Origin of the sequence: Serratia plymuthica NBRC 102599, assembly GCF_001590925.1 — a bacterium.
Classification (GTDB): domain Bacteria; phylum Pseudomonadota; class Gammaproteobacteria; order Enterobacterales; family Enterobacteriaceae; genus Serratia; species Serratia plymuthica.
Genome location: NZ_BCTU01000002.1, coordinates 1 through 57,671, shown reverse-complemented (window position 1 = coordinate 57,671; position 57,671 = coordinate 1). Strand labels below are relative to the sequence as shown.

51 protein-coding genes and 1 pseudogene (1 of these 52 running past the window's edge) are annotated in these 57,671 nt (G+C 56.8%); 24 read left to right on the top strand and 28 right to left on the bottom strand.

All coding sequences use genetic code 11. The features are described from left to right. The 3 genes in view from arsC to SPL01S_RS01950 are tightly spaced (at most 29 nt apart) and all read right to left on the bottom strand, a layout consistent with a single transcriptional unit that may run on beyond the window. On the bottom strand, window positions 1-88 hold the beginning of the coding sequence (arsC, locus tag SPL01S_RS01960; RefSeq protein WP_062868238.1) for an arsenate reductase (glutaredoxin). 266 nt of this gene lie to the left of the window's left edge; 88 of the gene's 354 nt are visible here — the first part of the coding sequence; its start codon is at window positions 86-88; the stop codon falls past the left edge of the window. Window positions 89-108: 20 nt separating this feature from the next. Beyond that, the gene (gene bepA, locus SPL01S_RS01955) at window positions 109-1,578 is read right to left on the bottom strand and encodes a beta-barrel assembly-enhancing protease (RefSeq protein ID WP_062868237.1); all 1,470 of its coding nucleotides are present in this window, start codon (window positions 1,576-1,578) and stop codon (window positions 109-111) included. A gap of 29 nt (window positions 1,579-1,607) precedes the next feature. Beyond that, on the bottom strand, window positions 1,608-1,796 hold the full coding sequence (locus tag SPL01S_RS01950; protein ID WP_063197299.1) for a hypothetical protein: 189 nt from the start codon (window positions 1,794-1,796) through the stop codon (window positions 1,608-1,610). 233 nt (window positions 1,797-2,029) lie between these two features. Between SPL01S_RS01950 and SPL01S_RS25780 the strand changes: the two are divergent. After that, window positions 2,030-2,236 (top strand): annotated as a pseudogene (locus SPL01S_RS25780) (Rrf2 family transcriptional regulator); the annotation flags it as partial. A 22-nt stretch (window positions 2,237-2,258) separates the two neighbouring features. Here the strand turns inward: SPL01S_RS25780 and SPL01S_RS01945 are convergent. Together SPL01S_RS01945 and SPL01S_RS01940 are read right to left on the bottom strand one after the other, a co-directional pair. Continuing rightward, a complete protein-coding gene (locus SPL01S_RS01945; protein ID WP_006316883.1) occupies window positions 2,259-2,465 on the bottom strand; it encodes a DUF2767 family protein in 207 nt (68 codons plus the stop codon). A 30-nt stretch (window positions 2,466-2,495) separates the two neighbouring features. After that, window positions 2,496-2,951: an Lrp/AsnC family transcriptional regulator gene (locus SPL01S_RS01940; protein ID WP_004951866.1), complete on the bottom strand. Its 456-nt coding sequence runs from the start codon at window positions 2,949-2,951 to the stop codon at window positions 2,496-2,498. 208 nt (window positions 2,952-3,159) lie between these two features. Between SPL01S_RS01940 and SPL01S_RS01935 the strand changes: the two genes are divergently transcribed. Further along, window positions 3,160-3,777 carry a LysE family translocator gene (locus tag SPL01S_RS01935; protein WP_063197297.1) on the top strand — a complete coding sequence of 206 codons (618 nt, stop codon included), beginning with the start codon at window positions 3,160-3,162 and terminating at the stop codon, window positions 3,775-3,777. Window positions 3,778-3,841: 64 nt separating this feature from the next. On the opposite strand, the gene SPL01S_RS01930 is transcribed toward SPL01S_RS01935, so the two are convergent. From SPL01S_RS01930 to SPL01S_RS01920, 3 genes are all read right to left on the bottom strand, one after another. Then, on the bottom strand, window positions 3,842-6,130 hold the full coding sequence (locus SPL01S_RS01930) for an FdhF/YdeP family oxidoreductase (protein ID WP_063197295.1): 2,289 nt from the start codon (window positions 6,128-6,130) through the stop codon (window positions 3,842-3,844). Window positions 6,131-6,395: 265 nt separating this feature from the next. Continuing rightward, window positions 6,396-9,170 carry an ATP-dependent Clp protease ATP-binding subunit gene (locus SPL01S_RS01925; RefSeq protein ID WP_063197293.1) on the bottom strand — a complete coding sequence of 925 codons (2,775 nt, stop codon included), beginning with the start codon at window positions 9,168-9,170 and terminating at the stop codon, window positions 6,396-6,398. 275 nt (window positions 9,171-9,445) lie between these two features. Then, window positions 9,446-10,411, bottom strand: a complete 966-nt coding sequence (locus SPL01S_RS01920) for a Dyp-type peroxidase (protein ID WP_063197291.1) — start codon at window positions 10,409-10,411, stop codon at window positions 9,446-9,448. Between the two features lie 614 nt (window positions 10,412-11,025). Here SPL01S_RS01920 and SPL01S_RS01915 point away from each other — a divergent pair. From SPL01S_RS01915 to moaE, 6 genes are all read left to right on the top strand, one after another. Next, entirely contained in the window at window positions 11,026-12,435 is a 1,410-nt protein-coding gene (locus tag SPL01S_RS01915; protein WP_063197289.1) for a cytochrome ubiquinol oxidase subunit I, read from the top strand. Between the two features lies 1 nt (window position 12,436). Continuing rightward, window positions 12,437-13,447, top strand: a complete 1,011-nt coding sequence (gene cydB, locus SPL01S_RS01910; protein ID WP_063197287.1) for a cytochrome d ubiquinol oxidase subunit II — start codon at window positions 12,437-12,439, stop codon at window positions 13,445-13,447. Between the two features lie 28 nt (window positions 13,448-13,475). Beyond that, complete coding sequence (locus SPL01S_RS24290; RefSeq protein ID WP_073972009.1) at window positions 13,476-13,622, top strand: DUF2474 domain-containing protein; 147 nt, start codon at window positions 13,476-13,478, stop codon at window positions 13,620-13,622. A gap of 159 nt (window positions 13,623-13,781) precedes the next feature. Next, window positions 13,782-14,768: a GTP 3',8-cyclase MoaA gene (moaA, locus tag SPL01S_RS01905; protein ID WP_063197285.1), complete on the top strand. Its 987-nt coding sequence runs from the start codon at window positions 13,782-13,784 to the stop codon at window positions 14,766-14,768. Window positions 14,769-14,805: 37 nt separating this feature from the next. Then, complete coding sequence (gene moaD / locus SPL01S_RS01900; protein WP_004951848.1) at window positions 14,806-15,051, top strand: molybdopterin synthase sulfur carrier subunit; 246 nt, start codon at window positions 14,806-14,808, stop codon at window positions 15,049-15,051. Between the two features lies 1 nt (window position 15,052). Then, complete coding sequence (gene moaE / locus SPL01S_RS01895) at window positions 15,053-15,502, top strand: molybdopterin synthase catalytic subunit MoaE (protein WP_063197283.1); 450 nt, start codon at window positions 15,053-15,055, stop codon at window positions 15,500-15,502. Window positions 15,503-15,564: 62 nt separating this feature from the next. Here the strand turns inward: moaE and SPL01S_RS01890 are convergent, their stop codons facing one another. Further along, the gene (locus tag SPL01S_RS01890) at window positions 15,565-16,482 is read right to left on the bottom strand and encodes a bestrophin family protein (protein WP_004951843.1); all 918 of its coding nucleotides are present in this window, start codon (window positions 16,480-16,482) and stop codon (window positions 15,565-15,567) included. A 602-nt stretch (window positions 16,483-17,084) separates the two neighbouring features. Between SPL01S_RS01890 and SPL01S_RS01885 the strand changes: the two genes are divergently transcribed. Further along, complete coding sequence (locus tag SPL01S_RS01885) at window positions 17,085-18,155, top strand: AI-2E family transporter (RefSeq protein WP_063197281.1); 1,071 nt, start codon at window positions 17,085-17,087, stop codon at window positions 18,153-18,155. A gap of 43 nt (window positions 18,156-18,198) precedes the next feature. Here the strand turns inward: SPL01S_RS01885 and bcp are convergent, their stop codons facing one another. Further along, on the bottom strand, window positions 18,199-18,663 hold the full coding sequence (gene bcp / locus SPL01S_RS01880) for a thioredoxin-dependent thiol peroxidase (protein WP_006316879.1): 465 nt from the start codon (window positions 18,661-18,663) through the stop codon (window positions 18,199-18,201). A 2-nt stretch (window positions 18,664-18,665) separates the two neighbouring features. Continuing rightward, window positions 18,666-19,271 carry a glycine cleavage system transcriptional repressor gene (locus SPL01S_RS01875; protein WP_196229885.1) on the bottom strand — a complete coding sequence of 202 codons (606 nt, stop codon included), beginning with the start codon at window positions 19,269-19,271 and terminating at the stop codon, window positions 18,666-18,668. A gap of 110 nt (window positions 19,272-19,381) precedes the next feature. On the opposite strand from SPL01S_RS01875, the gene dapA reads away from it, so the two are divergent. From dapA to ypfH, 6 genes are all read left to right on the top strand, one after another. Beyond that, window positions 19,382-20,263, top strand: coding sequence for a 4-hydroxy-tetrahydrodipicolinate synthase (dapA, locus tag SPL01S_RS01870; RefSeq protein ID WP_004951829.1), 882 nt, complete (start codon window positions 19,382-19,384; stop codon window positions 20,261-20,263). 16 nt (window positions 20,264-20,279) lie between these two features. After that, window positions 20,280-21,332: an outer membrane protein assembly factor BamC gene (bamC, locus tag SPL01S_RS01865; RefSeq protein ID WP_004951828.1), complete on the top strand. Its 1,053-nt coding sequence runs from the start codon at window positions 20,280-20,282 to the stop codon at window positions 21,330-21,332. 251 nt (window positions 21,333-21,583) lie between these two features. Further along, window positions 21,584-22,297, top strand: coding sequence for a phosphoribosylaminoimidazolesuccinocarboxamide synthase (purC, locus tag SPL01S_RS01860; protein ID WP_063197278.1), 714 nt, complete (start codon window positions 21,584-21,586; stop codon window positions 22,295-22,297). A gap of 173 nt (window positions 22,298-22,470) precedes the next feature. Then, window positions 22,471-23,337, top strand: coding sequence for a KPN_02809 family neutral zinc metallopeptidase (gene ypfJ, locus SPL01S_RS01855; protein WP_004951822.1), 867 nt, complete (start codon window positions 22,471-22,473; stop codon window positions 23,335-23,337). Window positions 23,338-23,400: 63 nt separating this feature from the next. Next, window positions 23,401-25,407 (top strand): GNAT family N-acetyltransferase, encoded by a 2,007-nt coding sequence (locus tag SPL01S_RS01850; RefSeq protein WP_232245981.1) that lies wholly within the window; start codon window positions 23,401-23,403, stop codon window positions 25,405-25,407. A 111-nt stretch (window positions 25,408-25,518) separates the two neighbouring features. Next, window positions 25,519-26,208, top strand: a complete 690-nt coding sequence (gene ypfH, locus SPL01S_RS01845; RefSeq protein WP_063197274.1) for an esterase — start codon at window positions 25,519-25,521, stop codon at window positions 26,206-26,208. Between the two features lie 38 nt (window positions 26,209-26,246). On the opposite strand, the gene SPL01S_RS01840 is transcribed toward ypfH, so the two are convergent. The 13 genes from SPL01S_RS01840 to yncE form a co-directional block, all read right to left on the bottom strand. Next, complete coding sequence (locus tag SPL01S_RS01840) at window positions 26,247-27,173, bottom strand: transglutaminase family protein (protein ID WP_063197272.1); 927 nt, start codon at window positions 27,171-27,173, stop codon at window positions 26,247-26,249. Then, the gene (locus tag SPL01S_RS01835) at window positions 27,170-29,662 is read right to left on the bottom strand and encodes a circularly permuted type 2 ATP-grasp protein (protein ID WP_232245982.1); all 2,493 of its coding nucleotides are present in this window, start codon (window positions 29,660-29,662) and stop codon (window positions 27,170-27,172) included. Before SPL01S_RS01835 ends, SPL01S_RS01840 begins: the two co-directional genes overlap by 4 nt. A 105-nt stretch (window positions 29,663-29,767) precedes the next feature. After that, window positions 29,768-33,055 (bottom strand): transglutaminase family protein, encoded by a 3,288-nt coding sequence (locus tag SPL01S_RS01830; protein ID WP_063197270.1) that lies wholly within the window; start codon window positions 33,053-33,055, stop codon window positions 29,768-29,770. Between the two features lie 263 nt (window positions 33,056-33,318). Next, window positions 33,319-33,510 (bottom strand): YpfN family protein, encoded by a 192-nt coding sequence (locus tag SPL01S_RS01825; RefSeq protein WP_004951808.1) that lies wholly within the window; start codon window positions 33,508-33,510, stop codon window positions 33,319-33,321. A gap of 2 nt (window positions 33,511-33,512) precedes the next feature. Continuing rightward, complete coding sequence (locus SPL01S_RS01820; protein WP_063197268.1) at window positions 33,513-34,187, bottom strand: M15 family metallopeptidase; 675 nt, start codon at window positions 34,185-34,187, stop codon at window positions 33,513-33,515. Beyond that, complete coding sequence (dapE, locus tag SPL01S_RS01815) at window positions 34,184-35,311, bottom strand: succinyl-diaminopimelate desuccinylase (RefSeq protein ID WP_062868220.1); 1,128 nt, start codon at window positions 35,309-35,311, stop codon at window positions 34,184-34,186. Before dapE ends, SPL01S_RS01820 begins: the two co-directional genes overlap by 4 nt. Further along, on the bottom strand, window positions 35,308-35,673 hold the full coding sequence (locus SPL01S_RS01810) for an ArsC family reductase (RefSeq protein ID WP_063197266.1): 366 nt from the start codon (window positions 35,671-35,673) through the stop codon (window positions 35,308-35,310). Before SPL01S_RS01810 ends, dapE begins: the two co-directional genes overlap by 4 nt. Window positions 35,674-35,945: 272 nt before the next feature. Next, on the bottom strand, window positions 35,946-36,551 hold the full coding sequence (locus SPL01S_RS01805; RefSeq protein ID WP_063197264.1) for a GNAT family N-acetyltransferase: 606 nt from the start codon (window positions 36,549-36,551) through the stop codon (window positions 35,946-35,948). 22 nt (window positions 36,552-36,573) lie between these two features. Continuing rightward, window positions 36,574-36,894, bottom strand: coding sequence for an isochorismate lyase (locus tag SPL01S_RS01800; RefSeq protein ID WP_063197262.1), 321 nt, complete (start codon window positions 36,892-36,894; stop codon window positions 36,574-36,576). Window positions 36,895-36,911: 17 nt separating this feature from the next. Continuing rightward, complete coding sequence (locus SPL01S_RS01795; protein ID WP_013814044.1) at window positions 36,912-37,343, bottom strand: GNAT family N-acetyltransferase; 432 nt, start codon at window positions 37,341-37,343, stop codon at window positions 36,912-36,914. 9 nt (window positions 37,344-37,352) lie between these two features. Further along, complete coding sequence (locus SPL01S_RS01790; RefSeq protein WP_063197260.1) at window positions 37,353-37,832, bottom strand: tetratricopeptide repeat protein; 480 nt, start codon at window positions 37,830-37,832, stop codon at window positions 37,353-37,355. A 133-nt stretch (window positions 37,833-37,965) separates the two neighbouring features. After that, window positions 37,966-40,137, bottom strand: a complete 2,172-nt coding sequence (locus SPL01S_RS01785; protein ID WP_063197259.1) for a TonB-dependent siderophore receptor — start codon at window positions 40,135-40,137, stop codon at window positions 37,966-37,968. Window positions 40,138-40,146: 9 nt separating this feature from the next. Next, a complete protein-coding gene (gene yncE / locus SPL01S_RS01780) occupies window positions 40,147-41,217 on the bottom strand; it encodes a 7-bladed beta-propeller protein YncE (RefSeq protein ID WP_063197257.1) in 1,071 nt (356 codons plus the stop codon). A 393-nt stretch (window positions 41,218-41,610) separates the two neighbouring features. Here yncE and SPL01S_RS01775 point away from each other — a divergent pair, with 393 nt between their 5' ends. Together SPL01S_RS01775 and ypfM are read left to right on the top strand one after the other, a co-directional pair. Next, window positions 41,611-43,650, top strand: a complete 2,040-nt coding sequence (locus SPL01S_RS01775; RefSeq protein ID WP_063197255.1) for a TonB-dependent receptor domain-containing protein — start codon at window positions 41,611-41,613, stop codon at window positions 43,648-43,650. A gap of 261 nt (window positions 43,651-43,911) precedes the next feature. Beyond that, a complete protein-coding gene (gene ypfM / locus SPL01S_RS25110; protein WP_100396732.1) occupies window positions 43,912-43,971 on the top strand; it encodes a protein YpfM in 60 nt (19 codons plus the stop codon). Window positions 43,972-44,091: 120 nt separating this feature from the next. Here the strand turns inward: ypfM and acrD are convergent, their stop codons facing one another. Further along, window positions 44,092-47,226 carry a multidrug efflux RND transporter permease AcrD gene (gene acrD / locus SPL01S_RS01770; protein WP_063197253.1) on the bottom strand — a complete coding sequence of 1,045 codons (3,135 nt, stop codon included), beginning with the start codon at window positions 47,224-47,226 and terminating at the stop codon, window positions 44,092-44,094. 281 nt (window positions 47,227-47,507) lie between these two features. On the opposite strand from acrD, the gene SPL01S_RS01765 reads away from it, so the two are divergent. After that, the gene (locus SPL01S_RS01765) at window positions 47,508-47,786 is read left to right on the top strand and encodes a winged helix-turn-helix domain-containing protein (RefSeq protein WP_063197251.1); all 279 of its coding nucleotides are present in this window, start codon (window positions 47,508-47,510) and stop codon (window positions 47,784-47,786) included. Window positions 47,787-47,813: 27 nt separating this feature from the next. Here the strand turns inward: SPL01S_RS01765 and narL are convergent, their stop codons facing one another. Together narL and narQ are read right to left on the bottom strand one after the other, a co-directional pair. Further along, entirely contained in the window at window positions 47,814-48,446 is a 633-nt protein-coding gene (gene narL / locus SPL01S_RS01760) for a two-component system response regulator NarL (protein WP_062868211.1), read from the bottom strand. Window positions 48,447-48,596: 150 nt separating this feature from the next. After that, window positions 48,597-50,279 carry a nitrate/nitrite two-component system sensor histidine kinase NarQ gene (gene narQ, locus SPL01S_RS01755; RefSeq protein ID WP_063197249.1) on the bottom strand — a complete coding sequence of 561 codons (1,683 nt, stop codon included), beginning with the start codon at window positions 50,277-50,279 and terminating at the stop codon, window positions 48,597-48,599. 360 nt (window positions 50,280-50,639) lie between these two features. On the opposite strand from narQ, the gene napF reads away from it, so the two are divergent. The 6 genes from napF (at window position 50,640) to nudK (ending at window position 55,710) form a co-directional block, all read left to right on the top strand. Further along, entirely contained in the window at window positions 50,640-51,134 is a 495-nt protein-coding gene (gene napF, locus SPL01S_RS01750; RefSeq protein ID WP_063197247.1) for a ferredoxin-type protein NapF, read from the top strand. After that, window positions 51,127-51,390, top strand: a complete 264-nt coding sequence (napD, locus tag SPL01S_RS01745) for a chaperone NapD (RefSeq protein ID WP_020453913.1) — start codon at window positions 51,127-51,129, stop codon at window positions 51,388-51,390. The genes napF and napD overlap by 8 nt, the downstream gene beginning before the upstream one ends. Next, window positions 51,387-53,873, top strand: a complete 2,487-nt coding sequence (gene napA / locus SPL01S_RS01740) for a nitrate reductase catalytic subunit NapA (protein ID WP_062868208.1) — start codon at window positions 51,387-51,389, stop codon at window positions 53,871-53,873. The genes napD and napA overlap by 4 nt, the downstream gene beginning before the upstream one ends. Window positions 53,874-53,925: 52 nt before the next feature. After that, window positions 53,926-54,375: a nitrate reductase cytochrome c-type subunit gene (gene napB, locus SPL01S_RS01735; RefSeq protein WP_063197245.1), complete on the top strand. Its 450-nt coding sequence runs from the start codon at window positions 53,926-53,928 to the stop codon at window positions 54,373-54,375. 11 nt (window positions 54,376-54,386) lie between these two features. Next, window positions 54,387-55,004 (top strand): cytochrome c-type protein NapC, encoded by a 618-nt coding sequence (gene napC / locus SPL01S_RS01730; RefSeq protein ID WP_063197243.1) that lies wholly within the window; start codon window positions 54,387-54,389, stop codon window positions 55,002-55,004. Window positions 55,005-55,134: 130 nt separating this feature from the next. Continuing rightward, window positions 55,135-55,710, top strand: coding sequence for a GDP-mannose pyrophosphatase NudK (gene nudK, locus SPL01S_RS01725; protein ID WP_062789588.1), 576 nt, complete (start codon window positions 55,135-55,137; stop codon window positions 55,708-55,710). A gap of 134 nt (window positions 55,711-55,844) precedes the next feature. On the opposite strand, the gene SPL01S_RS01720 is transcribed toward nudK, so the two are convergent. After that, a complete protein-coding gene (locus SPL01S_RS01720) occupies window positions 55,845-57,497 on the bottom strand; it encodes a M60 family metallopeptidase (RefSeq protein WP_081113135.1) in 1,653 nt (550 codons plus the stop codon). Window positions 57,498-57,671 lie beyond the last annotated feature (174 nt).

Here is a 57,671-nt window from a genome sequence, read left to right as displayed (position 1 = left end):
CAGGCGTTACGCCATGCTGTTCCAGCAGCGCCAGGGTCTCGCGGCTCTTGGAACAGCGCGGGTTGTGGTAAATAGTGACGTTTTTCATTTAATTCATCCTTATGAAAATCAGCCGCGCTGGTACTGGCGGAAACGCTCTTGCAACTGGCGCAGCTGGTCGATGCGCGCATCATAACGCGCCTGTTTCAGGCTGCCGAGTTTTTGCAGCGAACTGGCGTTGCTGAGCAGGCCGATCGCCTGATCGAGGCGGCCGGTTAGCGCCAGGCTTTCGGCGCGGGCGGACAGCTCTTCATCGCGCAGCCCCTGTGCGGCGCTGGCCTGGGCCAGCAGATCCCAGGCGTTGGGATCGTCCGGGTGGGCGAAGGTGTAGCGGTTAAGTATTTTTGACGCCTGCGCCGGCTGGTTGCCTTCCACGTAGGCGTTGGCCAGATTGAGCTGCAGCACCGGATTGTTGCTCTGCGCGGCGTTGGCGGCCTGTAGCCGCGCAATGGCCTGCGGCGCGCGTTTCTGACCGAGATCGATGTCGGTCATCAGATCGAGCAGCCAGACGTTTTTCGGATCTTGCGTCAGCAGCGGCAGCAGGATGTTACGGGCGTCGTCGTATTTTTTCGCTTCATAGAACAGAATGGCGCGGCCGTATTTGGCGGCCATCTGCTCGCGTACGTTGCCTTTGCTGTAGGCGTCGAGCAGTTCTTCATTCAGGCTGTAGCCTTCCGTGCTGTACATGCCCAGCGAACGTACCTTGGCCATCAGGTAATCCTGCGTGGACTGCACCAGGTGCTTGGGCATTTGGTTGGCGCGGTTGCGCGCATCGGACAGGCGGCTGTCGGGCAAGGGGTGTGTCAGCAGCATTTCCGGCGGCTTGGAGGCATAGCGCGATTGGTCGGACAGTTTCTGCAAGAAGTTGGGCATCGCTTCCGGATCGAACCCGGCGCGTTGCAGCACCTGAATGCCGATACGGTCGGCTTCCTGCTCATTCGATTGGGTAAAGCTGATCATGCCCTGCTGGGTGCCGGCCAGCGTGCCGCTCAGCGCCGCCATGCCCATGGTCGGGTTGGCCATCGCCAGCAGGATCGAACCGAGAGCGCCTACCCAGGTCAGCGGGGCATTGCGCTGCTGGTCTTCCATCGCCCGCGCCAGATGGCGCTGGGTAACGTGCGAGATTTCATGCGCCAGCACCGAGGCCAGTTGGCTTTCGTTGTCGGTTTCACGGAACAGGGCGGAGTGCAGCACCACGTTGCCGCCAAAAAAGGCGAAGGCGTTGATTTCGTCGTTGCGCACCAGATAGAAATGGAACGGCGTACGCACCGAATAGGCGCTCGCCACCAGCCGGTTGCCCAACTGGTTGATGTATTGAGTTAGCAGCGGATCGTTGATCAGGGGCGCGCTGGCGCGTAACTGGCGCACATAGAAATCCCCCATCGCCAGCTCCTGGCCGATGCTCAGGGTGCCGCCCGCAGAGGTGCCCATGTCCGGCAGTTGATCCTGGGTTTCCGCCTTGGCCGGCACCATCGCCGTGGCGTTGATCGCGCCGAGCAACAGTACTGCAATCGCTGTTTTGGTCAACCGGGTGGTCATAGTCAGGCCTTTCCCTTAAATAGTCATCTCTAAGACGTCAGCATCACATAAGAGTTCTTCTTCCGTGCCGGGCTCGCCAAAACAATCAGCGCGAAAGTGCGGTGGCTCACAAAACGGCGCATTGCGGCGCCATTTAAACAGATCACATCATAGTCAGCCGCTGGCGACAATGAAACTTCCGTCAGGGAATAACCGGGCAAAAAAGTTTTATTTTTCATTTCTGAACCCCCGCTTTTATCTCGTTCTGCCCGCCGTTCCCTTTTCGATTGATTCAGGGTGTACGATAAAACAAGGATCAGGTTTGTCCGCGTTTTATTGGCAAGATAAACGGAGACTCATAGAGTCTGTGTTATTGAAGGCCACATCATACTGAAGACTCAAAAATGGCGTACATCACAGCCAGCGTTGAATAGGGTATCCACGGTTTGCTCTGTCTGTTCGGCGATAACCAGCGCGTCCGGCGGATGAAATCAGTTTCCTGGAAATCATCGACGCCATTGAAGTGCACAAATCGTTGTTCGACTGCCAGGAAGTACGTGGCCGTTGCGCGGTATTCGACAATTCGCCACCCGACTGGGCGGTTGCCGGTAAATGTGCGATCCATACGGTGATGCTGCAGGCGGAAAAAACCATGCGCGACGCTCTGGCGGAGCAAACGCCGGTTTTTATCCTCGGCACCGTTATCGCTCCAGCCACTCGATCGCCAATTCGCGCGCTTCATCCAGGCCGACATCCCGGCCTTCACGGGTAATCGCCGTTTTGAGCTCATTAATCACGTCCGCTTTTTGCGTTTCACGCTCTTCATTGGCCAATGCCAGGAACGCATCGCCTACCACCGTGCAGATGCCGATGTATAAGGCTTTTGAATCCTCGAAACCACTGCTCATCACTGTTTCCTCTTGGGGGTTGGTTTGAATCTACAACGGCAGAAAAGGCCGGTCTTGCACCACGCTTTTCATGACCAGTGTGGAGGTAAGGCGCTGTACGCCGGGCAGGGCAGAAAGCCGTTCGTCGTAAAGCCGCTGAAAAGCCGGTAGATCGCGGGCGATGACGTGCAGCAGATAGTCGGGGTCGCCGAACAACCGCTGCGCCTGGATAACCTGGGGAATGTCCAGCATGGCATTCTCGAAGGCTTCAACGGCCTGGCGATCCCCTTCCCGCATAGTGACAAACACCAACGCAGAAAAGTTAAAGCCAAGGCAGCCGGGATCGAGGTGCGCGCGGTAGCCCCTGATCACCCCGGATTGCTCCAGGGCGCGTACCCGGCGATGGCAGGGGGAAACGCTGAGCCCGATCCGGTCAGCCAATTCGGTAACGGAAAGACGCCCATCGAACTGGAGTTCAGCAAGGATTTTGCGGTCGATCTTATCCATTTGGAATAATTTCCCTCAATCTGCAATTTATACGCAAATAATTGAAACCACATTCTAACAACTTGGGGATATTCTTTTCAATAATTGAACAATTTTAGACATTCCTGGCTTTTGGAGCCGGAAAGCCGTGTCCTGCGGAGGAAAGTGAAATGATAAAACGGATAAGCCAACGCACCGCGCTTCGGTGGCCGCAAAAGGCGTCGCGCATATGACGCCGGCTATTTTCGCCGCCTTCTGGGCGGTATCCATGCTGTTTGTCATTACGCCGGGGCTGGACTGGGCGTACATCATATCGGCAGGCATACGCGGACGGGTGGTGGTGCCTGCGGTGGCGGGCTTGCTGTTGGGGCATCTGATGGCGATAGCGATCGTGGCGGCCGGCGTGGGTGCGCTGGTGGCGGGCAATCCGCTGGCCCTCACGGCGTTGACCCTGATTGGCGCGGCTTATCTGTTGTGGATCGGTTTTAACATGCTGCTTCATCCCTCCGCGCCCAACGCGGGTGATGGGCAACCGTCCGGCTCCTGGCTGCGTTGGGCCGGTAAAGGGATTTGCATCAGTGGCCTGAACCCCAAGGTTTTTCTGTTGTTTTTGGCGCTGTTGCCGCAGTTCACCGATGCCAATGCTGCCTGGTCGATTCCGATGCAGATCCTTGCGTTGGGTCTGTTGCATCTGGTGAGTTGCGGGCTGGTTTATCTGCTGGTGGGATGGGGGTCGCAGTCCCTGTTGCAGACGCGTCCGCAAGCCGCCCGTATCGTCAGCCGCATTTCCGGCGTTGCCATGCTGTTGATTGCCATAGGTTTGCTCGCCGGGCAGGCGTTCAAATAAAAAGGGGGGAATGCGACTTCCCCCCCTTCAATGCAGACTCGTTAACGACGGGTCTATTACGCCGTTAGCTGGCCGTGGCGTGAGTTACGCGAACCGGCACCGATTTATAAGACGGGGTGCCGCTTTCCTTGTCGATATAATCCAGCGGAACCAGAACGTTCGCCTCAGGGTAATAGGCCCCGACGGAACCTGGAGCGATGTTGTAGGAGATCACCGTGATATTTTCCAGCCGCAGTTTGCGCCCGGCCACCACGGTTTCGATATCCACCAGATCACCATGTTCCAGACCCCGCTTCTCAAGATCGATATCGTGCATGAACAGAACATCGCGACGGCCAAATACGCCTCTATAACGGTCATCCATTGCGTAAATAGTGGTGTTGTACTGGTCATGGCTGCGCAGGGTGATTAGCCGCAGCACGTCGTCGCCCTGAACCTCGGCGTCTTCTTCTACGCCGCTGAACACCGAGAACATGGCTTTGCCGGTTGGCGTCGGCCATATGCGCTCGGTTGGCGGCAGCGGCATGCGGAACCCGCCGGGTTGTGCGATACGCTCATTGTATTTATCGAAACCGGGAATGGTTTTTTCAATCAGATCGCGAATGATGCTGTAATCGGCCACCAGTTCCATCCAGGGGACCTTACTGTCTTGCAAGGTTGCCTTAGCCATACCGGCGACGATCGCCGGTTCTGAAAGCAGGAACGGGGATGCCGGTTTCAGTTTGCCGGAAGAGGCGTGCACCATCGACATGGAATCCTCCACCGTGATCGACTGGCGGCCGCTGTCTTGCATATCCAGTTCGGTACGCCCCAGGCAAGGCAGGATGTAGGTTTCCTTGGCGACCAGCAGGTGTGAGCGGTTCAGCTTGGTGCCGAGATGGACGCTTAAATCCAGCGATTTCATCGCCGGGAAGCACAGATCCGGGTCCGGCAAGGCCACGGCGAAGTTACCGCCAAGGCAGATCAGCGCCCTGGAAGTGCCTTCCACCATGGATTGCATGCTTTTTACCGCATCATGCCCGTGCTCTTTTGGGGCGACAAAGCCGAACACGTTTTCCAGATTGGCCAGGAACTCTGGCGAAGGCTTTTCAGTGATACCGACGGTGCGGTTGCCCTGAACGTTGGAGTGGCCGCGCAGCGGGCAGATCCCGGCACCGGGCTTGCCGATATTGCCGCGCATTAGCAGCAGATCGGCAATCAAACGTACGTTTGCCGTTCCTTTGTTGTGCTGGGTAATGCCCATGCCGTAAGTAATGATCGTGGCTTTGGATTTCGCATAGGCCAGCGCAACCTGCTCCAGATCTTCCTGAGTCAGGCCGCTCTCCGCTTCAATGTCTTTCCACGGGGTGGCGGCCAAATCCGTGGCGAATTGCTCGAAACCCTGGGTGTGGTCGGCAATGAAATCACGATCGATAACGTTGCTGCCCGCGCCCTGCGCGGCGTCATATTCCAACAGCGCCTTGGCGATCCCTTTCAATGCGGCGGCGTCGCCGCCGGCTTTAACCTGATAGTAGGTTGAAGCGATATTGGTGGAGCTGTAGGTCGCCATCTCGATAACGTTTTGCGGATCGGCAAAGCGCTCGAGCGCGCGTTCACGCAGCGGGTTGAAGACGATAATCGGTATCTGACGCCGCGCCAGTTCGTGCAGGGTTCCCATCATGCGCGGGTGGTTGGTGCCCGGGTTGTGGCCAATGGAAATCACCAGTTCGGTATTGTCGAAGTCATCCAATGATACCGTGCCCTTACCGATACCAATGGATTGCGGCAGGCCAACGCTGGTCGGTTCGTGACACATGTTGGAGCAATCCGGGAAGTTGTTGGTTCCGAATTCACGGGCAAACAGTTGGAACAGGTAGGCGGCTTCATTGGAAGCGCGGCCAGAGGTGTAGAACTCAACCTGATCCGGCGACTGCATGCCGCGCAAGACTTCGCCGATGCGCTTGAAGGCATCCTCCCATTCGACCGGGCGCAGCGTATCGCTGGCGCTGTCGTAAACCAGCGGGTGCGTCAGACGACCGTAGCCTTCCAGCTCAAAATCCGTTTTCTCCAGCAGGGAAGTCACGGTGTTGGCCGCCAGAAACTCCGGCGTTACCCGTTTGCTGGTGGCTTCCCAGGTGACCGCCTTGGCGCCGTTTTCGCAGAACTGGAAGGTTGAGTGGTGCTCTTTGTCAGGCCAGGCACATCCGGGGCAGTCGAAGCCGTCCGGTTGGTTGGTGCGCATCAGCGTGACCGGCGCTTCGAAGGTTTCCATTTGTGTTTTCACGGCGATAGCCGTCGCTTTTAAGGCGCCCCAGCCACCTGCCGGCCCATCATAGGGCCGAATTCCGGGAACGGCGCGTTTCTTCTTCATCATATGAACTCCTACCGCCCCTGAGTGGGCGATATCTTATTGAGACAGGTCTATTCGGCGTTCCCCTCGGGAGGCGGGATAACCGACAACTATTATTGCCGCCTGATAATGGCTGCGTGCGCTTTGCCATTTCTCTGTCTGCACCGGCGGCCAGACAGAGCGGGTGCTCAGGCGGCAATAAATCTTTTACGGGTGACTCACTGGGCGTGAAAAAGACGACTGGCAACTTCACGCCTGATGTTCCGCCGCCGCAGGACGGCTTTTTAGCTTATGCCTGCGGCTCCGCGGGCGTTTGCGGCCCAGTCTGAGCAACAGGCGTTTCTGGCGTTGTCAGCGGGGCTGGATTCTCCTTGCTTATGGGGGGCAGTTTGTTAAACACGACCTTGTCAGTGGTTTGATCATAGCCAATCTCGACGCTGTCGCCCGACTTCAGGTTGTCGCCAAGAATTTCCTTCGCCAATCGGGTTTCCACTTCCTGGCGGATCCTGCGTTTCAGTTCACGGGCGCCAAAGTCAGGCTGATAGCCCACGTCCACCAGGTGTTCCACCAGAGAATCTGCAATATTGAGAGTGATATTCTGAGCTGCCGCCGTACGCGTTAAATGCTCAAGTTGGATATTCACGATTAAACGAATGTTTTCCTGAGACAGAGAGTTGAACACGATGACTTCATCGATGCGGTTCAGGAACTCAGGACGGAAGTGGCCCTTGAGCACTTGCATCAATTCGTCGTGAATCGTCTTGTCTGACTTGCGTTCCGCCTCCGGTAGCGAGGCGTTATTCATGATCACCGCAGAACCGAGGTTGCTGGTAGCAATGATGGTGGTGTTGCTGAAATCGACCACGCGCCCTTTACCGTCCGTCAGGCGGCCATCATCGAATACCTGCAGCAGCACGTTGTAGACGTCCGGGTGCGCTTTCTCGATCTCGTCGAGCAAAATTACGCTGTAAGGGCGGCGTCTTACACGCTCGGTTAACTGGCCGCCTTCGTCATAACCCACATACCCTGGAGGGGCACCGATCAGACGGGCAACGGCATGGCGCTCCATGTATTCCGACATGTCGATACGGATAATGGCCTGTTCGTCACCGAACACCGTTTCGGCGATGGCCTTGGCCAGCTCGGTTTTGCCGACGCCGGTAGGGCCGAGGAACAAGAAGGTGGCGATAGGGCGGTGTGCCTGGCTCAGCCCGGCGCGCGACAGGCGTACGGCGTCGCTGACGGCTTCGACCGCATCATCTTGCCCGACCACGCGTTCACGCAGTTTGTCTTCCATATTGAGCAGTTTTTTCCGCTCTTCCTGGGTTAACTCGGTCACCGGGATGCCGGTCAGGCGCGACACCACTTCAGCGACGGAAGACAGGGTGACTTCCAGCGTCTCCGAACCCGTTTTGCGCTGCCAGGCTTCCGTTAACTCTTCAAGGCGCGCCCGTTTGTCACTAATTTGCGCTTCGAAGCTTTTAACGTCGTCAAATTTTTTACGCGAAGACGCCGAGTCTTGCTCGCGTTTCAGGTGGGCGATTTCCGCTTCCAGTTCCTGAATATCAGCCGGCCGGGAGGTGGCGGAAATGCGAACGCGGGCCGCCGCCTGGTCAATCAGATCGATGGCCTTGTCCGGCAAGAAGCGTGACGTGATATAGCGATCGGACAGTTCGGCCGCCGCGACGAACGCTTCATCAACAAAGGTCACCTGATGGTGCGCTTCCAGTTTGTCGCGCAGACCACGCAAAATGACGATGGTCTGGTCGACGGTCGGTTCCGGTACCAAAACTGGCTGGAATCGACGTTCAAGCGCAGCATCTTTCTCGATATGTTTTTGGTATTCGTTGAGGGTTGTGGCGCCAATCAGGCTCAGTTCACCGCGCGCCAGCGCCGGTTTCAGTACGTTGGCAATGTCCAGGCCGCCTTCGCCGCCGCCCTGACCGGCACCGACAATGGTATGGAGTTCGTCGATAAACAAAATCAGTTCGGCATTTTTCTCGCTGACCTCATCAATCAACTGTTTGGCGCGTTCTTCGAATTCGCCGCGGTATTTTGTGCCCGCCACCATTGAGTTGATATTTACTTCGACCAGGCGCTTGCCCCGCAGCACTTCGGGCACGTCACCTTTGACAATGCGCTGCGCCAGCCCTTCCACTATGGCGGTTTTGCCCACGCCAGGCTCGCCGATCAGCACCGGGTTGTTTTTCTTGCGGCGGGCAAGCACTTCAATGGTACTTTCAATCTCCTGCGCGCGGCCGAGCACCGGATCCAGCTTGCCCTGGCGCGCCATTTCAGTCAGATCGCGGCCAAACTTATCCAGCGTTGGCGTGCCCGTCGGGGTATCGATACGGCCGTCTTCCGCACCTTTACCCACAAGCTTCACCACTTTCTGTCGCAGAGCGGCTGGGGTAACGCCGTATTTTTTCAACAGGGCGCCGGCAATGCTGTCCGGCACTTCACTGAGCCCGATCAGCAAATGCTCCGGGCCAACATAGGAATGGCCCAAATCGCGGGAGGCCTGGAAAGCGTACATAAAGGCCTTTTTCAGACGTGGGGAAACCGTCATGTCTTCCAGAGTAGCGCCGGTTTCGGCGGCCCCCTTGTAAGCATGCTGGTCAATGTAGGCCTTGATGTCCTGCGGCGACAACTTGAGTTCTGTCAGCAGGGCGGAGCAGACATCGGTATCCGCCAACACATACAGCAGGTGCTCGGTATCAAGTTCACTGCGGTGCAGTTCATGCGCTTTTTCTGCCGCGCGTTGCAGCAGCTCAAGCGTTTGTTTGCTGAAGGCATCGGTGGCATCGATGGATTCGCGCGGGACTTCCGCAGAGAACCCGGACGTTTCTTCCGCCGCTTCGTCTTCGGTTAACTCATTAAAGAAACGCGATAAGGCGCCGCCGCCACCCAACAGTGAGTCGAATGGATTGAGAATATTTTGATGGCGCGTTAATTGCCGGTAATCGTAATCACAGATGGCAATGGATTTCCTTTGACCATTTTGCATCACTGTCACACGGCCCGATGCCGGGCGAGCATGACAAATATCACATAAAATAGGCATGGTGAATTAACTCCTATCAAGTTAAAGCGATTTAACTTCAATAAAACAGGCGTTTTAGGTATGTCTGTTATTTATTTAATCTTGTCGGGTTAAATAATGGTGTTAGCGAATTTAATGCTGGCTCCTTATTGGTGGTGGTGAGTTAAGGCATCGTTATCACAATGCCGTTTGCGAAATGAAGTGCATCCGGCATTTTTCAGTAAAATGCTGGATGCGTTACTCTTTAATTGTCTTTTAATAATTGTCTTTTAATGATTTTTTCGCCAGCCGTGACGTCAATGACTATTGGGCGGCACACTGCGCGTCGACAAGGCTTCTAATAACGTCAGCGATGGAATAAAGAATAAACCGCCGGTGACGGCATGGCTGAAGTCGAGCAAACGGTCATAATTACCCGGTGGAAGGCCAATAATCATATTTTCAAGCATTTGTTCTATCGGCGCTGGGGAGCGGGCATAGCCGATAAAATAGGTGCCGAACTCGCCCATGCCGGGTCTGCCAAACGGCATGTTATCGCGCAGGATCTTTACTTCGTTGCCATTCTCGTCTTCCAGCGTGGTGAGTGAGCTGTGGGATGAGGAAGGTTTTACGTCGGCATCCAGCTCAATATTGGATTGTTTATGGCGCCCGATAATGCCCTCTTGCTGTTCAACGGTCAGCGCATTCCAGCCTTTCATATCATGCAGATATTTCTGCACCAAGGCGTAGCTGCCGCCGGCAAAGGCGCGGTCTTCCTCACCCACCACGGTGAAGTCGATGGCTCCGCGGCCTTCAGGGTTTTCGGTACCGTCGACAAAGCCGATCATGGCGCGTTGATCGAAATAACGGAAACCCTGAACTTCATCCACGACGGTGACGGCATCGCCGAGTTTATTCAGCAACTGGGTCGCCAGCTCAAAGCACAGATCCATTTCTTCGGCACGAATATGTAAGAGAATGTCACCGGGCGTAGCGACGGCGACACGGCCGCCGGATCCTATTTCACGAAAAGGATGCAATTGCGCCGGGCGCGGAATGCCGAAAAGCGTATTCCAGGCGGTGGAACCGAATCCGCAGACGCATGACAGCCGTCCATCCGGCGCTCTTTTCGCTACCGAGCGCACTACCGCCGCCACGTCGGCACACCAGTTGCGTACGGTGGCGTGGTGTTCCGGCGTATTTGTTATTGTCGCGACAATGAAGATGGCACTGCGCGTAACAGGGCTAAAAACTGCCTGTGAATCATCATAATACGTGCTCATAAGTCGTCTACCATCCAGTAAAGGTTAAATATGATATTTAAAAAGCAACAATAACTGATGTAAAACGCATTAAATATAGAGCTACCTTTTTTACTTTGCATTGTCAATGTTGAAACAACCTCTCCAAATAGCATATCAAAACTTAACAAGGTGCGTGATAGATTGTATCTATTGCGCAATAAAATTAACCAATTTGACGAAATGTTATTGGCAGGTAAAATTAATTCACAAGGCGAGGGAAACTGAGAAAAACCAAGAGAGCATTAGCTGGAAAAAAATGCGGTAAGTTCGGAAGACATGCCGTTAAAATTTAAAATAAAATCATCTGCGTTGCTGAGGCGCATCGAGGCTAATTAATTAGCCTGATTCTAGCCATGTTCGTGCCCATAAACCCACCCTTGGGGCACTCGTAGGCCTATTTGGCTAAAAAGTACGGACAGGAAGTTAAATAATTACCGGGATTAAAAAAGGACGGCATGGGGTTTTCCTTCTGTTTTGCGTGGCTCATTTAAATAATGTGGCCCGCTTTTTAATGGATGGCGGGCTGTGACCCGGAATAGCAATATAACTTTGGTTTATAAACTTATCAGAATGGTGATACACAGGGGTGAACAATGTTGGGATTAGATGCCTTCCATTTAGCGAGGATACAGTTTGCCTTTACTGTCTCCTTCCATATTATTTTTCCGGCTATTACCATCGGGCTCGCGAGTTTTCTGGCGGTGCTGGAAGGTTTGTGGCTGAAAACGCGTAATGACACCTACCGTGAGCTTTATCATTTTTGGTCGAAGATATTTGCGGTCAATTTTGGTATGGGGGTGGTGTCAGGTCTGGTAATGGCTTACCAGTTTGGCACTAACTGGAGCGGTTTTTCGCAGTTCGCCGGCAGCATTACCGGGCCGTTATTGACCTATGAAGTGCTTACCGCTTTCTTCCTGGAAGCCGGTTTCCTCGGGGTTATGCTGTTTGGCTGGAACCGGGTAGGGCGCGGGTTGCATTTCTTTGCGACCTGCATGGTCGCGCTGGGGACGCTCATCTCGACCTTTTGGATCCTGGCTTCGAACAGCTGGATGCACACGCCGCAAGGCTATGCGATCGAAAACGGTATTGTGGTGCCGGTCGACTGGCTGAAAATTATCTTTAACCCGTCATTCCCTTACCGTTTATTGCACATGTCTACCGCCGCTTTCCTGGCCAGCGCCTTCTTCGTCGGGGCATCGGCTGCGTGGCACCTGCTGCGGGGCAATGATTCGCCGGCGGTGCGCAAAATGTTCTCCATGGCGCTCTGGATGGCGCTGTTTGTCGCCCCGATTCAAGCGGTAATCGGCGATGCTCACGGCTTGAATACCCTGGAGTACCAACCGGCGAAAATTGCCGCCATTGAAGGCCATTGGGAGAACCGACCGGGTGAAGCCACGCCGCTGGTGCTGTTCGGCGTGCCGGATATGGACCAGGAAAAAACCCGTTATAAGCTGGAAATTCCCTATCTGGGCAGTTTGATCCTGACGCACAGTCTCGACAAGCAAGTACCGGCGTTGAAAAGCTTCCCTAAGGAAGATCGCCCGAATTCCACCATCATCTTTTGGTCGTTCCGCGTGATGGCCGGTCTGGGCATGCTGATGATTCTGCTTGGTGTCGTCAGCGCATGGCTGCGTTGGAGAGGCCGTCTGTATCAGTCGCGTCCTTTTTTGTGGTTCGCGTTGTTAATGGGACCTTCAGGCCTGATTGCATTGTTGGCCGGGTGGTTCACCACTGAAATCGGTCGTCAGCCCTGGGTGGTGTATGGGGTGCAACGGACCCGCGACGCCGTTTCCGCGCACGGCGATATGCATATGAGCTTCAGCCTGCTGGCTTTTATCGCGGTGTATTGCTCGGTGTTCGGCGTCGGCTATATGTACCTGATGCGTCTGATCAAGAAAGGCCCGGGGAGCGACGATACGCATGGCGCCGTTGCCGACGGCACGCCGGCGCGTCCGCTGTCTGCGGTTCAGGATCCTTTGAACAAGCCGGAAGGGAGAAACTAACATGGGCATCGATCTTTCAATTATTTGGTTCACCATCATCGTATTTGCCACCTTGATGTATATCGTGATGGATGGTTTCGATCTCGGGATTGGTATCCTGTTTCCGTTCAATAAGGATGCCACCGAGCGCGACATGATGGTCAACACCGTGGCGCCGGTCTGGGACGGCAACGAAACCTGGCTGGTGTTGGGCGGTGCGGCTCTGTATGGCGCTTTCCCGCTGGCCTATGCCGTTATCACCGATGCGTTGTCCATTCCGCTGACCGCGATGCTGATTGGCCTGATCTTTCGTGGCGTGGCGTTTGAATTCCGCTTCAAGGCCACGCCGGAGCATCGTCCGTTTTGGGACAAGGCGTTTATTGTCGGCTCGATCCTGGCGACTTTCAGCCAGGGGGTTGCCGTCGGGGCAATATTGAATGGCTTCGAGGTCACCGGCCGCGTCTACAGCGGTTCGGCGCTGAGCTGGCTGGCGCCGTTCCCGCTGTTCTGCGGCCTCGGCCTGGTGGTCGCCTATGCGTTATTGGGCTGTGCCTGGCTGATTATGAAAACGGAAGGGGCCTTGCACCGCAAGATGTCCGAGTTGGCAATCCCCCTGACGCTGGTGCTGCTGGCCGCCATTGCCATCATCAGCATCTGGACGCCGTTAGCGCACCCAGATATTGCCGCGCGCTGGTTCACCGCGCCGAATATCTTCTTGTTCCTGCCGGTGCCGCTGTTGGTTCTGGCCTTTGCCTGGGGCATCGTGCGGGCGGCGTATAACCGCCGGGCCAGCTATGGTCCGTTCCTGATGACCCTGGGCTTGATGTTCCTGGGTTTCAGCGGCCTGGGGATCAGCATTTGGCCGAATATCATCCCGCCGTCGATCTCCATCTGGCAGGCGGCGTCACCGCCTCAAAGCCAGGGCTTTATGCTGGTCGGCGGGTTACTGATTATCCCGGTCATCCTGGCTTACACCTGCTGGAGCTATTACGTGTTCCGCGGAAAAATCAAACCGGACGAAGGTTACCATTGATCGATAACCTTGCCAGGAGATGAATATCATGAAACCTCTGACAGACAGCCATCCGGCCCTTTGGCGGCGCTTGATGTGGATGATGGCCATTTGGGCCGCCAGCGTGCTGGCCCTCGGCGTAGTGGCATCGGTATTTAAACTGCTGATGGTCGCAGCCGGCATGAAGTCTCACTGAAAAAGTAAGCAGCCAGGCTATGGGCTTAACAGATAGCCTGGCTTTGCTTCTCGGTCAGCCTCGGGGCAATCAACAGCAACGCCATTATTTTCCGCTCTGACACTTAAGTCATAAGTGCCTGATGATTTCTTGTTACTGCTCATTTGGGAGGTATTGCAGATGTCGACATTTACCGATCCCTGGGAACGTAAGTTCTATTATTTGCGGCTCTCCATTACGGATGTGTGTAACTTCCGTTGCAGCTACTGTTTGCCTGACGGGTATCGTCCCACCGGGGGCAACAACAAAAGCTTTCTGACGTTGGATGAAATTCGGCGGGTTACGCGGGCTTTTGCCGCCTGCGGCACGGAAAAGGTCCGTCTGACCGGCGGTGAACCCTCACTGCGCAGAGATTTTGTCGAGATTATTGAAACCGTCAGACAAAATCCGGAAATCAGCAATATTGCCATGACCACCAATGGTTACCGCATGGCGCGTGATGTGGCACGTTGGCGGGCCGCTGGGCTGACGTCCATTAACGTCAGCGTGGATAGCCTGGACGCCAACCAGTTTCACGCCATAACCGGCCAGGACAAGTTCAGGCAGGTCATGGACGGCATTGACGCCGCCTTTACGGCGGGGTTTGACAAGGTCAAGGTCAATGCCGTTTTGATGCGCGGGATCAATCATCATAGCCTGCAGACGTTCCTTGACTGGATTAAGCACCGCCCGATTCAGCTGCGTTTTATCGAACTGATGGAAACCGGGGAAGGACGAGACCTGTTTCGCCAACATCATATTTCGGGAGAGGTGATCCGTGAGCGCCTGGTCGTCATGGGGTGGCAGCGCCGGGAACGAGAGCGCAGCGCAGGCCCGGCTCAGGTGTTTTTCCACCCGGATTACCAGGGGGAAATCGGCCTGATAATGCCGTACGAAAAAAATTTCTGCGCCAGCTGTAACCGGCTGCGGGTCTCCGCAACGGGGAAGTTGCACCTTTGCCTGTTTGGTGATGGCGGCATTGGCTTGCGTGACCTGTTGCAGGCCGACAGCAGCCAACAAGAGTTGCAAGAGCGTATTGCGCACAGTTTATTGCAGAAAAAACAAACGCATTTCTTGCATCAGGGGAATACCGGCATCACGCAAAACCTGTCGTTTATCGGGGGGTAATTTTACTGGAGAAAGACCATGACCACACGGGGGGATCATGATTGACGTTTTATTCTTTGCTCAGGTACGTGAGCTGATCGGTTGCAACCATCTGCAACTCCCTGCCGACTACGCCACGGTGGCGACGTTACGCCAGGCGCTGTCGCTAAAAGGCGACCGTTGGGCACTGGCGCTGGAGGGCGATAAACTTTTGGCTGCGGTAAACCAAACGCTGGTGCCTTTCGATCACCCCTTGAATGCCGGTGATGAAGTGGCCTTTTATCCGCCGGTAACCGGGGGTTGAGATGCAAAATAAAATCATCGTCGATACCGAGAGTTTTGATATCGCGCGGGAACATCAATGGCTATCGGCCTCAGAGACCGAGGGCGCCGTGGTCACTTTCGTCGGCAAAGTACGAAACAATAATCTGGGCTGTGATGTCAATGCCCTGACGTTGGAACATTATCCCGGCATGACCGAAAAGTTGTTGGCGCAGATTGTTGATGAAGCCCGCCTCCGTTGGCCACTGGGGCGGGTGGTCGTGTTTCATCGCATTGGCGAGATGCGGGCAGGCGATGGCATCGTTTTGGTCGGCGTCAGTAGCGCTCATAGAGCCGACGCCTTTCTTGCCGCAGAATTTATTATGGATTATTTGAAAACCAAAGCGCCATTCTGGAAAAGAGAATCAACGCCGCAGGGCGAACTATGGGTTGCCGCAAGGGATAAAGATTGCGCGGCAGCTGAACGCTGGTAGTTATTTGAACATGTTATTCCCATCAGGCTTCGGCACGGTGTATACCGTGCCGAAGAGTGGCGTCAGATCAGATTGAAATAACGGTCGGGTTTGAGCAGGGCAGGCAGAGGTTTTTGATTGTTCATTTCCATCAGATTACGTTCGATGGTATTGCAGATGGCATTCAATGGCAGATCATTGGCGCTGGTACCAAAGGGGTCTTCCAGCTCTTCGGCCAGTGAGTCCCAGGATAAAAAGGTATAGGAAATAAAGACGGAAACGAACGGCGTCATGTAATGCAAATCTGAAACCAGCGCAAACGGCAGCAAGGAACAGAATAAATATACGGTGCGTTGCAGGATCAGCGTGTAGGCGAAAGGCACCGGCGTGTTGGCTATTCTTTCGCAACCACCGAGAACATGTGCGAGTTCATCCAGTTTATTATCGAGCATTTTATAGGTGACATCGCTTAATTTACCCGCCAGACGCAATTTGCCAATCTCGTCGCCCAATAATAACAAGACTCTGTTAGTGGGCATTGGGCTGGCGATGATCTCCGAGAAAGCCTCTCTCGGTAAAATGCGATATAAGTCAGCCGTGGGATCGGTGTTTCTTAATTGGTGCTTCAAACTCCAGCTAAACGCAATAAGATATTTTGCAATTTCCTCATGATTTTTTTTATCTTCCGGAAGCAGGTTTTTTAATTGTCTCAATAATGTGCGCTCCGCTATCAGCAGGGTTCCCCATAACATTCGCGCTTCAACAAAGCGGCTGTAGCTGGCGCTGTTGCGAAAACCCAGAAAAATAGCGATGGCGATCCCCAACAGGCTAAAGGGGGCAATGGTGAGATGTATGCCAAGTTGTTCATACCATTGATAAATGATGATGGCGACAATAGACATGAGGATATTTAAAAACAGGCGGAAGGTGATTTTTGACAACACCGAGCCGTGCCAGTCAAACAGGCGGAGAAACCAGTGTTGGTTTGGGCGAATAATCATGGGTTTACTACTCCCTGGTAGCTTACTTTTGGCTGTGATTGTTTTAGTGATGAATAATTATCATGGCCGATAATATGTAACAATGTATGAGATTTCTCATTGGCAAGTGAATGTTTACTGTATGACATAGGGCGATGATGATCAGACTCTCTGAGTCGGTGTTTAAATTATCTGATTTATTTATTCAATAATCAATACATCCAAAAAATAATTAAGATTGTGCTGCTAAGATAAATAAGAGTTATTGAGTGACCCGCCGTTTTTACGCCCCGTTTTCGTTTAATGGCCGAGACGCGGAAGCCAAATGAGAATAAAGAGTATTTTCTGCCGACGGAATGCCCTGCGCGTTGCCGGGATGTACGGATTGCGATTCGTCTCGGTTTAAGGATACGCTTGCACTGGGCTCTGGTATTCTTATGGAGCGTGTTGTGAGTTGGATGTTCTCCGGAGCGGCAAATCCAATCCGTTTGGTGTTGAAGCACAGCGAGATCGTCAGGTACTTTGCGTGTTGGCGTGCCCAACCGGTACCTCATTCATTTCATGAAAAGACCAACCCCAGGAACCGCAATGCCTGCCAGTCAAACCTCTAGGAGCACTCTCTGATGCTGGAGATGTTATTACAGTGGTACCGTCGTCGCTTCACCGATCCGCAGGCTATCGCCCTGCTGGTGATTCTGGTCGCCGGGTTCCTCATTCTCTATTTTCTGCACGGTATTTTGACGCCGCTGCTGGTGGCCATCGTGCTGGCGTATCTGCTGGAGTGGCCGACCGCGCGGCTGCAGCGTATCGGCTGTTCGCGCAACTGGGCGGCGAGCCTGGTGATGATCATGTTCGCCGGCATCGCGATGCTGCTGGTGTTTGTGGTGGCGCCGACCGCCTGGCAGCAGGGCATCAACCTGATGACCGATCTGCCGGGGATGCTCAATCAGTTCTATAACTTTGCGGCGACGCTGCCGAAGCGTTATCCGGCGCTGGTCGATGCCGGCATCATCGATATGATGGCGGAGAACTTGCGCGGGCGGCTGTCGGGCATGGGGGAGTCGGTGGTGAAATTCTCGCTGGCTTCACTGGTCGGGCTGCTGACGCTGGCGATTTACCTGATTCTGGTGCCGATGATGATGTTCTTCCTGCTGAAGGACAAAGAGCAAATGCTCAACGCGGTGCGCCGCGTACTGCCGCGCAATCGCGGGTTGGCGGGGCAGGTGTGGATCGAGATGAACCAGCAGATCACCAACTATATCCGCGGCAAGGTGCTGGAGATGGTGATCGTCGGCGTGGCGACCTATCTGGTGTTCGTTATTTTGGATATGCGCTATTCGCTGCTGCTGGCGGTGCTGGTCGGTTTCTCGGTGCTGATCCCTTATATCGGCGCGGTGTTGGTGACCATTCCTGTGGTGGTGGTGGCGATGTTCCAATGGGGCGTCGGCGCCGATTTCTGGACGCTGATCGTCGCCTATCTGGTGGTGCAGGCGCTGGACGGCAACCTGTTGGTGCCCATTTTGTTCTCCGAAGCGGTCAATCTGCATCCGCTGGTGATTATTCTGTCGGTGATCATCTTTGGCGGGCTGTGGGGCTTTTGGGGCGTGTTCTTTGCTATCCCGCTGGCCACGCTGGTGAAGGCGGTGATACATGCCTGGCCGGACGAACTGCGGGTGGACACGGAACGGGAATAAGCGGAAATGACGAAGCGCAGCAGGCCGCTGCGCTTCGTGAGAATTATTGCTGCAGGTAACTCAGAACGATGTCGTGATGATTGGTGGTTTTGAAATCATCAAACACTTTCTCGACTTTACCCTTGGTATCAATCAGGAAACTGATACGGTGAATGCCGTCATAGGTTTTCCCCATAAAGGTTTTTTCACCCCAAACGCCGAACTGCTGCGCCACCTGATGATCCTCATCAGATAACAGCGTGAAATTTAACAACTCTTTCTCGGCAAAACGCGACAGCTTCTCTGGTTTATCCGTGCTGATGCCCAGCACTTCGACACCCGCTTTTTTCAAGTCATCCATGTTATCCCGCAGACCGCAGGCCTGAACGGTGCAACCCGGCGTCATCGCCTTCGGATAAAAATAAACAAGCACTCGCTGTCCCTGGAAGTCGGCCAAATTAATTTCCTCACCGTCCTGGTCAGGCAAACTAAATTTCGGCGCTGTGTCACCGGCTTTCAATGGGCTCATCACTACTCTCCATCTTTCTCATCATGCTGTGGATAGTTAACAACGCTAATACTGCCTTGTGCGTTCAATTCTGTACATAGGTGATGGAAGGCTTGCTCAATATTTGATGCATCCGCGTTGCCGGGGCTGTGCGCGGTGATCTGAATGTAAAGCTGCGGCGGCAGGTGACCTTCCGCCGGTTGGGTTCTGGACACCAGCTCGGCAATGTTCATCTGGCTGGAGTCGAACAGATCGGTGAAGCGTTCAATGATGTGCGGCGAGTCTTTCACCTCAACCTGCACCCACACCGTGGCCGGCATCGGCGGCCTTTCATGCGAATTGGTGCGTTTCATCACAATCAGCAGCTCCATCTCCGCGCCTTTTTGCGGCAGAGTGGATTCAATCAGGGTAATCGCGTTCCAACTGCCGGAAAGCAGCATGATGAAAGTGAACTCCTCACCCAGCATGGCCAGACGGCTATCTTCGATATTGCACCCGCAGCTGCTGACGTGGCGGGTGATGGCATTGACGATTCCGGGGCGGTCGGCGCCGAGCGCGGTAATCACGAGATAGTGTTCATCTGGCTTAGGCAAAATGGATCTTCCTGTCGTGCTCAATGGGGTTACCATGGTAAACATAAAAAAAACCGCCTGCCAAGCGCTTACAACGCTGTTGTTTGCTTGCTTTTGGATAGGTAGCAAAAGTACCATGAGTGACTTGTTTGTGGAGGGGACGGCCAATGTTTACGGGAAGTATTGTTGCACTGGTTACGCCGATGGACGACAAAGGTGCTGTCGATCGTGCGAGCCTAAAAAAACTGATTGATTATCATGTAGCCAGTGGGACCTCGGCCATTGTTTCCGTAGGGACGACCGGCGAGTCCGCAACGCTTGCCCATGACGAGCACGTTGAGGTGGTATTGCAGACGCTGGAACTGGCCGCGGGCCGCATTCCGGTGATCGCCGGTACGGGCTCCAACGCCACCGCCGAAGCCATTTCGCTGACCAAAAGCTTCGAAAATACCGGCGTAGTAGGGTGCCTGACGGTAACGCCTTACTACAATAAGCCGACCCAGGAAGGGCTGTACCAGCACTTCAAGGCGATTGCCGAAAGCACCGAGCTGCCGCAGATCCTCTATAACGTGCCTTCACGCACCGGTTGTGACATGCTGCCGCCGGTGATTGCGCGTTTAGCAAAAATTAAGAATATTGTTGCCGTTAAAGAGGCAACAGGGAACTTAAGTCGTGTAAGTCAGATCCAAGTGCTGGTTGATGATGAAGATTTCATTTTGCTGAGCGGCGATGACGCCAGCGGTCTGGATTTCATGCAACTGGGCGGCAAAGGGGTGATTTCCGTGACGGCCAACGTGGCGGCGCGTGAAATGGCGCAGCTTTGCACGCTGGCAGCACAGGGCAACTTTGCTGAAGCACGCCGCCTAAATCAGCGCTTGATGCCGTTGCATCAGGATTTGTTTGTAGAAGCAAACCCAATTCCGGTGAAATGGGCCTGTAAGGCATTGGGATTGATGGCAACCGATACGATGCGTCTGCCTATGACGCCGTTGACCGACGCTGCTCGTCCGATCGTTGAGCGCGCGTTAAAAAGCGCCGGTTTGCTGTAACTCTAAGGGAAATTTGATGGTTTATTCATTGCAAAAGTCGACGGTAGCAAAAGTCGTGGGTATTTCGCTGGTTATGATGCTGGCCGCCTGTACCACCGATCAGCGTTACAAACGCCAGGTCAGCGGCGATGAGTCTTATCTCAACGCGTCGGAGCTCAAACCGTTGAACGCGCCGGCCGGTATGATCCTGCCGGTGCAGAGCGGGAATTATGATGTTCCGGCAACCACGCAGAAAGGCGGCGTTGGCAAGCAACTGGATATTCGCCCACCTGTGCAGCCGTTGGCGTTGCTGAGCGGTTCACGCGCGCAGTATGCCGGCGACAGCGGTACGCTGCTGCTGGAAAACAGCCCGCAGAACCAGAACCTGTGGTCACGCGTCGTCAGCATGTTGCAGACGAAAAATATCGCGATTGCCTCGCGTCAGGACGCCGGTCAGACACTGACTACCGACTGGGTGAAATGGAACCGTCTGGATGAAGACAACCAGTACGAAGGCCGCTACCAGATCAGCGTGCAGCAGCAGGGTTACCAGCAGGCGCTGGTGGTGAAAACCGTCGGTTTGCAGCAGCAGGGCAAAACCGAGCAGATTACCGATCCTTCCGAAGTGCAGCGCTACAACGGCATGATGATGAACACCATCGTTGAAGGCCTGGACAAGCAGGACAACCTGGTGAGCAGCCAAACCGCTAACCGCTTCGGCGCGCTGGACGTGCAGAGCGGCGCGGATGACACCGGCTTGCCGATGTTGGTTGTGCGCGGTCCTTATACCGTAGTGTGGGATCGCCTGCCTGCGGCGTTGGAAAAACTGGGGATGAAAGTGGGTGACCGCAGCCGTCCGCAGGGCACCGTCGCTGTGACCTACAAATCCCTGAGCGGTAGCGACTGGGATGCGTTGGGCGCCAAGGATCCTGAACTGACCGAAGGCGATTACAAACTGCAGGTCGGTGATTTGAACAACCGTACCAGCCTGCAATTTATCGATCCGAAAGGGAAGCCGTTGACCCAGTCGCAAAACGACGGGTTGGTTGCGGCATTCCAGGCTGCGTTCAGTAAAACCAGCGTTAAATAACTAAAAAAGGGGCTGCGGCCCCTTTTTGTTTTGTCGGCACGGTATCGTTTGCGTTCCAGGTTTGGCACAATATACCCATCATTCTTGAAGCTACAGCTGTGTTGGCTGCGTGCACTCACCCCAGTCACTTACTTGAGTAAGCTCCCGGGGATTCCTGCCCTTGCCGCCTTGCTGTAACTCCAATTATTTTGGGTATATCACACCTGTGTGTTGAAGCGTTTTTAAAACAATTCTTTATTGGAGTATGTAAGATGCAAAAGCTAGCTGAGTTGTATCGCGGAAAGGCAAAAACCGTCTACACCACCGAAAACCCCGATCTGCTGGTGTTAGAGTTCCGCAACGATACGTCAGCACTGGATGGTCAGCGCATTGAGCAGTTTGATCGCAAGGGCATGGTAAACAACAAGTTCAACCATTTCATCATGAGCAAACTGGAAGAAGCCGGCATTCCGACGCAAATGGAACGCCTGCTGTCCGACAACGAAGTGCTGGTGAAGAAGCTCGACATGGTGCCGGTCGAATGCGTGATCCGCAACCGCGCCGCCGGTTCGCTGGTGAAGCGTTTGGGCATTGAAGAAGGCCTGGTGCTGAACCCGCCGCTGTTCGACCTGTTCCTGAAAAACGATGCGATGCACGATCCGATGGTCAACGAATCCTACTGCGAAACTTTCGGCTGGGTGAACAAAGAGCATCTGGCGCGCATGCGTGAGCTGAGCTACAAAGCGAACGACGTGCTGAGCAAGCTGTTTGACGACGCGGGCCTGATCCTGGTCGACTTCAAGCTGGAGTTCGGTCTGTTCAACGGCGAAGTGGTGCTGGGCGATGAGTTCTCGCCGGACGGCAGCCGCCTGTGGGACAAAAACACCCTGGACAAGATGGACAAAGACCGTTTCCGTCAGAACCTGGGTGGCCTGATTGAAGCCTACGAAGAAGTTGCGCGCCGCATTGGCGTGAAACTGGACTAAGCGTCCTCCCGCAATACGGGGCTATCCTGCCGGAGCGCCCCGTCATTTATCCATTTTCCCTTCCGTCTGCATTTCCAGAAAAATTCTACATTTCCCGCCTCGTTAACCATTTATAATGGCAATCAGTGGGCTAGTTTCCTACGATTATTAAAAACCTAATCTGGAGTTTACTTATGCGTTGGCAAGGGCGTCGGGAAAGTGACAATGTTGAGGATCGTCGCGGGGAGTCTTCAGGTCTGGGCGGCGGCGGGGGCTTTCGCGCGCCAATCGGCGGCAAAGGCGGTATCGTCATTCTGGTGGTGGTGCTGGTGGCCGGCTATTACGGCATCGATCTCTCACCGCTGTTGAACGGCGGTGACGTTAGCCCGCAAACTCAGCAACAGAGCGCCAGCATCAGTCCAAAAGACGATGAGTTGGCCAAGTTTACCTCGGTAGTGCTGGCTTCTACCGAAGATAACTGGAAAGAAGTTTTCCAGCGTATGGGCAAAACCTATCAACCGCCCAAACTGGTGATGTATCGCGGCGTGACGCGCACCAACTGCGGCACCGGCCAGTCTGCGATGGGGCCATTCTATTGCCCGGGCGATAAAACGGTGTATATCGATCTGTCGTTCTACCAGGATATGAAAACCAAGCTGGGCGCCGGCGGTGACTTTGCGCAGGCCTATGTGGTGGCGCACGAAGTCGGCCACCACGTGCAGAACCTGCTGGGCATTGAGCCTAAAGTGCGTCAGATGCAACAGGGCGCCAGCCAGGTTGAAGTGAACCGCCTGTCGGTAAAAATGGAACTGCAAGCAGACTGCTTTGCCGGCGTTTGGGGCAAATATGCCGAGAAGCAGCAGATGCTGGAAGAGGGTGACTTGCAGGCGGCATTGAACGCCGCACAGGCGATCGGTGACGACCGTTTGCAGCAGCAGGGCCAGGGGCGCGTAGTACCGGACAGCTTCACCCACGGCACCTCGCAACAGCGTTACACCTGGTTTAAACAGGGCTTCGACAGCGGCGATCCGAACACCTGCAACACCTTCGCATCCCGTTGATATACCCTGCCGGAGCCTGACTCCGGCATTTTTTTAGGTGGGAACATAGCCTTGCTACAGGCAATGCAACAACTCATGCGGCAGCAGGGCATCAGACGCCTGCTGGTGCTCAGCGGTGAGCCGCAATGGTGCCGCCAACAGGCGCAACAGCTGGCTGCAAGCCTGCCGGGCGACTGGCCGTGGGTGGGAGAAAACCCGCCAACCGGCTTGCAACCTCTGGCGAGCGGTGCGGTGCGAGCCCTGTTGGGCCAAGAGCGGCTGCATGCGGTGTTTGACGCGACAATGGGCCTGGATGTTGAAGCCTTGGCGGCGCTGGCGGGCACGCTGCGCGCCGGCAGTTGGCTGTTGTTGCTGACGCCGCCCTGGCGTGAATGGCATCAGCAACCGGACGCCGACAGCCTGCGTTGGAGCGATTGTCCGCAGCCTATCACCACCCCGTATTTTATCCGTCATCTGCAACACCATCTTGCGGCGGACAGCGAAGTCACGTTCTGGCGACAGGGTGAGGCGCTGGCGTTGGCGGCATTGCCGGAGCGCCCGCCCTGGCAGGCACCCGATGGTCACCCCACTGCAGAACAGCAAAGGCTACTGGAGCAACTGCTGAATGCCTCGGCGGGCGTTTGGGTGCTGACCGCGGCACGTGGGCGCGGCAAGTCGACGCTGGCGGGCATGTTGGTGGCGAATACGCCGCTCACCTGCTGGATGACCGGGCCGAGCCGTGCCGCCACCGACGTCGCCGGCGAATGGGCTCAGGGGCGCGCGCAGTTCTGGGCGCCGGACGCGCTGCTGGCGCATTGCCGCGAGCATGACGTCAGCAACGTGGGTTGGTTGCTGGTGGATGAAGCGGCGGCTATTCCCGGCCCGCTGTTGCAACAGTTGGTCAGTTATTTCCCTCGTGTATTGCTGACTACCACGGTACAGGGCTATGAAGGCACCGGCCGGGGGTTTTTGCTGAAGTTCTGCGCCGGGTTGCCTTCGTTCCGGCCATTAGCTTTACAGCACCCCATGCGTTGGGCTGAAGGCGATGCGTTGGAACGGGTGATAGATAATGCTCTGTTGTTCAATGAACAACCGGAATGGCGGGCGACCGCGCAGGCCGCCAGTTTCAGCCTGGTCGAACAGAGCGCGCTGTGCGCCGATCCCCAACGGTTGGCGCGCTTTTACGCTCTGCTGAGCAGCGCCCATTACCGCACCACGCCGCTCGATCTACGGCGGCTGATGGATGCACCCGGCATGCACTTTGGCGTGGCGCAGGTGGAAGAAGAAGTGGTTGGCGCGTTGTGGTTGGTGGATGAAGGGGGGCTGAGTGCCGAACTGGCGCATGAGGTTTGGGCTGGCCGACGGCGGCCGCGCGGTAACCTGGTGGCTCAGTCGCTGGCGGCGCATGGCGGCCAGTGGTGGGCGCCGACGTTGCGTTCGCGCCGCATTACCCGCATTGCGGTGCTGCCTGCCTTGCGCCAACAGGGCATTGCCCGCAGCCTGATCGAGCAGCAGCGCCAACGGGCGCAGGGGCTGGATTTCCTTTCGGTCAGTTTTGGCTACACCGAACCGCTGTGGCGCTTTTGGCAATCCTGCGGTTTTGAACTGGTGCGTATCGGCAGCAAGACGGAGGCCAGCAGCGGCTGCTATACCGCCATGGCCATCCTGGCGTTGAGCGAGCAGGGGGAAGCGCTGCGGCATGCGGCGCATAAGCACCTGGCGCGCGATTGGCGCTGGTTGCAGCAACGGGTTGATCTGCAACTGGAGATCACCGGCGATGACGGCGATACGCAGTTGAGTGAGGATGACTGGCGTGAACTGGCCGGATTTTCCTTCGCCCATCGGCCGCTGGAGGCCAGCCTGGGCGCGCTGCAACGCTTGCTGCTGGCGAGCGGCCTGCCGCTGCCCGCGCTGCGCGGGCATCTGCAACAGCAAAGGACGACGGCAGACTGCGTGACGCAGTTTGGTCTCAGCGGCCAAAAAGCCTTGCTGCGGCACTGGCGGCTGGAGGCAGCGCAGGCGCTCGAACAACTGGATGAGCAACACTGTCTGCGCTGGCGCAACTGGGCGCAGTCGCGGTCATTGCAATAAATCGACAATGTTGTTCAATAAAACCCGATTTTCCTGATTTCTCAGCGGCGTATAGTAGACGCCAACGGCCCGGCACCTCCGGGCGACATCTGATGAAGACGAGGAGTCACCATGAAACATGAGCATTTCGTTGTCCAAAGCCCGGCAACACCGGCGGTACAGCTGATCTTGCTGTTTCACGGTGTCGGCGATAACCCGGTGGCAATGGGCGAAATCGGCAGCTACTTCGCCAAAGATTTCCCGCAGGCGCAGGTCGTCAGTATCGGCGGCCCGGCGGCTTTCGATAACGGCAACGGTCGTCAATGGTTCTCGGTGCAGGGCGTGACCGAAGAGAACCGCGCCGAGCGCATTGCACAGGTAATGCCGCAGTTCGTCGAAACCGTGCGTTACTGGCAACAGCAGAGCGGTGTCGGTTACGCCGGGACCGCGTTGGTCGGTTTTTCTCAGGGATCGATCATGGCGCTGGAAGCCTTGAAAGCGGAAGCTAAACTGGCCGGCCGCGTGGTGGCCTTCAGCGGGCGCTTTGCCAGCTTGCCGGAGCAAGCTTTCGGCGAAAGCGTCGTGCATTTGATCCACGGCGAAGAGGATGCGGTGATCGCCGTGCAGCACGCCAAAGCGGCGGCGGAACGGTTGCAGGCCATCGGCGTGGATTTCACGCTGGACGTGGAGCAGGGCGTCGGGCATGGCATCAATCAGGGCATGATGAATAATGCCCTCGAGCGATTGCACTACTACGTACCTCAGCGCTACTGGGATGAAGCGCTGTTTGGCAAACGTGGCGATTTGATCGCCTTTCGATAATATTCTCCCTGACGGGCGCGGCTATGCTGCGCCCGCTGTCATTGCGGCATCACCGTAACCTGAACGTCCAACTGGTGAGCGCCCCCGCCAAAAATAATGCCGTGCATCGGGCTGACATCGCCGAAATCGCGGCCCCAGGCCACGGTAATGTGCTGGGTATCGGCCAACACATTGTTGGTCGGATCGATATCTACCCAGCCATAGGGCGGACAATACACCGACACCCAGGCGTGAGAAGCATCGGCGCCAATCATTCGCTCCTCCCCCGGCGGCGGCTGCGTGAGGATATAGCCGCTGACATAGCGTGCCGCCAACCCCAGCGAACGCAGGCAGGCAATTTGCAGGTGAGCAAAGTCCTGACAAACCCCTTTCTTCTCCTGCAACAGGGTTTCTACCGGCGTGGCGATGGTGGTGGCCGTCGGATCAAAGGTAAAGTCGTTGAAAATGCGCCCGGTAAAATCCAGCAACGCCGACAGCAGAGGCCGTTCCGGGGTAAAGCTCGGCAGGGCGTAGTGGCTCAGTGCGTTATCGATGGGAATAAAAGTGGAAGGAAACAGGTATTGAATGGGATCCAGCACTTCGGTTCCCCCGTTGGCCAACTGTTGGCGTACCCGCTCCCAGGACAGGCTGTTTTCCGCCACCCACTGTTCGGCGTGCGGCAGGACCAGCACCTGCGAATCTACCCGGACGGTCAGTTGGGTATGCGGGGTTCGCAGAGCGAATTGCACCAGGTGGTTGCCATAAAAATCGTCCAGTTCAAACCATTCATCGGGCTGCGGATCGACCTGGATCCGCGAAGCGTGGCACTGTTGCCAGGCCAGATTGCGCGGCGACAGCCGCAGCAACTGGCGCGAATGCGGCACCGGCAGGCTGTATTGGTATTCGGTCACGTGACTGACGCTATAGCGGCTTCCGTCGGCGGGCGTGAGAGATTGGCCGGCAGTTTGAGTTTGGCTCTGGCTCATTCGTCGTTTCCCGTGCTGTAGTGGGGGCCATGGTTGAAGAAGCGCAGGCCAATCTGATCGGACAGCCGGTCCAGCGCCAGTTGCAACTGCGACACCGATTCTGACAAGGGTTGCAGGCCGCCGGCAAACCCGGCGTTACCCAGGCCGGCAATTTTCTCCGGCAGATCGAAAATGGTCTGATCGGTAAAAGGCCCGAACTGATCGGTCAGTTTTTTCAAGTACTCCACCAGCCCCTTCAGCAGGAACATCACCGAGCGCGGATTCTCCTGACTGGTCAACAACAGCGGCAGGGCGGTGACCAGCTCCGGCCGTTGCGGATAACTGGAGCGGTAGGTGATGGTGCTGTCGCACAACTCCAGCCACCATTCCAGCCCGGCGTTGCGCACTTCGTCATCGTCCAGCACCAGCGTCAGCATATGCGTCACCTGCTGCAGGCGTTCCAGCCGACGGCCAATACTGAGGAAGCGCCAGCCCACGTCACGCGTCATGCCGTCCAGCGCAAAACCGGAGAGCGCCATCATATGTCCGATCGCCTGATCGAGAAACGCCAGCGCCTCCGCCAGGTTCCAGCGCTGGGCCTGATGGCGCTGTTCCAGATCCTTGGCCAGCCGGTTGAGGATATGCCAGTTGTCCAGCGAAAGCCGCTCACGCAACTGAAAACCGATACGCAGCAGTTGCTGCAAGGTGCCGGCAAACCCCTGCGGAATTTCCGGGTTGAACAGCGCTTCCAGCAGCAGGGTGTTCAACTGTTGCGGCGCCAGTTCTTCAAGCGGAGAGGCTTCGTCGTTCGGCAACAGACCGTAGTGCAGGCAAAGCTGCATCACGGCTTTATGTTGCTGTTCGCTGCCTTCGTCTTCGTCGAGCCGCAGGGTGAGGGTGGTACGCAGCAGGCGAGCGATGTTGTCGCAGCGTTCGGTATAGCGGCCCAGCCAGAACAAGTTTTCAATCACCCGCGTCGACAGCCTGTGGCCGGTCGGCGGCAACTCTTGCCTCAGCACGCCGGGCCGTGGCGGTGGCGCGGAAGGCGGTGCCAGCACCCAGGTATCCTTGCTGCCGCCGCCCTGCTGCATGGTCACGATCTGGCGGCTGTTGGGGCCGGAGATGCGGGTCAGGCCGCCGGGCATCACCCGGTAGCCGTCCGGGGTGGCGACGGCGAATACCCGCAAGCAGGTGGCATGGTTTTGCAACTGGTAGGGCGGGCGCGGGGACAGACCCGGCGCCTGCGACAGGCCGATCAACTCTTGGGCGACATAGTTGTAAGGGCGCGCGCGGATGCGTTCCTTTAGCTGAGCCAGCTCGGTGGCGCTTAGATCGCCGGCGATGCAGGTCCTGATGCGCAACTGCGGGAAGGCGCCTTTGACAATCAGGTTAGGCAGGTTTTCCAGCACCGTTTCCCGTGCGGTGCTTTCCCCACACCACCAGGAAGCGACCGAAGGCAACAGCAGCGGTTGCCCGAGGGTCTGTTGGCTGAGGTTTGGCAGAAAGCCGTACAGCGCGCCGGTTTCAATCAGGCTGGAACCGAGCGCATTGGCGATCAGCACCTGGCCCTCTCGCGCCGCCTGGATCAGCCCCGGAATGCCCAGCGAAGAGTCGGGGCGCGCCTCCAGCGGATCGCAGAAGTCATCATCCTGCCGCCGTAAAATCACATGCACGCGCTGCAGGCCGTCCAGGGTTTTCAGCCAGACGCGCCCCTGGGACACCATCAGATCCTGGCCTTCCACCAGCGGGAATCCCAGATGCCGCGCCAGATAGGCATGCTCGAAATAGGTTTCATTGTAAGGGCCAGGGGTCAACACCACGATGTGCGGGGCTTCGCCATCACCGGCGGCGAACGGTGCCCAGTGGCGCAGGCTCTGTTGCAGCGTGCGGAAAAAGGTATTCAGCCGCTGTACTTTCAGGTCCCGGAACTGTTCCGGGAAGGCGCGGGAAATCACCGTGCGGTTTTCCAGCGCGTAGCCGGCGCCGGACGGGGCCTGGGCGCGATCGGCCAGCGCCCACCAGCGGCCATCGGCGGAACGGGCCAAATCGACGGCGTACAGATGCAGATAAACGTTGCCCGGGCAGCGAATGCCGTGCGCCGGGCGCAGAAAACCGGCATGCCCGTGCACCAGCGCAGGCGGCAGCAGGCCGTCGCGCAGCAGGGTCTGCTCGCCGTACACGTCGGCCAGAATACGGTTCATCAGTTCTGCACGCTGGGCAATGCCGGATTCTATCTGCTGCCATTCGTCGTGGGGGATAATTTGTGGCAGCAGGTCCAGTTCCCAGGGGCGTTTAACCCCTTGCGGATCGGCGTAGACGTTATAGGTGACGCCGTTTTCGAAAATCTGGCGCGCCACGTGGTTGAGGCGGCTTTGCAGCTGTTCGTCCGGATAGGCGGCCAGCTCGGCGGCAAAACGCTGCCAGTGCGGGCGAAGGGTTGCCTCGCCGGCAAACAGCTCGTCATAGTGCGCTTGCGAGTGGCGATAGCGGGTAAATAGTGATTGCGGCATAGGCATTGCGTTCCCGTTTTCCATGAGGCCTTGCGACGGCAGCTCCCTTGCGGCGCAGGCCGGCACCTTCCTGGTACCGACTTGCGCCCTTCCTGTATCGAACGTTTATTTCCAGCGCAAATCGAGCGTGAACGGGAAGTTCGGATTGCGCGTCTGGGGTTCGATGGTTAACTTTCCTGGCGTATGACCCATCTGCAAGAAACGCGCCAGCCTGCGGCCCTCCGCCTCATAGGCATTGATCGGGTGGGTATCGTGGCTGCGTCCGCCCGGATGGGCGACGTGGTATTGGCAGCCGCCCAGCGAACGTTGCATCCAGGTATCCACCAGTTCCACGGTTAGCGGCGCGTGTACGCCAATGGTGGGATGCAGGCTGGCTGCGGGTTGCCATGCCCGGTAGCGAACGGCGCCGACCGCCTCGCCGACGTTGCCGGTGGGTTGCAGCGGCACCGGGCGGCCGTTGACGGTCACCTGGTGGCGATCGTCATTAAACCCGGTGACTCTGATCTGCAGACGCTCGACGGATGAGTCAACATAGCGCACGGTTCCGCCGCTTGCACCTTCTTCGCCCATCACATGCCAGGGTTCCAGTGCATGATCGATTTGCACCTGGACGCCGTCGGCGGAGAATTCGCCATGCTGCGGGAAGCGGAAGGCGAAGTGTGCGTCGAACCAGGTGGCTTCAAACGGGTAGCCAAATTCACGCAGTTCGGCGAGCACGTCGTTAAAGTCCTGGCGCACAAAGTGCGGCAGCATGAAGCGATCGTGCAGTTCGGTGCCCCAACGGCGCAACCGCTCCGGTTGATAAGGTTGCTGCCAGAAACGGGCCAGCAACGCCCGCAGCAGTAGCTGTTGGGTGAGCGACATTCGGGCATGCGGCGGCATTTCAAAAGCGCGCAGTTCCAGCAGCCCAAGGCGGCCGCTGGGGCCATCCGGCGAATAGAGTTTGTCGATGCAGAACTCCGCCCGGTGGGTATTGCCGCTGGAGTCAATCAACAGGTTGCGCAGCAGGCGGTCGATAAGCCAGGGTTGCGCTTCCTCACCCGCCTCCGGGAAGCGGCTAAAGGCAATTTCCATTTCATAGACCGAGTCGTTACGCGCCTCGTCAATGCGCGGTGCCTGGCTGGTCGGGCCGATAAACAGGCCGGAGAACAGATAGGACAGCGACGGGTGGTTATGCCAATAGCCGATCAGGCTGCGCAGCACGTCCGGGCGGCGCAGGAACGGGCTTTCCGCCGGGGTGGCGCCACCCATCACCATATGGTTGCCGCCACCGGTGCCGGTATGGCGGCCATCGATCATGAACTTTTCGGTGGTCAGGCGCGACTGGCGCGCGGCGTCGTACAGGAAGGTGGTCTGCTCCACCAGTTCGCCCCAGCTGGCCGCCGGCTGAATGTTGACTTCGATGACGCCGGGATCGGGGGTGATGCGAAAACAGGTAAGACGCGGGTCCGAAGGCGGTTCGTAACCTTCCAGCACCACCGGAATGCCCAACGAGAGCGAGGTAGCCTCAATGGCCTCCACCACCTGCAGGTAATCTTCCAGCGTGCGCGTCGGCGGCATGAACAGATAAAGAATGCCGTTGCGCGGCTCGGCACACAGCGCGGTGCGGGCAATCCAGTCCGCTGACTGTTTTTGCTCCGGGCGCTGGGTTACCGGCTGAGGCGGGGCATGATCGGCTGCAGATGAATGCGGTTGCAGCAGTTGGCGGTAGGCCGGCAGCGTCGGGAAAGACTGATGCGGATCGGCGCTGTGAATGTAGGGATAGTCGCTTTTATGCACCCAGGGTTGGGAATCCAGCGGCAGGCGGTAACCCAGCGGTGAATCGCCCGGCAGCAGGTAGCAGTGCTCGCTGCGCAGGAACCAGGAGCCGCTTTGCCACGGCTGGTTCTCTTCTCTGGCCAGCGGCAGAACGTGGCCGATGATAGCCCCCAGACCTTGTTCAAACACCTTGTGCAACCGCGCTCGCTCCAGCGGATCTTCCAACCGGGAATCCGACGGATCGACGTTGTCCGGCAGGCGTCGTTCGCGCCACAGGTAGTAGAGCGGGTCTTCATAAGCCGGGAAGATATGCTGACCGGAAACCTCCAGATACTGCGCGACGCGTTGCAGGAAATCCGCCGCCTGCCCGGCGGTGACCGCAGAAGGCTCGCGTTCATCGGCAAACATGGCCGGATCGGCCAGCGGCTCGCCGTCCCGGCGCCAGAAGCAGTTGAGCGACCAGCGCGGCAGTTGCTCGCCGGGGTACCATTTGCCCTGACCAAAATGCACCAGCCCGGCGGGGGCGTAGCGCTCACGCATACGCTGGAACAGCTCGGCGGCACGCAGGCGCTTGGTTGGCCCCAAAGCGTCGGTATTCCATTCATCGCCGTCAGGATCGTCGACGGCGACGAACGTCGGCTCGCCGCCCATCGTCAGATGAACGCCGTTGGCCTGCAAATCGCTGTCAATCCGATAGCCGAGCGCGTCGATGGCCTGCCATTGTTCCTCGCTGTAGGGTTTGGTCACACGCGGCACTTCGTCCACGCGGGCAACGGCCATCAGGTGCTCAAATTCGCATTCGCACTCATCAATCGCACCGCTGATCGGGGCGGCACTGGAAGGTTCCGGCGTGCAGGCCAGCGGAATGTGACCTTCACCGGCAAACAACCCGGAGGTGGGATCCAGGCCAATCCAACCGGCACCGGGCAGGTAAACCTCAGTCCAGGCGTGCAGATCGGTGAAGTCTTCCTCCGGCCCCGACGGGCCATCCAGCGATTTGACGTCCGGCGTCAGTTGAATCAGATAACCGGACACGAAGCGAGCGGCCAGCCCGAGGTTGCGCAGGATCTGTACCAACAGCCAGGCGGAATCGCGACACGAACCGCTGCGCAGCGTCAGCGTCTCTTCCGGCGTCTGCACGCCCGGCTCCATGCGGATGGTGTAACCGATGTGTTGCTGCAACTGCTGGTTGATCGCCACCAGGAATTCCGCGCTGCGTTGGGCTTCATCGGGGATGCTGCTCAGGTAGCTTTCCAGCTCGGGGGTCATCGGCTGGCAGTGCAGATAGGGCGCCAGTTCGATTTTCTGCTCTTCCGAATAGCAAAACGGAATATGTTCCGCCTGCGGCTCCAGGAAGAAATCGAAGGGGTTAATCACCGACATTTCAACCCGCATATCCACTTCCACGCGGAAGTGGTCGGTTTTTTCCGGGAACACCAGCCTGGCCAGGTAGTTGCCGTTAGGATCCTGCTGCCAGTTGATAAAGTGATTTTCCGGGGTCACTTTCAGTGAATAAGCCAGAATGGAGGTGCGGCTGTGTGCGGCAGGGCGCAGGCGTATGACTTGGGGACCCAGGTTGATGCGTCGGTCGTAGCGGTATTCGGTAACGTGGTTTAGCGCAATATTAATAGCCATAAGCTCGAGCCTCAGAATAGGGGAATCTGAAATCGGGTCACATCAGTCTGCTGATGCCATGCTGTAGCCGTTACCGTGGAGGGTGGTGCTGTGGTTAACCCCCGTCTGTATCCAGACCGTTTTAACTGCTGGGAGTGTGATGACCATCACGTTAACCAATTAGGGTTAAATCTAGAGGCAATTTTTTGAGAAGTCGATTCTTTTTTCTGCGGGAAAGAGGAGAAAATGAAGCGCCGCCCTCGGGGGACGGCGCACACAGGCGGTTAAGGTTTTTTCTTCGGCCAGTTGTCGTCTTCGTCGTCCCACTGGGCGTTATTATCGCGGTGTGGCGGCAATTCCGGCTTATCGGCGAGGTAACGTTTTACGTCGACGCGACGCAGCTCTTTGATCCCGCTGATGATCATCCCGGCCAAAATCAGCAGGATAATCCACCAGTAGTCAGCTAACCATTGCATGTTTACTCCTTTCCTTCACTGCGTATGAAACGTGAAAATATCGCGGGCAGATGGCGTTCAAGCCATTCGGCGCCGGCAACGTCCTTATTTTGCCAGGCGGCCAGCAGCAGCGCAGGCGTCAGCAGGTGCTCGGCTTCCTGCGCCAGCGGCCGATAGCTCAAATGCCAGGGTTCTACCGCCACGCCGTTGCCGTCTTCGGTGAACGGGCGGTAAAAACCAAATTCGGCCATATGTTCCGTCATCCACTGATTGAGCGGATAAAAGTAACCGCCTTCCTCATATTCCCACGGCTCCAGCAGCAGCTTTTGCCCTTCCGGCAACAACGAAGGGTCGTACACGTCCAGATCGCTGCCCCAGTGATGGCGGCTGGCACCCGGCAGGGCGGACCAGCGCAGGATCGCTTCGCAGCGTTCGGCGGCGGACAGCGTCTCGATGTCGATCGGTCGACTGTCTTTATCTAATACTGGGCGCTCGCCGCAGAATTTGCCATTCCAGATCGCCAGTTGCCGATCGAAATCACGAAATGTGCTGGCGGGCTGCAGATCGAACCCGGCCGCCAACGCCGCCTGCTGCATGGCGCGGAACGCGGTCACCGCTGCGGGCTGCAGGCGATGGTTACCGCTCAGCGGCGCCAGGTGTTCGGTCGAGAGCCCGGTCAGCATGGTGGGCGTGATCATGCGACCAACTGCTCCATAATGCGCTGATACATGCGGCTCAGCAGTTGCAAATCGGCTGCGTGCACGCATTCATTGACCTTGTGGATGGTCGCGTTGACCGGCCCCAGCTCAACTACCTGCGCACCCATTTGGGCGATAAAGCGGCCGTCCGAGGTGCCGCCAGTGGTCAGCAACTGCGGCGTCAATTCAGAATAGTGTTCGACGGCGTTAACCACCGCATCCACCAGCGCACCGCGCGCGGTCAGGAACGGCTGGCCGGACAAACGCCATTCGATGCTGTAGTTCAGCTGGTGCCGCTCCAACAGCTCTTCCACGCGCTGTTTTATCGTCGCGTCGGTTGACTCGGTGCTGAAACGGAAGTTGAACTGGACGAACAGGTCGCCCGGGATCACGTTGTTGCTGCCGGTACCGGCCTGCACGTTGGCGATCTGCATGCTGGTCGGCGGGAAGAACTCGTTGCCGCGATCCCACTCGGTCGCCACCAGCTCATTGAGCGCAGGCATGGCGCGATGCACCGGGTTATCCGCCAGGTGCGGATAGGCGACGTGGCCCTGAATGCCGTGAATGTGCAGGTTGGCGGTGATCGAACCGCGGCGGCCGTTTTTCACCACGTCGCCGACGCGTTCGGTGCTGGACGGCTCGCCGACCAGGCAATAATCCAGGCGCTCGTTGCGCGCCATCAGCGCTTCCACCACTTTCACCGTGCCGTGAGTGGCGCTGGCCTCTTCGTCGGAGGTGATCAAGAACGCCAGGCGGCCCCCATGATGCGGGTTGGTCGCCACAAAGCGCTCCGCCGCCACCACCATCGCCGCCAGCGAACCTTTCATGTCCGCCGCGCCGCGGCCATACAGCATGCCGTCGCGAATGGTGGGTTCAAACGGCGGGTTGTCCCAGCGTTTTTCATCACCGGTGGGCACCACGTCGGTGTGACCGGCAAACGCCAGCGTTTGCCCTTCACCGCGCCAGGCCCAGAAATTCAGGGTGTCGCCGAAGGGCATCGGCTCAACGGTAAAACCAATCGCTTCCAGACGTTCAATCATCAGCGCCTGGCAGCCTTCATCGTGCGGGCTGAGGGACGGGCGTTTGATGAGCTGTTGAGCCAGTTCGATAACCGGGCAAATCATGCTGTAACCTCAGAAATAAATTGCTGGTAGCCTTCGGCGCTGAAGCCGAGCAGGGCATGCCCCTTGCCGTCGTCCAGCAGCGGGCGTTTGATGATTGCCGGCTGCGCCAGCATCAGCGCGATGGCCGCATCGGCGTTGTCGCAGGCGTTGCGCTGCGCTTCATCCAGCTTGCGCCAGGTGGTGCCGCGGGTGTTCAGCAGCGGTTCCCAGCCCAGACGGTCGACAAAACCGCGCAACTGCTGTTCATCCAGCCCGTCGGCGCGGTAGTCATGAAATTGATAAGCCACGCCTTGCTCTTCCAGCCAGCGGCGCGCTTTTTTGATGGTGTCACAATTTTTGATGCCGTACATGGTCAACGTCATGGAATAAGAACCTTCTCTGCAACCCAACACCGGCATGGCGCCAGTGGTAAACCGCCGTGGCGGTAAAATGAAAACCAGCGCCCAGCATGCCGAAAAATGGCGGGGAGTTCCACCGTACAATGGTCCGAAAGCCAGGGAAAGGGTGAAAAAATTCTAGCCGCATTCAGTGCGGCGATCTGATTGCGGCCACCTGGGATCCGGCCTGGGGGGCCGCGTGGGGAAATACAGCGGCATCTTGATGACGAACACCTTATAACTTTGACCCGCGGCAATCACTCCCTGGTCTGGCGTAATTTATACTCCAGGCTTTTTTTAACCATTGGCCATTCATGGTCGATGATCGAGAAAACCACCGTATCGCGATAGCTGCCATCCGCATTTTTCTGGTGGTTTCTCAGCACGCCGTCTTGCTTGGCGCCCAAACGCGCGATAGCCGTTCTCGATGCGTGATTGTGCCAGTGGGTGCGAAATTCAACGGCAATCACCGCCAGCGTTTCGAATGCATAGCCGAGCAGCAGGCGTTTGCACTCGGTGTTGACGGCGGTTCTCTGATGGCTTTTGGCGTACCAGGTATAGCCAATTTCAACGCGGCGGTTGTGCCCATCGGCATTGCAAATGCGGGTGGTGCCGACAATCTTTTGCGTGTCGTTATGCACCACGACAAACGGCAACGCCCGCCCGGCGGCCTGTTCGCTCAGGGCGAAACCGACATAATCATCGACGGTGTTTTCGTTGGGTGCCGAAGTAAACCAAAGTTCCCAGAGGCGCCCATCAGCGGCCGCCTCCACCAGCGCCGCCGCATGTTCTTTACGCAGCGGGATCAGGCTGACGGTTTTGCTTTTCAGCTCGGTTTCGATAAGCCAGGATGAGTCGGACATTTGCCGCTATTTCCCCTTGTGTTCACTTTTTGCCGTTTTCACGCGACCAGTGTTTCATCTCTTCGCCAATAAAATAATTCACCAGGTCGCGATACATTTTTTCTATCACTTCCGGGCTTAAGCCCTGCTCATCGGCCCAGGCTCTTCGTTGTTGCAGCATGGCTTCGAAGCGCTCTTTGGCCCGTACCGCATCGGGGCTGGTTTTGAATTTTGCGGCGGCCTTCACGTAGGCAAAGCGCTGGGCGATCAATTTAATGATGTGTTCGTCCAGCATGTCGATTTCCGCGCGGATATCGCCCATGCCCGCACAATCTTGCGGAGAAAGTTTGTTCTCAATAATCACTCTGGGTTTCCCTTGTTTTAGCGCACATAGCCATTTTGTTGCAGGCGATCCAACGCCGGGCCATCGGCATAGACCATGCCGGTAGTCAGCTCGCGGAAGTGGTACTTTTTATAGAATTCCAGTTTGTCGGGCACCGAATAGATAAACACTTTACCGAGCGGCGCCAAATCCTGCATGACCCGATCCATCAGCAGCCTGCCCAGACCGCGGCCCTGATAGTGAGGGTGGATAGCCACGTCGGCGAGGTAAGCCACCGAGGTCATGTCACTGATGGCGTGGGCGGTGGCCACCAGTTCGCCGTCGAGGTAACCCCAATAGCAAAACTGGCTGTGCTGATAAACGCGCTGTAATTGATGCGGATCGCGCTGGCCCAGCCCGGCGGCGGCCAACAACGCGGCCAATTGCGACCAGTCGATGCGGTAGCGGTTTGGGTCGGTCACCATCTCCATGCTTCTCTCCTAGCCGATGCGATCCAGATCGGCGGCGTATTGACGGATAGCGCGCTGATAGCTGCTGATGTCGCGATACGAGGAGGTTTCCGCCAACAGCAGCAACAGATCGGCCACCGCCTGTTTGGTTTCCCCCAGGTTGTACAGCGTCATGGCGCGAAACAGGGTGAGCTCCTTGGCCTGCGGGAATTCGGCCAGCCCATCGTCGAAGGCGGCCAGCGATTGCTGATACAGCCCGAGTGCGCGGTAGGTGCTGCCCAGACCAAGCCAGACCTCCTGCCGCTGCGCCGCCGGCAGAGTGCGAGCCAGCGCGGAGAGGTAGCAGGGGATCGCCTGCTGCTCAAATCCCTGCACGTCATACAGGCAGGCCAATTGGTAGTGCAGCGCGGCCTCTTCCGGTTTTTGCAGCAACTGTTGCTGTGCCAGTTCGGTCGCTTCCTGATAGCGGCCCAGCTGTTTCAATTGTTCGATAGTCAGCGTAGGGGACATGTTATGGCCTCAGAAAAGTGGAGGGTTTTCTCCCCTTGGCACGCTACTACGGAAGAATTCATCCTACAAGAAATATAGGCGTTAGAACGTGGTCGGCCCCGTTATCCGGGGCCGGTTTTTTATTGCGAGACGGTCAGAACTCGTGCTTCAGCGTCAGCATCAGATTACGCGGTTCGCCGTAGTTGCGGGTGCTGTAGAAATTCACCTGCGAGTAGTATTTCTCGTCAAAGACGTTGTTCAGGTTAAGCTGCACCGAGGTCTGCGGGGTGAGTTTGTAACGCGCCATCGCATCGAACAGGACATAAGATCCTTGCTCGGCCTTGCGGTCCACAAACTCGCCGTTGTTGGCCCCGGTGACGTTGGCGTAAATGCCGCTCTGCCAGCGTGCGCCGCCGCCCAGAGTCAGGTCACGCAGAGCGCCCGTCAGCTGATAGGTGGTGAACAGGTTGATGCGGGTGCGCGGCTGCTCGGTGTTGAGATTAACCTTGTCCTTGTCTTTCAGTGAGAAATGGGTGATGCCGAGCTGGGCGTTCCAGCCCTGCGCCAGCTCACCGCTCAGTTCGAACTCGACCCCTTTGCTGGTCGCGCCCTGGCTCTCATGATAGGTCTGCTGCAACCAGTTCAGTTCGCGGGTGTTCTCATCCAGCACCCCAAGGTTGTCCTGCGTGATGCGGAACGCCGACAGCGAAACGTTGAGCCGGTCATCCAGCAGCGCGGCCTTGATACCCACCTCTTTATTCACCCCTTCAATCGGCGCCAGGTAGTGGCCGCTGCTGTCGAGCAGGTTTTGATCCTTGAATATGTCGGTGTAGCTGGCATAGGCGGAGACCTGTTCGGTCAGCTTATAGACGGTTCCCACGAACGGAGTGACCTTGTTGGCGGTGGTGGTCGTGGTGTTTTTAAAGCTGTTGAAACGGGCGCCGAGCACCAGATCCAACCGGTCCGTCAGCGAGAAGTCGGCGCTGCCGTAAATGCCGATTTGCCGCGTGCGATAATCCATTTGCGGCATTTTATCCGACCACTCAGGCTCGCCCTGGCCGCCGTTCCAATCCCGCAGGCTACCGCTGAACTGCTGCGAGTAGGTGGCGCTGCGATAGGTGCTGTAGCTGTGCTGCCAGGCAGAGGAGTTACCCACCACAAATTTGTGGCTGCGGCCCAGCAGGGTGAAGTCACCGTTCAACTTCATGTCTATCGCATGTTGATCACGGTAGCCTTCATAGCGACCGGCATAAGGGTTTGAAGGTTGCACCGCCCAGGTTGCCGGATCGATCAGCCCGCCGAGGCTCATCGCCATTTTGGCATCGAAAGCCTGGCGGCTGTGGGTATAGTTGACCACGCCTTTCCAGTCGTTATCGAACTCATGCTCCAGCGTGGCAAACTGAGTGCTCAGGGTGGTATCCCAACTCGACCAGTCAGAGGCGCCGTTATAGTGCCGATCCCAATTAATTTCACTGCCGTCGCTGAACCAGCCGGTCGGCAACGCGCCGCCCCAGGTGGAGGCTTTCGGCCTGTTTTGCTGATAATCAGCCCCCAGGCGCAGCAGGGTATTGCTGCTCAGATCGGCCTCCAGCGTGCCATAGACGGTGCCTTTGCGCTCCTGATGCCGTTCCATAAAGGAGCGGCCGCGTTCGCCGGCCGCGGCGATACGTACTCTGACAGTGCCTTCGTCATTGAGCGGCGTCCCGACATCAACCGTGGTCCGGTAGCGGTCCCAGGAACCGGCGGAAAGTTCGGCTCGGGCAAAAGGTGAAAGGCTGGAGGCTTTCTTTCTGACCAGGTTGATGGCGGCACCCGGATTACCGACGCCGTTCAGCAAACCCGCAGCGCCCCTGACAATCTCCACGTGATCCAGCGTGATTGCGTCAATCTCCGATTCCCCGCCGGAATAGCCGGAGTCAAAGAAGGTGGGGACGCCATCGTATTGGTAGTTATCAACGCTGAAACCACGGTAGTTGAACGAGGAGCGTTCGCTATCGTAATTGCTTTCGCTGACCCCGGTGGACCAGCGCAGGATTTCCTTCAGCGACGTCGCGTTGAGATCGTCCATTTGCTGGCGAGTTATCACCGAGACCGACTGCGGCGTATCCTTGATGCTCAGCGGCAACCCGGTCGCCGTGGTCATCTGTTTGGTGGTATAGGAGCCGGTGTTCTCGGTGCTGCCGTCATCGCTAAAGGGCGAGGCGACCACCTCAAGGGTATCTTCTTTCTGAGTGCGGGCGGTCTGCTCGGTACCCGCCGCTTGTGCAACCATGACCGGGAGGCACAGCAGCGCTCCCCCGGAAAGGCGAATCATAAAACTGGCCATGGATAGGTCTCACAGTCCGCCAAGGTTGATCTTAATCAGATAGTCCTGCTTCTTCTCCATCTCTTCCTTGGACTGCTTGATGCTGGCGAAGAGCGTATTGCCGTCTGCGGACAGCGCGAGGCTATTGGGCAAGGCGGTGGTAGTGATGCTGTTTTTCACCTGGTAGCTGTTGCTGTCAACGATGCTGATGCGCTTGGCTTCACGGTGGCTGATGTAGATCTCATTGCGGGCAGGGTTGAACAACACCGCCAGGGAATTGATCACGTCAATCTGGTGCAGGATTTTCCCGCTATTCACATCAACAACCAGCACCTTCGGCAGATCGGGATCGGTGATGAAAGCGCGGCCGGTTTTGCTGTCCAGACTGATGTTGAGGAAGAAGTGTTTCTTGGCGGGTTCAACTACCACGCGTTTCAGGATTTTGTGGCTGGCGGTGTCCAGGGTGATCAGTTCGCCACCGCCGTTAACGCAGTAGAGATGGCCACGTTCGCTGTCCAGCGCAATGCCGGTCGGGTATTCGCCCATGTTGCTCAGGGTGGCGATTTTCTTCCGATTGGCGGTATCGATAACCCACAACACGCCTTTTTTCGCGGTGCCGGAGACATACAAACGCTGGTTTTTCTTGTCGAGCACCATCTCGCGCGTTGGCGTGAACTGGTCTTCTTTCACGCTTTCATCGAGCTGAATGGTGGCGAGTTCTTTGCCTGCCTGGGTGTCGATCACCGTCACCGAACCGTCCACGGTATTGCCGATATACAGCAGATGCCGCTGTTCATCCAACGCGGTGGCGAAGGCGCGGCGCTGGGTCTGAATATTGGCGTCGGTGGCCAGTGTGGCCGGGTTGACCCGATAGACGATACCGGTGTTTTTCCCTTTGGCGAATGAAGGCGTAGAGGCGGCAAACAGGGTGTTGTTTTCGCCGTCAAAAGCCAGTTCGTACAGGCCATATCCTACCGGTTTGGTCTGAAAATGGCTTTCGGGCAGTTCGGCAGCCAGCGTTGAGCAAGACAACAGCAGCAGGGCAGACGTCAGGGCGCTGAGAGAGAAACCTTTGGTGGGGGCGACCAGGTGCATGGACATAGACATTCCTTTACATCAATTTACGATTTGTCGATGCTAATGATATTGATAATTAATATCAATATCATTTAATTAATCATTGATCTGATTTTTCTTTAATTATTGAAATAAAACATATTTATTTAAATGATCGAATTTTTCGTTCTGTTTGTTACGTCTTTTTTCTGCTTGTTTATTCATTGTAATGATTTTCATTTCGTTTTTATTGTTGACGGATATCCGCTATATTCGCCCGGCTTTTGTTAAGAACTGTAAATAAAAATACAGCATTCAGAAGTGGGTACAGCGCCGTGCGCAGTGGCTACCAAGGCCGTGCCCGCGCTCTACGTTTGCCGCATTGGGCGCTCTGTGAGCTACAACACCAACCGGAAACAGGCTCGATTAGGAACAGTGATGATTTATCAACAATCCATGGGAAAACGCTCCAGCATCGCGACGGTCATTGCTTTGGCATTGATGGGCGCGCCTCAGGTTTACGCGCAGGAAGAGGGGGCCGAGAAGGAAAACAGCGCTTCGCAGGAAGACCAACTGGTGGTTACGGCCTCCGGGTTCAAACAGAACAAGAAATATGCGCCCGCCAGTATCTCGGTTATCGATAAAAAATCCTTTGAAAAGCAAAACAGCCGCGATGTCGCCGAAGCGGTGCAGGATGTCTCCGGGGTGTTCGTCAGCAGCGGTGCCGGCAGCGAGGTGTCAGGGGATATCATGATCCGCGGCATGGACTCGAGTTACACCTCGTTCATGGTGAACAGCATCAAGCAAAATACCGGCGAGTCGCGCCCGTATGGCCAGAATATCGGTACCGAAGCCGGCTTTTTGCCGCCCTTGGCCGCCATTGAACGCATTGAGGTGATCCGCGGCCCGATGTCCTCGTTGTATGGCTCCGACTCCATTGGCGGCGTGGTCAACGTGATCACCAAAAAGCCGTTTGGCGTGCGGGAATGGATAGGATCCATTGCCGGTAACAGTTTCCTGCAGCAACATCAGGATTTCGGCAATACCCAGCAGGCCAACCTGTTCCTGATGGGGCCGCTGGTGCCTGACGTGCTGGGACTCAACCTTTCGGCGGATTACCTCGATCGCCGCGAAGATGAAAAACCCAACGCTTTCAGCAAGAACAACAAAAAGTCCCTCGACATGACGCTGGGCTTTGCCGCCAACGAAACCAACCTGTTCGACCTGAACCTCGCCAAAGGGGAGAAAAAGCGCAGTCGCTCGGCCAAAGGCGGCGGCACGCCGTGGGGATGGGACTTCGATCGCGACGCACTCAGCCTGACCCACTCGGGCTGGTATGCGGAAGATACCGTCGCCACCACCAGCTATTTCCAGTATGAGAAAGGCGAATCCACCTACCACAGCGCCCAACTGGCGCCGCAGCATATTCAGACCGAGAATTACGTTCTGAACAGCCAGGCCAAGCTGAGCCTCGGCGAGCACAACCTGACTCTCGGCGGCAACTACAGCCGCGAAACGCTCAATGACGACTTCTACGCCGACAACAAACGGGCGCCGGGGATCGACCCAGTGACGAAAATTTCGCGTGACAGTTGGGCGTTGTTCGCCGAAGGGCAATGGAACATCGATGACTTCTCGCTGACCACCTCGGCGCGCATGGACCGAGATAACTATTTCGGCACTCACATCAGCCCGAAACTTTACGGCAACTGGATGCTGGACGAAGCCTGGGCGCTGAAGGGCGGGGTCTCTTCCGGCTATAAAAAACCGTCGCTGCGGGAAAATTCGGATCAATTCATCACCCCGCGCGGCAGCAACCCGCCTTATCCTTACCTGTCGGTAGGCAACAGCGAACTGAAGCCAGAAACCAGCCTGAATACCGAACTGGGGTTGTACTGGAATAACAACCGCGATCTGTCTTTGGACGGCACGGTATTTTATACCGACTTCAAGGACAAGATTGCTGAAGTCAATATCTGCGAGGCGAGCGAGAATGCCCCTTGCGTGGTTAACGGTTACAGCGCTGAATCCATTGATAAATATTTCAATATCGGCAAGGCCAATGTCTACGGCGTGGAGCTCAATGCGGATTGGCAGGCCACGGATCGGCTGAACTTCAACGCCAACTACACCTTCAACAAAAGCGAGCAGAAAAACGGCGTCAATAAGGGTTATGCGCTGAACGACTTCCCGAAACACATGGCCAACTTATCCGTTAAGTGGGCGGCGGCTTCGGCGCTGGACCTGTGGTCCAAAGTCAATTATCGCAGCCGCAACGAGGATACCGGCGACCATACCCGTTATGGCGCTTATGCTCTGTTGGACGCCGGGGTCATTTACCGCCTGGACAAGCACACTCAGGTGATGGCCGGCGTGTATAACATTTTCGATACCGCACCTAAGCGCACCACCAGTTGGGGCGAATATCCGCAGCTTGAAGGACGCCGCTACAACTTTGGCTTGCGCGTGGATTTCTAAACGTTTTTGAGCGATTTACCCGGCCGCTTGCCGGCAGCGGCCGGTATTTTGCGGCGCAGCACCGGCTTTTATGCTTTCTGCACGTGGTAGCGATGACGCTTATCGCAACGGGGAATATGCCGAAATGCCCTTGGGTAGGATTAATACGAAAATGTGCGCCAACCCCGGTTTCCGTGGCCGGCATCGTTCCCGAAAGGCTTCACTTGCTCAAAAAACAGGCGTAGAATTCGCTTCGTCTAATAATTGAGGTTGTAAAGTATTATGGTTGATCGTGAGTTAGGAAACTGGAAAGACTTCATCGATGAGATGTTGGGTAACTGACACTGCGTTGAAGCTGAGAACAAGGTTGGTTTATTTGTCGGTATTTGAAACACCTTGGGAGCGACATTCTCGTTCAAGATAAAGCAGCATCGGTTTGCCGATGCTGCTTTTTTATGCCTGCTATTCCGCGTTTGCCGTGTTTGACGCCGGCAAGGGTTTACCCGGGAAGCGGCGCCGCACCAGCACAAAGAACAGCGGCACGAAGAAGATCGCCAGCAGGGTGGCGGATATCATGCCGCCCATGACCCCGGTGCCGACCGCATGCTGGCTGCCGGAGCCGGCACCGCTGCTGATGGTCATCGGCAATACGCCGAAGATAAAGGCCAGCGAGGTCATCAAAATCGGCCGCAGGCGCATGCGTGAGGCTTCCAGCGTGGCGGACATCAAATCCTGCCCTTTGTGATTCAGCTCGTTGGCGAATTCGACGATCAGAATGGCGTTCTTCGCCGACAACCCGATGATGGTCAGCAACCCAACCTGGAAGTAAACGTCATTCTCCAGCCCGCGCAGCCAGGTCGCGGCGACGGCGCCAATCACCCCGAGCGGCACCACCAGCATCACCGAGAACGGAATCGACCAACTCTCGTACAGCGCAGCCAGACACAGGAACACAATCAGCAACGAGAGAGCGTACAGCGCAGGCGCCTGTGAGCCGGAGAGCCGTTCCTGATAGGACATGGCGGTCCATTCCAGGCCGAAGCCGGTCGGCAGTTGGCTGACGATTTTCTCCATTTCGGCCATGGCGGTGCCGGTGCTGACGCCTTCCGCCGCCTCGCCGACGATCTCCACCGCCGAGCTGCCGTTGTAACGCTCCAGGCGCGGGGAGCCATATTCCCAATGTGAGGTCGAGAAGGCCGAGAACGGCACCATGCCGCCTGCGCTGTTGCGCACATACCATTTGTCGATATCGCCAGGCAGCATGCGGAACGGCGCGGCGGCTTGCACGTACACCTTTTTCACCCGGCCGCGATCGACAAAGTCGTTGACATAGGTCGAGCCCCAGGCGGTGGACAGCGTGTTGTTGATGTCATCGACAGCCACGCCGAGCGCTTGCGCCTTGCGTTGATCAATATTGATTTGCAACTGCGGGCTGTCGTCCAGGCCGTTATGGCGAACGCGAGCCAGCAGTGGGTTGTCCCCCGCCAGTTGCAGCAGTTGGTCGCGCGCCGCCATCAGCTTGGCGTGGCCCAGCCCGGCGTGGTCTTCCAACTCCATATCGAAGCCGGCGGAGTTGCCCAGGCCGGTAATCGCCGGTGGGCTGCTGGCAATCACCCGCGCCTCGTTAATCTTGCTGAACGCATGGGTGGCGCGTTCGATGATATCGAAAGAGGTATTGGCGCCGGAAGTGCGCAGATCCCAGTCTTTCAAACGGATAAACATGCGCGCCACGTTCTGCCCGTTGCCGCCCGGCCCGGCACCGATGGTGGAGAATACCGACAGCACATCCTGCTTTTCTTTGGTCAGGAAGTAGTGCTCGACTTTTTCCACCACTTTGGCGGTCTGTTGCAGGGTAGAACCCGGCGGCAATTGCACCTGTACGGTGAATACCCCGCGGTCTTCCTGCGGCAGAAACGAGCTCGGTAGCTTGATGAACAGCAGCGCCATGCCGGCGAGCAGCAGCAGATAAATCGCCATATAGCGCAAGCTGAAATGCAGCACGCGCGCCACGCCGCGCTCGTAGCGATCGGCATTGCGATTGAACATGCGGTTGAACCAGCCGAAGAAGCCGCGCTTGCCGTGGTGATGGCCCTTGGCGAGCGGCTTGAGCAGCGTGGCGCACAGGGCAGGGGTCAGGATCATCGCCACCAATACTGACAGCACCATGGAGGACACGATGGTGATCGAGAACTGGCGATAAATCGCGCCGGTGGTGCCGCCGAAGAACGCCATCGGGATAAACACCGCCGACAGCACCATGGCGATCCCGACCAGCGCGCCCTGGATCTGCCCCATGGATTTACGCGTGGCCTCGCGCGGCGGCAGGCCCTCTTCGCTCATCACACGCTCGACGTTCTCCACCACCACGATGGCGTCATCTACCAGCAGGCCGATCGCCAGCACCATGGCGAACATGGTCAGGGTGTTGATGCTGAATCCGAAGGCGGAAAGAATGGCGAAGGTGCCCAGCAATACGACCGGCACGGCGATAGTGGGGATCAGCGTAGCGCGGAAGTTCTGCAAGAACAGGTACATCACCAGGAACACCAGCACAATGGCTTCCAGCAGGGTTTTCACCACGTCTTTGATGGAGGCCTTAACGAACGGGGTGGTTTCATAGGCGACCTTCGCCTCCAGCCCGTGCGGGAAATACTGCGACAGCTCGGCGATTTTGTCCTTTACCAACTGGTCGGTCTGCAGCTCGTTGGCGCCGGAAGCCAGCTTGATGTTCATGCCGGCGGCCTGCATGCCGTTATAACGGCTGAGGAAGTCATAGTTTTCGCCGCCCAGCTCGATGGTTGAGACGTCGCCCAGCGTCACCAGCGAACCGTCCTGATTGACCCGCAGGGTGATTTGCTTGAACTGCTCCGGCGTTTGCAGTTGCGACTGGGCGTTAATGGTGGCGTTAAGCGCCTGCTTGTCGACGGACGGCGTGCCGCCGAGCTGGCCGACCGCCACTTGGGCATTCTGGGACTTGATGGCAGCTACCACGTCCTCAGTAGTGAGCTGGTAACTGGTCAGCTTGTTGGGATCGAGCCAGATGCGCATGGCGTACTGCGAACCGTAAACGTCCATGCTGCCCACGCCGTTGATGCGGCTGAGCGGATCTTGCAGATTGGACACCAGATAATCGGCAATATCCTGTTTGTCCATGCTGCCGTCGGTCGAGACGAACGCCACCATCATCAGCGTGGTATCACCGGATTTTGATACCGTCACGCCCTGAGTTTGCACCGCCTGCGGCAGCCGTTTAATCGCCGCCTGCAGTTGGTTTTGCACCTGCTGCATCGCCTCGTTGGGATCGGTGCCGGCCTCAAAGGTCAGCGTCACCGTGGCTCGCCCGGTGTTGGTGCTCTGCGACGACATGTACATCATGTTGTCCAGGCCGGTCATGTTCTGTTCGATAATCTGGGTAACGGTATTTTCCAGCGTTTGCGCTGAGGCGCCAGGGTAAGTGGCGCTAATGCGAACGTTCGGCGGCGCGAGGTCCGGATACTGTTCAACGGGTAGGGAAAAGATCGCCAAAGCGCCGGTCAGGCAAAGAATAATTGCCAAAACCCAGGCGAAAATCGGGCGATCAATAAAAAAATTGGCCATGCAGCGCGAACCTCGTTATGACTTGTTCTATCTTTAAGACGCATCTGGATTGCGTTTACCAGCGGCTGGGAAGGATTCCGGCGTTACTGCACTTTACTCGCGAAGGGGGAGTAAAGCGTGGAGAAAAAAAGGAGATAATGTAAATAACGGTAGTAGAAACCGGCAATGATGTCCCGACGACAGTGAAAAACATCATTAAGACAATTTTATGACTATCAAGGGCCTGGCCGATCAAGGTTCCCGGAAAATAATCAGGACTCACCGCAAAGCAGGAGCTTGGCATGGAAATTAACCCGGTATTTGCCCGTCGCCTTTATCTGTGTTGGCTGATCAGCCACAGTGAGCGGCCAAACGTCCCGCGTCTGATGGAATTGACCGGCTGGCCGCGCCGTACGCTGCAAGACGTGCTGAAAGCCTTGCCTGGTCTGGGGGTGGAGTTGCAGTTCGTGCAGCAGGGCGTGCGCAATAACGACGGTTTTTACCAGTTGGAAAACTGGGGGCCACTCAACAAGAGCTGGATCCATCAGCATCATCAGACGCTGCTGGCCGCCATCGAGTAAACTTTCCCCGGCATGCCGGGGGAAGCATCATTGACTTTTGTGTTCCAGATACATCACCGTCGCCGCCACGCGTGAACGGACGTCCAGTTTGCGCAGCATGTTGCGGATATGCACTTTCACCGTTTCTTCGGAAATGTGCAGCTGTGCCGCCACCTGTTTGTTTGACATGCCGCGCGCCACTTCCTGCAACACATCCAGCTCGCGTTCGGTCAGTTCGGCGAAGGGATCGTGCTGTTCGCTGCGGGATGACAGATAGTCCGCCACCGCATCGCTGATCACGTTCTGGCCTTCCGCCGCCGCGCGAATATGTTCCAGCAGCTGTTCCGGCTCACTGTCTTTCAGCAGATAACCGTCAGCGCCGGCGTCGATCAGCGCATAGACGTCGCTGCGCGAATCGGACACCGTCAGCACGATGATGCGCGCATCGACGGCCTCATTGCGCAGAGCTTTCAACGTGTCCAGTCCTGACAGCCCTTTCATATTCAGATCGAGCAGGATCACGTCCGGCGTGTGCTGCAACGCGAGGGCAATGGCCTCGTTGCCGTCACTGGCTTCGGCTACCACGGTAAACCACGGGTCCAGCCCCAGCAGCTGTTTGATGCCGCGACGCATCAGAGGATGGTCGTCGACGATCAATACTCGGTAATTCTTCATCACCATGACATATGCTCCCTGTAGCGAGTAAAGCCACTCAAACACGCTGTGCAGCGCGCTTCACAGTGGGACAGACTCTTATAAAATAGTGGCAATCAACGCCGAAATAGCCTTCATCCCCGCCTAAAAGGTCACGAGGGGAGGAATGGCCCCGATTTATGGCGGAAATGTCAAACGGACTTCCGTGCCCTTGGGTTCACCTCGCTGGATGAGCAGCGTGCCTCCCAGCCGCGCGGCGCGTTCGCTCATGATGCTCAACCCATAATGGCCTTCCGGCTCGCTCAGGCTGGCGATGCCGCAGCCGTCGTCAACAATGCTGATGGCATTATCACCGCTCGCGGTGACCTCGCAACGGATCACTATCTCCCGTGCATCGGCATGTTTGATGGCGTTGACCACCGCTTCCCGCACAATCTGCAGCGCATGTACCTGTTGTTGGGCATCGAGCGCCTGGGAGGAAAGCCGACAGTGTAACTGAATCCGCGCGCCGGTTAGAACCTTTAATGGTGCCAGCAATTGGTGCAGCGCGGCGTTCAAATCGGCCTCCTGAATGTTCAGGCGGAAGGTGGTCAGCAACTCGCGCAACTGGCGGTAGGCGTCGGCCAGCGCGCGGTCAAAATCGTTAATGATCTCCTGCGCCTGCGGTGAACCGCCCGCCAGCGTGCGTTTCAGCAACGTCAACTGGATGCGCAAAAACGACAGCGCCTGGGCCAATGAATCGTGCAGCTCGCGGGCGATGGTGGCACGCTCTTCCATCAGCAAAAACTGCATGTGCTGTTTCTGCGCGCGATTGAAATAAACGCCGCGGCTCAGCATGTTAGCCACGCTTTGCATCAAATGCGGATGCGGCGGTTGATCCTGGTGCTGCCAGCACAGTTCCCCCAGCGGCTTGTCGTCCTGAACGATGGTAAGCCGCTGCCAGGCCTGCGTTGGCGATGGCGTGCCGCTGGTCAGTTGCCATTCGCTGAGGCTGTCCGCCACGTTCAGCCGGATGCAGAGCAACTGCTCGCTCTGGCGCACGATGTGCAGGACCTGCTCAAAGGCCTGCCGGCCAATTTGCCGCACGCTCAGCGCCTGTGAGCAGTTGTAGAGCACTTCGAGCGTCTCGTTCGCCTGTTGCAAACGCTGGGTTTTCTCCTGAACCTTTAACTCAAGAGACTGATACAGCTTGGCCAGATCGTCCGACATGGCGGCAAAGGCCTGCGACAGCACGCCCAACTCGTTCGGCAGCGCAATATCCAACTGCGGGTGGTGAAAATCTCGCTGTTGCACGCGCTGGCTGGCATCCACCAGGTGTTTCAGCGGCGCCACGACCTGGCGGCGCATAAAGCGAATGCAAAACAGCACCAGCCCGATAATGGCGATATAACCCACCACGCTGATGGTCGCCACTATGGCCAGCTTGAGTTCGGAATAGCGTTGCAGCGCTAAAACGAAATGGTCAATCTGGTTAACGTAACCGGCGACGTTGGCCTGATAGTCTGCCGACTGCCCGGCCTGGATCTGTCGCGCCAGCCGCTGCCAGGTTTGCTGCAGTGACAGGTATTTCTCACGGACGTCGGCAGGCACGTAAAAACGATCCAGCTTTTGCAGCGCCGGGGCCTGCAGGGATTGTTGATATTGCTGCAGATGCTGATCCAGCCCCGTAGCCTGCCGGGTGAGATCGTAAGCCAACCGATAACTCTGCATGCGCAGCGAACCGGCGATATTTACCGCTTCGGCGTCACGCAGGCTGCCGGCGACGGTGGTCAACGCCAGCCCGGTGGAGATCACGGACAAAATAACGATGCAAAACAGCGCCTTGGCCAGGCTGCCGGTCACTGAACGTTTAACAAGCAATCACGGATCCTTTTCTCACGGGCGATGCGCATCGTCAGGTTTCATTCGAAAGCAAAATTATAAGTTTTGCAACTAAAATTCGCCGGGTTTTATCTCAAGATGTAAGCAACGGAAAAAACGCGCGTTGTATAATTAAATAGATAGCGAATCAGCGAAAAGCGGGCGGCTAACTGCCCTTAAGCACAGTAATAGATTGATCTGGCGCAAGCTACCCCCGCATTTACCCCTAAAGAGTGATTATATACCCCTCGGACTCCTCTTATGTTACCCCCGTATTTTTCAGGGTTTTAAATCCATAGGCTATAGCCGCTGCCCGCAAACTGGCGTGTGGGCATGTTTGCAACCTCAAGGATAAACAGCATGACCGTATTGTCGCGGCGCAGGCTGCTCGGCGGACAATGGCGTCTCTCTTCGGCGGCGATCCGCCCCCCGTGGTCGCATCAAGAATCCCTTTTCATTGCCGGTTGCACCCGCTGCCAGGCCTGCATTCGCGCCTGTGAAAGCGGCGTGCTGATCGGCGGCAGCGGCGGCTTTCCCGAGATTGATTTTCAGCGGGCGGAATGCACGTTTTGTGGGCGTTGCGCGCAGGCCTGCGAAGCGCCGCTGTTTCGCCCGCTGGCGGAAACCCCTTGGCGGCAATATGCGGCGTTTGGCGCCGATTGCCTGGCGCGCAGGGGCGTTGAATGCCGCAGTTGCCAGGACAGTTGCGAGCCGCAGGCGATCCGCTTTCGGCCGCGGCTGGGCGAGATGGCGCAGCCGATGCTGGATACGACGGCCTGCAACGGCTGCGGCGCCTGTGTCGCCGGTTGCCCGGCGAATGCCGTCACCCTAATCCGGAGCGAAAACAATGAATAACGAATGGCACGTAAGCGGGCTGGTGGTACAGGCCCGGCCGGAAAACATTCCGCGGCTTGTCACGGCGCTGCTGGCGATCACGGACACGGAAATCCCGGTGCAGGATCGCCCGCAGGGCAAGCTGGTGGTCGTGATGCAGGCGGCTTGCTCCCAGGCGCTGCTGGAAAAAATTGAGTCAGTGCGCAATCTGGACGGCGTGCTGGCGGTATCGCTGGTTTATCACCAGCAGGACTTGCAAGGTGAGGTAACGCCATGAAACTCAGTCGTCGAGACTTCATGAAGGCTAACGCCGCGGTGGCCGCTGCTGCGGCGGCCGGGCTGACTATTCCAACGGTAGCACAGGCGGTGGCGGGCAGTGCGGATGCGATCAAATGGGACAAGGCGCCCTGTCGTTTCTGCGGCACCGGCTGCGGTGTGCTGGTCGGCACCCAAAATGGCCGCATCGTCGCCTCGCAGGGGGATCCGGATGCGGCGGTCAACCGTGGGTTGAGCTGCATCAAAGGCTATTTCCTGCCGAAAATCATGTACGGCAAAGATCGTCTGACCCAGCCGCTGCTGCGCATGAAAGCCGGCCAGTACCATAAAGAAGGCGAGTTTACCCCCATCAGTTGGGAACAGGCTTTCGACATCATGGCCGAAAAATTCAAACAGGCTTTGAAGGAGAAGGGGCCCGACGCTGTGGGTATGTTCGGCTCCGGCCAGTGGACGGTGTGGGAAGGCTATGCCGCTGCCAAACTGTTCAAAGCCGGGTTGCGCACCAATAACCTGGATCCGAACGCCCGCCATTGCATGGCTTCGGCGGTGGTGGGCTTCATGCGCACCTTCGGCATGGACGAGCCGATGGGCTGCTATGACGATATCGAACAGGCTGACGCCTTCGTGCTGTGGGGCTCCAACATGGCGGAAATGCACCCGATCCTGTGGTCGCGCATTACCGATCGCCGTTTGAGCAACGAGAAGGTCAACGTGTCGGTGCTGTCGACGTATGAGCACCGCAGCTTCGAACTGGCGGATAACGGCATGGTGTTCACGCCGCAGACCGATCTGGCGATCATGAACTACATCGCCAACTACATCATTCAAAACAACGCGGTAGATCAGGATTTCCTCAATCGGCACGTCAATTTCCGCCGGGGGGCGACGGATATCGGTTACGGCCTGCGCCCGACCCACCCGCTGGAAAAAAAGGCGAAAAATCCAGGTTCGGATGCCTCCGAACCTATGAGTTTCGACGAGTACAAGGCTTTCGTGGCGGAATACACGCTGGAAAAAGTCGCTCAAATGAGCGGCGTGCCGGAAGACCAACTGGAAGCGCTGGCGAAGCTGTATGCCGATCCGAACATCAAGGTGGTGTCGTATTGGACCATGGGCTTCAACCAGCATACGCGCGGCGTCTGGGCCAATAACCTGTGCTACAACCTGCACCTGTTGACCGGCAAGATCGCCAAACCGGGCTGCGGGCCGTTCTCGTTGACCGGCCAGCCTTCCGCTTGCGGCACCGCGCGCGAGGTAGGCACCTTTGCCCACCGTCTGCCGGCCGACATGGTGGTCACCAACGAAAAACACCGCCAGACAGCCGAGCAGAAATGGCAGTTGCCGGCCGGCACCCTTCCGGCAAAAGTCGGGCTGCATGCGGTAGCGCAGGACCGTGCGCTGAAAGACGGCAAGCTGAACGCTTACTGGGTGATGTGCAACAACAACATGCAGGCCGGGCCGAACATCAATGAGGAACGGATGCCGGGTTGGCGCGATCCGCGCAACTTTGTGGTGGTGTCGGATCCTTATCCGACCGTCAGCGCCCTGGCCGCCGACCTGATCCTGCCGACCGCCATGTGGGTGGAGAAAGAGGGCGCTTACGGCAACGCGGAGCGCCGCACCCAGTTCTGGCGCCAGCAGGTGAAAGCGCCGGGCGAAGCCAAATCCGATCTGTGGCAACTGGTGGAGTTCGCCAAGCGTTTCACGGTGGAAGAGGTGTGGCCGGCGCAACTGCTGGAACAAAACCCGCAATACCGGGGCAAAACGCTGTACGACGTCCTGTTCGCCAACGGTGAGGTGAATAAATACCCGCTGACGGAAATCCCGGCGGACCAGCTCAACGATGAAGCGCGCGCCTTTGGCTTCTATCTGCAAAAAGGGTTGTTCGAAGAATATGCCGGCTTTGGCCGTGGCCACGGCCACGATCTGGCGGCGTTCGATATGTACCATCAGGCGCGCGGCCTGCGTTGGCCGGTGGTCGACGGCAAAGAGACGCTGTGGCGCTACCGCGAAGGTACCGATCCTTATGTCAAAGCGGGGGAAGCGGTACGTTTCTACGGCAAACCGGACGGCAAGGCGGTGATCTTCGCGCTGCCGTTTGAACCGGCGGCGGAAAGCCCGGACGGCGAATACGACCTTTGGCTGTCTACCGGCCGGGTGCTGGAACACTGGCATACCGGTTCTATGACCCGGCGGGTACCGGAGCTGCATCGCGCCTTCCCGGAGGCGGTGCTGTTTATCCATCCTCTGGATGCCAAGAGCCGTAATCTGCGCCGTGGCGACAAAGTCAAAGTGTTGTCGCGCCGTGGCGAGGTGATCAGCACGGTCGAAACCCGTGGTCGCAATCGTCCGCCGCGTGGGTTGGTGTATATGCCGTTCTTTGATGCCGCGCAGTTGGTGAACACCCTGACGCTGGACGCCACCGATCCGCTATCGAAAGAGGTCGATTTCAAGAAATGCGCGGTGAAGCTGGAGAAGGTGTGAGTGCGCCTTGGTGCGTTCAACACCCATTTTATTACCCGGGAGCCAAATAAAAATGAAAAGCCCTGTCGTGAAAAAGACGCTTGTCCTGTGGGTGGCGGCGTTATCGCTGGCGTTTGCCGGCCTGGCCTTTGCCGCCGGCGATGTCGATCTCAGCCAGTCGCCGGAGGTGTCCGCCACCGCCGTCGGGCCAATCTCCACGCCTAAACAGCAGGAACGGATGGCGCTGAACTATGTCAATCAGCCGCCGATGATCCCGCACAGCGTGGACGGTTATCAGGTCAGCAAAAACACCAACCGCTGCCTGCAGTGCCACGGGGTGGAGCATTACCGCACCACAGGCGCGCCGCGTATCAGCCCGACGCACTTTATGGATCGTGATGGCCGGGTGCTGAGCGACGTCGCGCCGCGCCGTTATTTCTGCCTGCAGTGCCACGTGCCGCAAACCGATGCGGCGCCGATTGTCGGCAATGATTTCCAGCCCATGCCGGGCTTTGGGCGCTAAACGGAGGCCTTATGGCAGAACCTGATCACACCCCGACCGAAAAAAAAGCCGGCCCGTTGCTGCGGCTGTGGCGCTGGTGGCGCAGGCCCAGCCGCCTGGCCTTGGGCACGTTGTTGTTGCTGGGTTTTGGCGCCGGGATTATCTTCTGGGGCGGTTTTAATACCGGCATGGAAGCGGCGAATACTGAGCAGTTCTGTATCGGTTGCCACGAAATGCGCGAAAACGTGTATGAGGAATACATGGGCACGGTGCATTACAACAACCGCAGCGGCGTACGCGCCACCTGCCCGGATTGCCACGTGCCGCACGAGTGGGCGCCGAAAATGTTGCGCAAACTGAAGGCCAGCAAGGAACTGTACGCCAAGGCGTTCGGCCTGATCGATACGCCGCAGAAGTTTGACCAGCACCGATTGGCGATGGCCAGCAACGAATGGGCGCGGATGAAGGCTAACGATTCGCAGGAGTGCCGTAACTGCCATAACTTCGAGTATATGGACTTCACCGCGCAGAAAACCGTGGCGGCGAAGATGCATGACAAGGCGGTAATCGAAGGCAAAACCTGTATCGATTGCCATAAGGGCATTGCCCACAAGTTGCCGGATATGCGCGACGTCCCCAACGGGTTTTAAACTTTTCAAGACCCATAGCCCCGCCGCTCTCCCGGAGCCGCGGGGTTTTTTGTTGCAAATCCGTTGTCGCTTGAGGACTCAATCGCGGTATCATTTTTGCGATCCAGCTAACGGAAAAGAAGAAGGGTTCATGTCGGCGAAAATTGAGAATGTGAAAAAAGAGCTGCTGTCGAATAACTGGTATGTGCTGCACAAGTACACCTTTGATTTGAAGCGCAAGGATGGCGGTTCCGTTCAGCAGATGCGCGAGGTGTACGATCGCGGCAATGGCGCCACCATTTTGTTGTATAACCGCGCCAAGGGTACGGTGGTGCTGACCAATCAGTTCCGCATGCCGACCTACGTCAACGGCAACGACAGCGGCATGCTGCTGGAAGCCTGCGCCGGCCTGCTGGACGCCGATTCCCCGGAGCAGTGCGCGCGCCGTGAAGCGGTGGAGGAAACCGGTTTTCAGGTCGGTGACGTGAAGAAGATTTTCGAGGCCTACATGTCGCCGGGCGGCGTGACCGAGATCGTGCATTTCTTTATCGCCGAATACCATGACGATGAGCGCCGTGCTGCCGGCGGTGGTATCGAAGACGAAGATATCGAAGTGGTGGAGCTGCCGTTCACCGAGGCGGTGGCGATGATCGCCGACGGCAGGATCAAAGACGGCAAAACCATTATGCTGCTGCAATACCTGCAAATTCATAAAATTATGGAATAATAAAATGGCGGTTGCGGGGGGCGCGCAATGAATATCGCGTGAGTCACTTGCGGCTGCCAGACAAGATGAACCCCATCAATCAATGGGGTTCATCACGCGGATTAAGCTGCCCTATGACAAGAGTGACTTTTTATTCAAGGTTTAGGCAGGTTCATTTCAGCAACCTGTTTTGAGGCGGCATCGCTGAAATGCAGTCCCCAACGGGTAAAGTATTCACGCAGGTCCTGCCCGGCTTCCCGGCTGTAGGTGACCACATCAAAGTCGGTGATTTTTTGCTTGGTGCCCAGCACATATTTATATTTGTCCACCATCTCTTTACCGGGGGCGGCGAACACTTGTTTCATGCGTTGCTGATTGATATTAGGGTAAAAGGACTCATCATAGGCGTGCAGCAGGTGGGTAAAAAATTGCAACGCGACGTCATGCTGATTTTTGGGGAACTCGGCATAACTTTTCTCTGACGCCAAGAATTTGCGCACAGCGTCGCGATCCCACTCTTTTTCGCCGCCGAGTTTACAATTTGCCGCGTAATCAAAATCATTGCGTTCAGACAGCATTCTGCAGGCCAAAACCGAGTAGCGATTTACCTGAACCTCAGGATAGACGTCGAATTCCCACCGGGGTTCATACAGATGCCCCAATTCATGCCACAGTCCCCAGTTAGCACCATTGGCGCGGGTGGTTTTATCGTTAAAGAAACCTACGTCTACCGATCCCTCGCGGTATTGTGCACTACAGCATTTACTGTAATTCAGGAATAGCGATCCTTCACTTGCGGTAAACATGTCCGACGAACCGTCCAGACCGTTGATTCTTTCATAAAGCGCAACGATGCTGAGGTTTTCGCCCAGGGACTTATTGATTGTTTCTTGCGTTTTATCGCTGATTTTTTTAGGAACAAAGTAGTTGGCTCTGCCGTCATACAGTACTACGCCGCCCAATATGTCAGCCGTTGTTTTTTGCTGCTCCCAGTCACTTTGCGTGCTCTGGCCGAAGATATGCAGATTGTTGCTTTCACCACCTGTAACCTCCAGTTTGACGAACTCACCCTTTTGTTGTTTTTCAGGGTGGCTGCATCCTAATGCCAGTACGCCGGTTTCATTGAAGCTATAAGTCGTTTCTTTATTGGCCTCAAGCTTGGCTTTGGCGGTAAATAAGTTATCAACGTCATTAAATTTTGCGCTGGTTGCTGCATAGCAGGTGCTGCCTTGTGGAATATCTCCAGCTTTTATCGTGACATTGTCGCCTTTATTACCGAGTGTGCGGCTATAGAAGAAAATACCGCGCCCGAGATTGCCATAGAGGCTGTTGTACCATGAGGAATCATGAGCAATCGGCATATAATAGGTATTTGGCGTAGCTAACGGATACATCTGCATGGTGCGTTTAAGCCAGTACAGCGGCATTCGGGCGTCTTGGGAGTCCGCCAGTGCCTGTTGAGGGTCTTTTTTCAGTTCCTCCATGCTGGTATTGATATATTTCAACGCATCATTAAAACCTTCTTGATCACTATAGGCTTCCCACCAAGGCTGCTCCTGTTCGGCGCATTGACCCAGGGTTTTCCAAGGCTCGCCGGCCCAGCCTGCTGCCCCGGGAATATGGTGTTTTTCCGCCCACCATTGGGATGCATATAGCGTGTCGTCTTTTTTTACCTGAGTGCCTTTTTCTGAATAAGTCTTGGCGACCCAGTCGGGAATGTTTTGACAGTCTGCTGCTTGTGCGGATGCACTGGCAATTAATATAAAACCCAAAGATAAGGATAAGGCGTGGTGTGTTATTTCTTTCATTTTTACTAACCCATGACGATGATATTGTAGTGGATATTAAATTCACCGGTTGCGGTAGGGTTTATGCGGGGTTTTATTGTTTCCTGCCACTTAGTTGTTATTATTTTAAGGTTATTTAACACATAATAATTCGCATTAAAGCGATGTTCAGGCTGCCATTCTGTCTTGAGTAAA

Coding starts and splice junctions, on each gene's coding strand:
- moaA (WP_063197285.1), top strand. CDS start 13,782: ATGTCGACATTTACCGATCCCTGGGAACGTAAGTTCTATTATTTGCGG.
- bcp (WP_006316879.1), bottom strand. CDS start 18,663: ATGAGCCCATTGAAAGCCGGTGACACAGCGCCGAAATTTAGTTTGCCT.
- SPL01S_RS01940 (WP_004951866.1), bottom strand. CDS start 2,951: ATGGATAAGATCGACCGCAAAATCCTTGCTGAACTCCAGTTCGATGGG.
- SPL01S_RS01890 (WP_004951843.1), bottom strand. CDS start 16,482: ATGATTATTCGCCCAAACCAACACTGGTTTCTCCGCCTGTTTGACTGG.
- SPL01S_RS01935 (WP_063197297.1), top strand. CDS start 3,160: ATGACGCCGGCTATTTTCGCCGCCTTCTGGGCGGTATCCATGCTGTTT.
- napA (WP_062868208.1), top strand. CDS start 51,387: ATGAAACTCAGTCGTCGAGACTTCATGAAGGCTAACGCCGCGGTGGCC.
- SPL01S_RS01795 (WP_013814044.1), bottom strand. CDS start 37,343: ATGGAGATGGTGACCGACCCAAACCGCTACCGCATCGACTGGTCGCAA.
- SPL01S_RS01835 (WP_232245982.1), bottom strand. CDS start 29,662: ATGCCGCAATCACTATTTACCCGCTATCGCCACTCGCAAGCGCACTAT.
- napF (WP_063197247.1), top strand. CDS start 50,640: ATGACCGTATTGTCGCGGCGCAGGCTGCTCGGCGGACAATGGCGTCTC.
- napD (WP_020453913.1), top strand. CDS start 51,127: ATGAATAACGAATGGCACGTAAGCGGGCTGGTGGTACAGGCCCGGCCG.
- SPL01S_RS01790 (WP_063197260.1), bottom strand. CDS start 37,832: ATGTCCCCTACGCTGACTATCGAACAATTGAAACAGCTGGGCCGCTAT.
- dapE (WP_062868220.1), bottom strand. CDS start 35,311: ATGATTTGCCCGGTTATCGAACTGGCTCAACAGCTCATCAAACGCCCG.
- SPL01S_RS01925 (WP_063197293.1), bottom strand. CDS start 9,170: ATGCCTATTTTATGTGATATTTGTCATGCTCGCCCGGCATCGGGCCGT.
- ypfH (WP_063197274.1), top strand. CDS start 25,519: ATGAAACATGAGCATTTCGTTGTCCAAAGCCCGGCAACACCGGCGGTA.
- napB (WP_063197245.1), top strand. CDS start 53,926: ATGAAAAGCCCTGTCGTGAAAAAGACGCTTGTCCTGTGGGTGGCGGCG.
- narL (WP_062868211.1), bottom strand. CDS start 48,446: ATGGTGATGAAGAATTACCGAGTATTGATCGTCGACGACCATCCTCTG.
- SPL01S_RS01875 (WP_196229885.1), bottom strand. CDS start 19,271: ATGGTAACCCCATTGAGCACGACAGGAAGATCCATTTTGCCTAAGCCA.
- SPL01S_RS01950 (WP_063197299.1), bottom strand. CDS start 1,796: ATGAAAAATAAAACTTTTTTGCCCGGTTATTCCCTGACGGAAGTTTCA.
- moaE (WP_063197283.1), top strand. CDS start 15,053: ATGCAAAATAAAATCATCGTCGATACCGAGAGTTTTGATATCGCGCGG.
- SPL01S_RS01785 (WP_063197259.1), bottom strand. CDS start 40,137: ATGGCCAGTTTTATGATTCGCCTTTCCGGGGGAGCGCTGCTGTGCCTC.
- moaD (WP_004951848.1), top strand. CDS start 14,806: ATGATTGACGTTTTATTCTTTGCTCAGGTACGTGAGCTGATCGGTTGC.
- SPL01S_RS01830 (WP_063197270.1), bottom strand. CDS start 33,055: ATGGCTATTAATATTGCGCTAAACCACGTTACCGAATACCGCTACGAC.
- SPL01S_RS01850 (WP_232245981.1), top strand. CDS start 23,401: ATGCAACAACTCATGCGGCAGCAGGGCATCAGACGCCTGCTGGTGCTC.
- bepA (WP_062868237.1), bottom strand. CDS start 1,578: ATGACCACCCGGTTGACCAAAACAGCGATTGCAGTACTGTTGCTCGGC.
- SPL01S_RS01840 (WP_063197272.1), bottom strand. CDS start 27,173: ATGAGCCAGAGCCAAACTCAAACTGCCGGCCAATCTCTCACGCCCGCC.
- SPL01S_RS24290 (WP_073972009.1), top strand. CDS start 13,476: ATGAAACCTCTGACAGACAGCCATCCGGCCCTTTGGCGGCGCTTGATG.
- SPL01S_RS01885 (WP_063197281.1), top strand. CDS start 17,085: ATGCTGGAGATGTTATTACAGTGGTACCGTCGTCGCTTCACCGATCCG.
- cydB (WP_063197287.1), top strand. CDS start 12,437: ATGGGCATCGATCTTTCAATTATTTGGTTCACCATCATCGTATTTGCC.
- SPL01S_RS01945 (WP_006316883.1), bottom strand. CDS start 2,465: ATGAGCAGTGGTTTCGAGGATTCAAAAGCCTTATACATCGGCATCTGC.
- bamC (WP_004951828.1), top strand. CDS start 20,280: ATGGTTTATTCATTGCAAAAGTCGACGGTAGCAAAAGTCGTGGGTATT.
- SPL01S_RS01720 (WP_081113135.1), bottom strand. CDS start 57,497: ATGAAAGAAATAACACACCACGCCTTATCCTTATCTTTGGGTTTTATA.
- SPL01S_RS01825 (WP_004951808.1), bottom strand. CDS start 33,510: ATGCAATGGTTAGCTGACTACTGGTGGATTATCCTGCTGATTTTGGCC.
- SPL01S_RS01810 (WP_063197266.1), bottom strand. CDS start 35,673: ATGACGTTGACCATGTACGGCATCAAAAATTGTGACACCATCAAAAAA.
- SPL01S_RS01930 (WP_063197295.1), bottom strand. CDS start 6,130: ATGATGAAGAAGAAACGCGCCGTTCCCGGAATTCGGCCCTATGATGGG.
- ypfJ (WP_004951822.1), top strand. CDS start 22,471: ATGCGTTGGCAAGGGCGTCGGGAAAGTGACAATGTTGAGGATCGTCGC.
- SPL01S_RS01820 (WP_063197268.1), bottom strand. CDS start 34,187: ATGATCACGCCCACCATGCTGACCGGGCTCTCGACCGAACACCTGGCG.
- purC (WP_063197278.1), top strand. CDS start 21,584: ATGCAAAAGCTAGCTGAGTTGTATCGCGGAAAGGCAAAAACCGTCTAC.
- dapA (WP_004951829.1), top strand. CDS start 19,382: ATGTTTACGGGAAGTATTGTTGCACTGGTTACGCCGATGGACGACAAA.
- SPL01S_RS01775 (WP_063197255.1), top strand. CDS start 41,611: ATGATTTATCAACAATCCATGGGAAAACGCTCCAGCATCGCGACGGTC.
- SPL01S_RS01915 (WP_063197289.1), top strand. CDS start 11,026: ATGTTGGGATTAGATGCCTTCCATTTAGCGAGGATACAGTTTGCCTTT.
- yncE (WP_063197257.1), bottom strand. CDS start 41,217: ATGTCCATGCACCTGGTCGCCCCCACCAAAGGTTTCTCTCTCAGCGCC.
- nudK (WP_062789588.1), top strand. CDS start 55,135: ATGTCGGCGAAAATTGAGAATGTGAAAAAAGAGCTGCTGTCGAATAAC.
- SPL01S_RS01920 (WP_063197291.1), bottom strand. CDS start 10,411: ATGAGCACGTATTATGATGATTCACAGGCAGTTTTTAGCCCTGTTACG.
- SPL01S_RS01805 (WP_063197264.1), bottom strand. CDS start 36,551: ATGTCCGACTCATCCTGGCTTATCGAAACCGAGCTGAAAAGCAAAACC.
- acrD (WP_063197253.1), bottom strand. CDS start 47,226: ATGGCCAATTTTTTTATTGATCGCCCGATTTTCGCCTGGGTTTTGGCA.
- SPL01S_RS01765 (WP_063197251.1), top strand. CDS start 47,508: ATGGAAATTAACCCGGTATTTGCCCGTCGCCTTTATCTGTGTTGGCTG.
- napC (WP_063197243.1), top strand. CDS start 54,387: ATGGCAGAACCTGATCACACCCCGACCGAAAAAAAAGCCGGCCCGTTG.